The 56,900-nt window shown below is 69.9% G+C and carries 49 protein-coding genes, 2 tRNA genes and 1 pseudogene (1 of these 52 cut by a window edge); 26 read left to right on the top strand and 26 right to left on the bottom strand.

Annotated features, from left to right (window positions below; all coding sequences use genetic code 11):
• The 3 genes from IEY89_RS20905 to IEY89_RS20895 all read left to right on the top strand — a co-directional run.
• Positions 1-193, top strand: the 3' portion of a protein-coding gene (locus tag IEY89_RS20905) for a hypothetical protein (RefSeq protein WP_373287267.1). Its footprint begins 23 nt before the window's first position; the window shows 193 of its 216 coding nt (coding positions 24-216); the start codon falls outside the window, past its left edge; the stop codon is at positions 191-193.
• The gene (malQ, locus tag IEY89_RS20900) at positions 194-2,314 is read left to right on the top strand and encodes a 4-alpha-glucanotransferase (RefSeq protein ID WP_189148969.1); all 2,121 of its coding nucleotides are present in this window, start codon (positions 194-196) and stop codon (positions 2,312-2,314) included.
• Between the two features lie 108 nt (positions 2,315-2,422).
• A complete protein-coding gene (locus tag IEY89_RS20895; RefSeq protein ID WP_189148968.1) occupies positions 2,423-2,686 on the top strand; it encodes a hypothetical protein in 264 nt (87 codons plus the stop codon).
• A 98-nt stretch (positions 2,687-2,784) separates the two neighbouring features.
• Here IEY89_RS20895 and IEY89_RS20890 read toward each other — a convergent pair whose 3' ends face one another.
• Positions 2,785-3,294, bottom strand: a complete 510-nt coding sequence (locus tag IEY89_RS20890) for a MarR family winged helix-turn-helix transcriptional regulator (protein WP_189148967.1) — start codon at positions 3,292-3,294, stop codon at positions 2,785-2,787.
• A gap of 114 nt (positions 3,295-3,408) precedes the next feature.
• On the opposite strand from IEY89_RS20890, the gene IEY89_RS20885 reads away from it, so the two are divergent.
• The gene (locus tag IEY89_RS20885; protein WP_189148966.1) at positions 3,409-4,341 is read left to right on the top strand and encodes an EamA family transporter; all 933 of its coding nucleotides are present in this window, start codon (positions 3,409-3,411) and stop codon (positions 4,339-4,341) included.
• A gap of 27 nt (positions 4,342-4,368) precedes the next feature.
• Here the strand turns inward: IEY89_RS20885 and IEY89_RS20880 are convergent, their stop codons facing one another.
• The 3 genes from IEY89_RS20880 to IEY89_RS20870 form a co-directional block, all read right to left on the bottom strand.
• On the bottom strand, positions 4,369-5,127 hold the full coding sequence (locus tag IEY89_RS20880; protein ID WP_189148965.1) for a peptidoglycan recognition protein family protein: 759 nt from the start codon (positions 5,125-5,127) through the stop codon (positions 4,369-4,371).
• Positions 5,128-5,162: 35 nt separating this feature from the next.
• A complete protein-coding gene (locus IEY89_RS20875) occupies positions 5,163-5,546 on the bottom strand; it encodes a peptidoglycan-binding domain-containing protein (protein WP_189148964.1) in 384 nt (127 codons plus the stop codon).
• 75 nt (positions 5,547-5,621) lie between these two features.
• Positions 5,622-6,071: a peptidoglycan-binding domain-containing protein gene (locus IEY89_RS20870; protein ID WP_189148963.1), complete on the bottom strand. Its 450-nt coding sequence runs from the start codon at positions 6,069-6,071 to the stop codon at positions 5,622-5,624.
• A gap of 145 nt (positions 6,072-6,216) precedes the next feature.
• On the opposite strand from IEY89_RS20870, the gene IEY89_RS20865 reads away from it, so the two are divergent.
• Entirely contained in the window at positions 6,217-7,224 is a 1,008-nt protein-coding gene (locus IEY89_RS20865; RefSeq protein WP_189148962.1) for an ArsR/SmtB family transcription factor, read from the top strand.
• 134 nt (positions 7,225-7,358) lie between these two features.
• Here IEY89_RS20865 and pepN (IEY89_RS20860) read toward each other — a convergent pair whose 3' ends face one another.
• On the bottom strand, positions 7,359-9,941 hold the full coding sequence (pepN, locus tag IEY89_RS20860) for an aminopeptidase N (RefSeq protein WP_189148961.1): 2,583 nt from the start codon (positions 9,939-9,941) through the stop codon (positions 7,359-7,361).
• 111 nt (positions 9,942-10,052) lie between these two features.
• Between pepN (IEY89_RS20860) and IEY89_RS20855 the strand changes: the two are divergent.
• From IEY89_RS20855 to IEY89_RS20845, 3 genes and pseudogenes are all read left to right on the top strand, one after another.
• Positions 10,053-10,510, top strand: a pseudogene (locus IEY89_RS20855) (DUF1203 domain-containing protein).
• 70 nt (positions 10,511-10,580) lie between these two features.
• Positions 10,581-10,811 (top strand): ribbon-helix-helix domain-containing protein, encoded by a 231-nt coding sequence (locus IEY89_RS20850; protein WP_053741841.1) that lies wholly within the window; start codon positions 10,581-10,583, stop codon positions 10,809-10,811.
• Positions 10,798-11,145: a type II toxin-antitoxin system PemK/MazF family toxin gene (locus IEY89_RS20845; protein WP_308437453.1), complete on the top strand. Its 348-nt coding sequence runs from the start codon at positions 10,798-10,800 to the stop codon at positions 11,143-11,145. The genes IEY89_RS20850 and IEY89_RS20845 overlap by 14 nt, the downstream gene beginning before the upstream one ends.
• 99 nt (positions 11,146-11,244) lie before the next feature.
• On the opposite strand, the gene IEY89_RS20840 is transcribed toward IEY89_RS20845, so the two are convergent.
• A complete protein-coding gene (locus tag IEY89_RS20840; RefSeq protein ID WP_189148960.1) occupies positions 11,245-12,264 on the bottom strand; it encodes an aspartate-semialdehyde dehydrogenase in 1,020 nt (339 codons plus the stop codon).
• 348 nt (positions 12,265-12,612) lie between these two features.
• Here IEY89_RS20840 and IEY89_RS20835 point away from each other — a divergent pair, with 348 nt between their 5' ends.
• Positions 12,613-13,143, top strand: coding sequence for a sigma-70 family RNA polymerase sigma factor (locus IEY89_RS20835; RefSeq protein WP_189148959.1), 531 nt, complete (start codon positions 12,613-12,615; stop codon positions 13,141-13,143).
• Between the two features lies 1 nt (position 13,144).
• Positions 13,145-13,960 (top strand): hypothetical protein, encoded by an 816-nt coding sequence (locus IEY89_RS20830; protein WP_189148958.1) that lies wholly within the window; start codon positions 13,145-13,147, stop codon positions 13,958-13,960.
• A 63-nt stretch (positions 13,961-14,023) separates the two neighbouring features.
• Here the strand turns inward: IEY89_RS20830 and IEY89_RS20825 are convergent, their stop codons facing one another.
• The gene (locus IEY89_RS20825) at positions 14,024-17,332 is read right to left on the bottom strand and encodes a S8 family serine peptidase (protein ID WP_189148957.1); all 3,309 of its coding nucleotides are present in this window, start codon (positions 17,330-17,332) and stop codon (positions 14,024-14,026) included.
• A 287-nt stretch (positions 17,333-17,619) separates the two neighbouring features.
• Here IEY89_RS20825 and IEY89_RS20820 point away from each other — a divergent pair, with 287 nt between their 5' ends.
• The 5 genes from IEY89_RS20820 (at position 17,620) to IEY89_RS20800 (ending at position 24,152) form a co-directional block, all read left to right on the top strand.
• A complete protein-coding gene (locus IEY89_RS20820; protein ID WP_189148956.1) occupies positions 17,620-18,123 on the top strand; it encodes an NUDIX hydrolase in 504 nt (167 codons plus the stop codon).
• A gap of 210 nt (positions 18,124-18,333) precedes the next feature.
• Complete coding sequence (locus tag IEY89_RS20815) at positions 18,334-20,121, top strand: TIGR03767 family metallophosphoesterase (protein WP_189148955.1); 1,788 nt, start codon at positions 18,334-18,336, stop codon at positions 20,119-20,121.
• A 397-nt stretch (positions 20,122-20,518) separates the two neighbouring features.
• Positions 20,519-21,307, top strand: a complete 789-nt coding sequence (locus IEY89_RS20810) for an IclR family transcriptional regulator (protein WP_189148954.1) — start codon at positions 20,519-20,521, stop codon at positions 21,305-21,307.
• A 262-nt stretch (positions 21,308-21,569) separates the two neighbouring features.
• Positions 21,570-22,742 carry an acyl-CoA dehydrogenase family protein gene (locus IEY89_RS20805; RefSeq protein WP_229695333.1) on the top strand — a complete coding sequence of 391 codons (1,173 nt, stop codon included), beginning with the start codon at positions 21,570-21,572 and terminating at the stop codon, positions 22,740-22,742.
• A 174-nt stretch (positions 22,743-22,916) separates the two neighbouring features.
• On the top strand, positions 22,917-24,152 hold the full coding sequence (locus IEY89_RS20800; protein WP_189148952.1) for an MFS transporter: 1,236 nt from the start codon (positions 22,917-22,919) through the stop codon (positions 24,150-24,152).
• 340 nt (positions 24,153-24,492) lie between these two features.
• Here IEY89_RS20800 and IEY89_RS20795 read toward each other — a convergent pair whose 3' ends face one another.
• Positions 24,493-24,714: a DUF397 domain-containing protein gene (locus IEY89_RS20795; protein ID WP_189148951.1), complete on the bottom strand. Its 222-nt coding sequence runs from the start codon at positions 24,712-24,714 to the stop codon at positions 24,493-24,495.
• 3 nt (positions 24,715-24,717) lie between these two features.
• Positions 24,718-25,611: a DUF5753 domain-containing protein gene (locus IEY89_RS20790; protein ID WP_308437452.1), complete on the bottom strand. Its 894-nt coding sequence runs from the start codon at positions 25,609-25,611 to the stop codon at positions 24,718-24,720.
• A 61-nt stretch (positions 25,612-25,672) separates the two neighbouring features.
• Between IEY89_RS20790 and IEY89_RS20785 the strand changes: the two genes are divergently transcribed.
• Entirely contained in the window at positions 25,673-26,839 is a 1,167-nt protein-coding gene (locus IEY89_RS20785; protein WP_229695332.1) for a serine hydrolase domain-containing protein, read from the top strand.
• A 96-nt stretch (positions 26,840-26,935) separates the two neighbouring features.
• On the opposite strand, the gene IEY89_RS20780 is transcribed toward IEY89_RS20785, so the two are convergent.
• From IEY89_RS20780 to pepN (IEY89_RS20760), 5 genes are all read right to left on the bottom strand, one after another.
• A complete protein-coding gene (locus IEY89_RS20780; RefSeq protein ID WP_189148950.1) occupies positions 26,936-28,006 on the bottom strand; it encodes a hypothetical protein in 1,071 nt (356 codons plus the stop codon).
• 361 nt (positions 28,007-28,367) lie between these two features.
• A complete protein-coding gene (gene uppS / locus IEY89_RS20775) occupies positions 28,368-30,242 on the bottom strand; it encodes a polyprenyl diphosphate synthase (protein WP_189148949.1) in 1,875 nt (624 codons plus the stop codon).
• Positions 30,243-30,257: 15 nt separating this feature from the next.
• Entirely contained in the window at positions 30,258-31,127 is an 870-nt protein-coding gene (locus IEY89_RS20770) for an ABC transporter permease (RefSeq protein ID WP_189148948.1), read from the bottom strand.
• Positions 31,124-31,729 carry an ATP-binding cassette domain-containing protein gene (locus tag IEY89_RS20765; protein ID WP_189148947.1) on the bottom strand — a complete coding sequence of 202 codons (606 nt, stop codon included), beginning with the start codon at positions 31,727-31,729 and terminating at the stop codon, positions 31,124-31,126. Before IEY89_RS20765 ends, IEY89_RS20770 begins: the two co-directional genes overlap by 4 nt.
• A gap of 469 nt (positions 31,730-32,198) precedes the next feature.
• The gene (gene pepN, locus IEY89_RS20760) at positions 32,199-34,805 is read right to left on the bottom strand and encodes an aminopeptidase N (protein ID WP_189148946.1); all 2,607 of its coding nucleotides are present in this window, start codon (positions 34,803-34,805) and stop codon (positions 32,199-32,201) included.
• A gap of 138 nt (positions 34,806-34,943) precedes the next feature.
• On the opposite strand from pepN (IEY89_RS20760), the gene IEY89_RS20755 reads away from it, so the two are divergent.
• Complete coding sequence (locus tag IEY89_RS20755) at positions 34,944-35,600, top strand: DsbA family protein (protein ID WP_189148945.1); 657 nt, start codon at positions 34,944-34,946, stop codon at positions 35,598-35,600.
• A gap of 22 nt (positions 35,601-35,622) precedes the next feature.
• On the opposite strand, the gene IEY89_RS20750 is transcribed toward IEY89_RS20755, so the two are convergent.
• The 8 genes from IEY89_RS20750 to IEY89_RS20715 form a co-directional block, all read right to left on the bottom strand.
• Entirely contained in the window at positions 35,623-35,859 is a 237-nt protein-coding gene (locus IEY89_RS20750) for a hypothetical protein (protein ID WP_189148944.1), read from the bottom strand.
• A gap of 215 nt (positions 35,860-36,074) precedes the next feature.
• Positions 36,075-36,716, bottom strand: a complete 642-nt coding sequence (locus IEY89_RS20745; RefSeq protein WP_189148943.1) for a superoxide dismutase — start codon at positions 36,714-36,716, stop codon at positions 36,075-36,077.
• A 119-nt stretch (positions 36,717-36,835) separates the two neighbouring features.
• Positions 36,836-37,732, bottom strand: a complete 897-nt coding sequence (locus IEY89_RS20740) for a TauD/TfdA dioxygenase family protein (RefSeq protein ID WP_189148942.1) — start codon at positions 37,730-37,732, stop codon at positions 36,836-36,838.
• 23 nt (positions 37,733-37,755) lie between these two features.
• Positions 37,756-39,108, bottom strand: coding sequence for an LLM class flavin-dependent oxidoreductase (locus IEY89_RS20735; RefSeq protein ID WP_189148941.1), 1,353 nt, complete (start codon positions 39,106-39,108; stop codon positions 37,756-37,758).
• 193 nt (positions 39,109-39,301) lie between these two features.
• Positions 39,302-40,018 (bottom strand): ABC transporter ATP-binding protein, encoded by a 717-nt coding sequence (locus tag IEY89_RS20730; RefSeq protein WP_189148940.1) that lies wholly within the window; start codon positions 40,016-40,018, stop codon positions 39,302-39,304.
• Positions 39,994-40,815, bottom strand: a complete 822-nt coding sequence (locus IEY89_RS20725; RefSeq protein ID WP_373287268.1) for an ABC transporter permease — start codon at positions 40,813-40,815, stop codon at positions 39,994-39,996. Before IEY89_RS20725 ends, IEY89_RS20730 begins: the two co-directional genes overlap by 25 nt.
• Positions 40,816-40,877: 62 nt before the next feature.
• A complete protein-coding gene (locus IEY89_RS20720) occupies positions 40,878-41,945 on the bottom strand; it encodes an ABC transporter substrate-binding protein (protein WP_189148938.1) in 1,068 nt (355 codons plus the stop codon).
• A gap of 302 nt (positions 41,946-42,247) precedes the next feature.
• The gene (locus tag IEY89_RS20715; protein ID WP_189148937.1) at positions 42,248-43,522 is read right to left on the bottom strand and encodes an ROK family transcriptional regulator; all 1,275 of its coding nucleotides are present in this window, start codon (positions 43,520-43,522) and stop codon (positions 42,248-42,250) included.
• A gap of 691 nt (positions 43,523-44,213) precedes the next feature.
• On the opposite strand from IEY89_RS20715, the gene IEY89_RS20710 reads away from it, so the two are divergent.
• Positions 44,214-44,792: a biotin transporter BioY gene (locus IEY89_RS20710; RefSeq protein ID WP_189148936.1), complete on the top strand. Its 579-nt coding sequence runs from the start codon at positions 44,214-44,216 to the stop codon at positions 44,790-44,792.
• Positions 44,793-44,894: 102 nt separating this feature from the next.
• On the opposite strand, the gene IEY89_RS20705 is transcribed toward IEY89_RS20710, so the two are convergent.
• Positions 44,895-45,617 (bottom strand): LPXTG cell wall anchor domain-containing protein, encoded by a 723-nt coding sequence (locus IEY89_RS20705; RefSeq protein WP_189148935.1) that lies wholly within the window; start codon positions 45,615-45,617, stop codon positions 44,895-44,897.
• A gap of 230 nt (positions 45,618-45,847) precedes the next feature.
• Here IEY89_RS20705 and IEY89_RS20700 point away from each other — a divergent pair, with 230 nt between their 5' ends.
• Positions 45,848-47,893 carry a serine/threonine-protein kinase gene (locus tag IEY89_RS20700; RefSeq protein ID WP_229695331.1) on the top strand — a complete coding sequence of 682 codons (2,046 nt, stop codon included), beginning with the start codon at positions 45,848-45,850 and terminating at the stop codon, positions 47,891-47,893.
• Positions 47,894-47,990: 97 nt separating this feature from the next.
• Here IEY89_RS20700 and IEY89_RS20695 read toward each other — a convergent pair whose 3' ends face one another.
• Complete coding sequence (locus IEY89_RS20695) at positions 47,991-49,445, bottom strand: amino acid permease (RefSeq protein WP_189148933.1); 1,455 nt, start codon at positions 49,443-49,445, stop codon at positions 47,991-47,993.
• A gap of 212 nt (positions 49,446-49,657) precedes the next feature.
• On the opposite strand from IEY89_RS20695, the gene IEY89_RS20690 reads away from it, so the two are divergent.
• On the top strand, positions 49,658-50,146 hold the full coding sequence (locus IEY89_RS20690; RefSeq protein WP_189148932.1) for a ribose-5-phosphate isomerase: 489 nt from the start codon (positions 49,658-49,660) through the stop codon (positions 50,144-50,146).
• A 158-nt stretch (positions 50,147-50,304) separates the two neighbouring features.
• Complete coding sequence (locus IEY89_RS20685) at positions 50,305-51,114, top strand: Fpg/Nei family DNA glycosylase (RefSeq protein WP_189148931.1); 810 nt, start codon at positions 50,305-50,307, stop codon at positions 51,112-51,114.
• A 31-nt stretch (positions 51,115-51,145) separates the two neighbouring features.
• Here IEY89_RS20685 and IEY89_RS20680 read toward each other — a convergent pair whose 3' ends face one another.
• The gene (locus IEY89_RS20680) at positions 51,146-52,396 is read right to left on the bottom strand and encodes a GNAT family N-acetyltransferase (RefSeq protein WP_189148930.1); all 1,251 of its coding nucleotides are present in this window, start codon (positions 52,394-52,396) and stop codon (positions 51,146-51,148) included.
• A gap of 162 nt (positions 52,397-52,558) precedes the next feature.
• Between IEY89_RS20680 and IEY89_RS20675 the strand changes: the two genes are divergently transcribed.
• The 3 genes from IEY89_RS20675 (at position 52,559) to IEY89_RS20665 (ending at position 54,724) form a co-directional block, all read left to right on the top strand.
• Positions 52,559-53,737, top strand: coding sequence for a PP2C family protein-serine/threonine phosphatase (locus tag IEY89_RS20675; protein ID WP_189148929.1), 1,179 nt, complete (start codon positions 52,559-52,561; stop codon positions 53,735-53,737).
• Positions 53,738-53,869: 132 nt separating this feature from the next.
• Positions 53,870-54,325, top strand: coding sequence for an HD domain-containing protein (locus IEY89_RS20670; RefSeq protein WP_189148928.1), 456 nt, complete (start codon positions 53,870-53,872; stop codon positions 54,323-54,325).
• A 204-nt stretch (positions 54,326-54,529) separates the two neighbouring features.
• The gene (locus IEY89_RS20665) at positions 54,530-54,724 is read left to right on the top strand and encodes a hypothetical protein (protein WP_189148927.1); all 195 of its coding nucleotides are present in this window, start codon (positions 54,530-54,532) and stop codon (positions 54,722-54,724) included.
• Between the two features lie 83 nt (positions 54,725-54,807).
• Here the strand turns inward: IEY89_RS20665 and IEY89_RS20660 are convergent.
• A tRNA-Gly gene (locus IEY89_RS20660) sits at positions 54,808-54,878 on the bottom strand.
• 142 nt (positions 54,879-55,020) lie between these two features.
• Between IEY89_RS20660 and IEY89_RS20655 the strand changes: the two genes are divergently transcribed.
• Together IEY89_RS20655 and tig are read left to right on the top strand one after the other, a co-directional pair.
• Positions 55,021-55,097, top strand: a tRNA-Pro gene (locus IEY89_RS20655).
• Positions 55,098-55,312: 215 nt separating this feature from the next.
• Positions 55,313-56,707, top strand: coding sequence for a trigger factor (tig, locus tag IEY89_RS20650; protein ID WP_189148926.1), 1,395 nt, complete (start codon positions 55,313-55,315; stop codon positions 56,705-56,707).
• Positions 56,708-56,900: the final 193 nt, after the last annotated feature.

Genomic DNA, 56,900 nt, shown 5'->3' with positions numbered 1-56,900 from the left:
CAGCGCCGAGAGCGCCGCCACCGAGGCGCCGCTCACCAGCGAGCCGCCGCTGCCCGCCGCCGAGCCCCTCACCAGCGAGCCCCCGCTCGCCGACGCCGAGGCCATGACGAGCGAGCACGCCGACGCCGAAGCGGACCCCACAGGGCTGTACGAGGGCCCGGTCCCGGCGCTGTCGGACCTCGCGGGGCTGTAGATGTCCGCACACGGGCCGGCCGAACCCGCCGAGGGCCACGAGGGCGGCGAGAGCCGGGCCGGGGAACGGCTCGCGCTCGCCCGTCTCGCCGAGCTGCACGGCGTCGCCCCCTCCTTCAGCCCCTCCCCGGACCACGCGGTCGCCGCCTCCGACTCCGCGCTCGTCGCCGTACTGGCCGCGCTCGGCGTCGACGCGGTCACCCCGGAGGCCGTACGGGCCGCCCTCGCCGCCCGGGAACGGGAACTGGCGGCGCGGCTGCTGCCGCCCACGGTGGTGTGCGGCGCCGACGGTTCGGCGAACGCGCTGGCCGGACTGCCCGAGGGCACCCGTCTGCACATCAGCACCGAACAGGGCGGGAGCAGCGACTCGGTCGACGGACTCCCGCCCGGTATCCACGCGCTGGAGGCCGTCGCGCCCGACGGCCGCACCGCCCGCGCCCACCTAGTCGTCGCCCCGGCCCGGCTGCCCACCCCCACCGGACGCTCGTACGGCCTCCTCGTCCAGCTCTACTCCCTCCTCTCCCGGCGCTCCTGGGGCATGGGCGACCTGGGTGACCTCGGTGAGCTGAGCGACTGGGCCGGGCGGGCGCTGGGTGCGGGATTCGTGCAGGTCAACCCGTTGCACGCGGCCGTTCCCGGGGCGCCGACCGACCCGTCCCCCTACCGGCCGTCCTCCCGTCGCTTCCCCGATCCCGTCCATCTGCGGGTCGAGGGCATCCCCGAGTTCGCGTACATCGAGGAGCCGGAGCACCGGGAGCGGGTGCGCGGGCTGCTGGAGCGGGCCGCGCGGCTGCGGGAGTCGGTGCTGGACAAGGGCGAGCTGATCGACCGGGACGCCGTGTGGGAACTCAAGCGCGAGGCACTGGAACTGGTGTGCGCCGTACCGCTCGGGCCCGGGCGGCAGGCGGCGTACTCCGACTTCCTCGCGCGGGCCGGCGAGCCGCTGGAGGACCACGCCACCTGGTGCGCGCTGGCCGAGACCTACGGCTCCGACTGGTCGCGCTGGCCGGCCGGCCTTCAGGACCCCCGGTCGGCCGAAACCGCCCGCGCCCGGGGCGAGCTGATGGACCGCGTCGACTTCCACTCCCGCCTCGCCTGGCTCACCGACACCCAGCTCGCCGACGCCCAGCGGACGGCACGCGAGGCGGGCATGCCGGTCGGGATCGTGCACGACCTCGCCGTCGGGGTGCATCCCGGAGGCGCCGACGCGTGGGCGCAGCAGGAGTACTTCGCGGCCGGCATGTCGGTCGGCGCGCCCCCGGACGCGTTCAACGCGCGCGGCCAGGACTGGGGCCTGCCGCCCTGGCGACCGGACCGCCTGGCCGAGTCCGGCTACGCCCCTTACCGCCAGCTGCTGCGGTCCCTCTTCGGCTACGCGGGCGCCCTGCGCATCGACCACGTCATGGGCCTCTTCCGGCTCTGGTGGGTGCCCCAGGGGCTGGCGCCGACGGAGGGGGCGTACGTCCGGTACGACGCCGAGGCCATGCTCGCCGTTTTCGCGCTGGAGGCCTCGCGTGCCGGGGCGGTCGTGATCGGCGAGGACCTGGGGACCGTGGAGCCGGGGGTCCGGGAGACGCTGCACGAGCGCGGGGTGCTCGGTACGTCCGTGCTGTGGTTCGAACGGGACTGGAACGGCGGCGGGCGCCCCCTGCCCCCCGCGCACTGGCGCGCCGACTGCCTCGCCACCGTCACCACCCACGATCTGCCGCCGACGGCCTCCCGTCTCGCCGGCGACCACGTCGAACTCCGTGACCGGCTGGGCCTGTTGACCACCCCCCTGGCTCAGGAGCGGGCCCTCGCCGCCGCCGACACGAACGAGTGGCTGACCCTGCTCTCCCGTCTCGGACTGCTGACGGGGGGCAGCGGAGGTCTCGCGGAGGAGGCCGAGATCCAGGCCGTCCACCGCTTCCTGCTCCGCACCCCGGCCCGCATGATCGGCGTCTGGCTCCCGGACGGCGTCGGCGACCGCCGCCCGCAGAACCTGCCGGGTACGTGGAACCAGTACCCGAACTGGCGGCTGCCCATCGCCGACGCGGAGGGCCGGCCGGTGACGCTGGAGGAGCTGGCGGGCTCGTCGCGGCTGTGGGCGCTGATGGAGGTGCTGCGGGAAGGGGCTCCCTGAGTGTTCCCGCGGCGCCGACGGGCGCCTCGGGCCCTTCGCGGGGCGCCCGCACCCCTCATACGGCACCCCGGGCGCGCGGCCCCGCAGGGCGTTCGCTACTTTTGCACCGTGGACAAGACGAACGCCCTGCGCGCCGGCGCCCTGGTCGCCGGTACGACGCTGATGATGCTGCTCATGACGTCTCCCGCGCTCGCGCTCACCCGCGACGACGGTGACGACCCCGGCCCTGGCCTGAGCGTCATCGAGACGCTGGGCTATTACGTGGTCGCCCCGATCGCTCTGTTCGCGGTCATCGCGGGCCTGGTGATGGTCCTGGACAAGTCCACGGACCGCGCTCCGAAGGCCGCCAAGCCCGTCAAGGCGAAGGCCTGATCTCCGGGTCCGCCCGGGCCACGGCCTGATCTCTCGTTCCGAGGGCGCCGTTCTCGTCCCACCAGCCATGGGGCGGAAACGGCGCCCTCGGCGTGTGCTCAGCCGTCCGTCGCCGCCAGCAGCTCCCGCAGCAGGTCGGCCAGTTGGCCGGCCCGCTCGGTGCCGAGGGCGGCCAGGGCCTCCGTCTGGGCGGCGAGGCCGGCGCCGACCGCTTCGTCGACGCGGCTCAGTCCCTCCTCGGTGAGGGTGACGTGGAGACCGCGCCGGTCATGGGGGTCGGGGGAGCGGCGCAGCAGCCCGGCTCGTTCCAGCTTGTCCAGGCGGCCGGTCATCCCACCGGTGGTGAGCATCAGCGTCGACGACAGCTGACGCGGCGAGAGCGTGTACGGCTCGCCCGCCCGCCGCAGGGTCGCGAGCACGTCGAACTCACCGCGCGCGATCCCGAACCGCGCGTACGCCTTCTCCGTCCGGTCGCCCATGGCGCGCGCGAGCCGGTAGACACGGCCGAAGACCTCCATCGCGGCGGTGTCGAGGTCGGGCCTGACCACCGCCCACTGGTCGATGATCGCGTCGACGGGGTCCCTGCGCTGCGGCGGCTGTGCACTCATGGGCCGAGTATGGCCGAAAATCCGGGCCGAAGGGTCACTCGCGAGAAAGTAGCTTGACGCTAAGTCGCTTAGGACTAAGCTACTTATTGCCGACCTACTTCGAAGGGTGCGTCCATGCCCGCGAACCGCTCCGCCCTCGTCCCCGTCATCGCCCTCACGGCCCTCGCGCCCGTCTCCTGGGGAACCACCTACGCGGTCACCACGGAGTTCCTCCCGCCCGACCGGCCCCTCTTCACCGGCCTGCTGCGCGCCCTGCCCGCCGGTCTCGTCCTGCTCGCGCTGACCCGGGTGCTGCCGCGCGGCGCCTGGTGGTGGAAGGCCGCGGTCCTGGGCGCGTTCAACATCGGCGCCTTCTTCCCGCTGCTGTTCCTGTCCGCGTACCGGCTGCCGGGCGGTATGGCGGCGGCCGTCGGGTCGGTCGGCCCGCTGTTCGTCGCCGGGCTCGCGGCGGTGCTCCTGGGCGAGCGTCCGACCGTACGCACCCTGCTCACCGGAGTCGCGGCGGCGCTCGGCGTCAGTCTGGTCGTGCTGAAGGCGGCCGGGGGACTGGATGCCCTGGGTGTGCTGGCAGCCCTCGCCTCCACCGCGTCAATGTCGGCGGGCATCGTCCTGACGAAGCGCTGGGGCCGCCCGGACGGCGTGGGTCCGCTCGCCCTCACCGGCTGGCAGCTGACCGCCGGAGGCCTGCTCATCGCGCCCCTCGCCCTGCTCGTCGAGGGTGCTCCGCCCGCGCTGGACGGCAGGGCCGCCGCCGGGTACCTCTACCTCGCGCTGGCGAACACGGCGGTGGCGTACTGGCTCTGGTTCCGCGGCATCGGCCGGCTCACCGCGACCCAGGTCACCTTCCTCGGTCCGCTGTCCCCGCTGGCCGCCGCGGTCATCGGCTGGGCAGCCCTCGGCCAGGCCCTGACGCCGGTCCAACTGGTGGGCATGGGGCTGGCGTTCGGAGCGACCGTGGTGGGGCAGACCGGGGTGCGCAGGGCCGCTCAGGGGGCGGTGTCCGGCTCCGGAGCGGCTCGGGTTCCCGTGGTGGCGTCACGCCGGTGAACCGGCGGTCGGGCGGTCGGACGGTGGTCAGGCGAGCAGGGCGGCGACCTCGTCGCGGATCGACGGCATCGCGGTGTACAGCGTGCCGGGGCAGTCGGTGGCGGCCCAGTGGCGGTGGCCGCCGATGACCGGCGCGGGCCGGCTGACCCCGCTGACGGGATTGACGTAGACCACCTTGCCCAGGGGGGCGAGTGAGTGCCGCCCGGCGAGATCGGCCAGGAGCCGGTCCAGGGCGGTGCGCGCGGCGGTCGACGCGGGCGTGGTGGTCAGCGTTCCCAGCAGGGCTATGCCGATGTTCCCGGAGTTGAAGCCCTGGACGTGCGCCCCCGTGACCATTCGCCCCGAGGCGTCGTGCGCGGGCGTGCCGTCGGTGCCGGACCAGCGGCCCTCGTACACCAGACCGCCCGCGTCGATCAGGTAGTTGTAGCCCATGTCGCCGTATGCGGCGGCGTTGGTGCGGTAGATGGCACGCACCACGGCGGCCGGGTCCGGGTCGGTGCTGCCGTCGGCGGTGTGGTGGACGGTGAGCGTCTGGACCGGGTAGTACTCGGACGGCCAGCGCTCGGTCCCGGCGGCGAAGCGCAGTGTCTCGTCGGCGCCCCAGTCCGCACGGGACAGCAGCGTGTACGAGGCGGCGGTGGAGGCGGCGGGTGCGGCCGAGGCCGGCCGGGACACCGTGCTCAGCGCGGCACCGGCGCCGAGGGCGGTCAGGAACGCCCGCCGGGGCAACGGGGCAACCGGCTGTGCGGTGCTGCGGGAGCCGGGGCGGTCCGGGATTCGCGTCATGGGGCTCTTCCTGTCGGGCTGGTTGACGACAGGCCCTAGAGGGCCGAGATGGCGCAGGCGTCCTTCGGGGCGTAGAGCCGGGACCAGGTGCTGGGGCCCACGACGCCGTCCGCGCCGCCCGTGGTCTCGTTGCAGGTCTGCACCCAGTGGACGCCGTCCAGCGTCCTCGGGCCGTAACCCCCGTCCTCCTCCAGCCAGTTGGGGTAACCGCTGTAGTAGTTGACGAGGCACTGCACCTGACGCACCGCGTTCCCCGTGCTGCCGGGCTCGACGGTGGGCCGGGCGGCGTCGTCGATGTGGTTGCAGTTGGTCTCGGCCGCTGCGGCGTTCGCCGTGGGGGAGCCGGTGAGAAGTGCCGCTCCCGCGGCCAGTACGGCGGCGCCGTGGACGAGAGCCGAACGGTGGACGCGTGTGCGCATGCTGTCTCCCCAGAAAGCCCGGCCGGCCCGGCGGCGTGTCCCGTCCCCCGTCGGGACACGCCGCCCGGCCGGAACTCAGCGTGAGTCGGCGAAGTTCTTGAACGCGGCGCGGGTACCCGAGCCGGCGTCCCCGTCGATGGCCCCCGTGTAGCCGTAGCCCTGCAGCAGGCGCTGCAGCGCCTTGATCGTGTTGACGCCGGGGTCTCCGTCGATCGCGCCGGTGTAGCCCCAGTACGTCTTGAGGCAGCGCTGGAAGGCCTTCCAGCTGTTGGTGCCGAGCTGCCCGTCGATGCTGTCGTTGTAGTCCCAGTACGTCGCCAGCCAGCCCTGGACCCTCTTGGCCTGCGCGCTGCTGAGACCGAAGTTCTGGGTCGCGAGGATGCTGACGGACTGGGCACTCGCCGCGGGCGCGGTGGCCGGCGCGGCAGCCGCGAACCCGACGCTCGTGCCCAGCAGGCTTCCGCCGGCGATCGCGGCGACGGTGGCGGCACTGATGAATGACCTGGTCAAAATGCTCGGTCGCATTCGTTCCCCCAGAGGGTCGTTGGTCGCACGGATCTGTTTTCGGACGATCCGTGAGCGGCTTCTGATACGACCTTGTCAGCCTCCTCCCGGCATCGACATACTTTTCCGCCTGAGCGTAAAAGCCGTGGTCAGCTAGGGGAATTAAATGCTCCGAATCCATTTCACGGATGCCGATCTCGCGCGTGTTCAGGTGGCGACCAGGCCGGATCCGTTCTGGGAGATCTGCTTCAGCCTGCGGCGTTTCGAGAGCCGCAGGGGCCTGTGGGCATACGCCGGTTGGCACCGGAGCGCCCGCGAGGCGCTCTACGCGAAGGGCCTCGCGCCTGTTGTCCGAAACGTGTTACGCCCCCTTTATCCGGGGGGAACCTATTTTCCGGATTTCCTCACGCCCAGTGAGGCGTCCGAAGGCCTGGACGCGGGGCTGGAGGCGATCCTCGACATACCCCGACAGCGCGTACTACGGGAACTGAACATCCTGGACCGGGCGAACGGCGCTCCCGCCTGGACCCGGCAATTGGCCGACAACGGGCCGCGCGAGGAATTTGTCCGAACGATCCGGACGTATTACGACGTCGCCATCCGTCCCCACGCCGATCACATTCAGGCGCACATAGACGCGGACCGCTCCGCCCGCGCCCGAAACCTGCTGGACGGCGGCACGGACGGGCTCCTGGCCGGGCTGGGGCCGTACATGCGCTGGCGGCGTCCGACGCTGGAGGTCGACTACTGCGAGGACCGTGATCTGCACCTGGACGGGCGCGGTCTGACGCTCGTCCCCTCGTACTTCTGCTGGGGCGGCCCGGTGTCGCTGGCCGACGCGGATCTCCCGCCCGTCCTCGCCTACCCGCTGCGCCACGCGGCCTCCCGCACCGACGAGACCGGTGCCCAGAAGCCCCGGGCCGCGCTGCCCGCACTCCTGGGCGACACCCGCGCCGTCATCCTCCGGGCGACGGCGACCGCCGCCACGACCGGCGAACTCGCCCGTGCCGCGGGTGTCTCGGCGGCGTCGGCGACCCGCCACACCACCGTGCTGCGCGACGCCGGCCTCGTCGTCAGCCACCGCCACGGCCCGGTCGTCCTGCACACCCTGACGCCCACGGGCGCCGCCCTGCTGCGGGCCGGCGGACAGAACCCCCGAACGGCCCCGGTCTGACGCGGCGCGGCGCGGCGCGAGCACGAGCACGCGTACGGGGACGGGTACGAGGCGTCGGGGCGCCCTGCCGGGCCCGGACCACCGGGTCCGTGGACCGCAGAGCGCCCCCGACTCCGTACCACCGCCTGCCGCTCCTACGCGGCAGCCGCGTCCGCCGCCTGTGCCCTGAGCGCACGCTCGACACCGGAACGGGACTCCGAGACAAGGCGGCGCAGGGCCGCGCTCGGCTCGGCGGCGGCCAGCCAGGCGTCCGTCTTCGCCAGGGTCTCCTGGGACACCAGGAGGGCCGGGTAGAGGCCGATGGCGATCTGCTGGGCGATCTCGTGCGAGCGCGAGTCCCAGGCCTCCTTGAGCACCGCGAAGTACTTGTCGGTGTACGGCTCCAGCAGCTCGCGCTGGTCGGTCTGGACGAAGCCCCCGATCACCGCCTCCTGGACCGCGTTCGGCAGCTTGTCGGACTCGATGACCGACGCCCAGGCCTCGGCCTTGGCCTCCGGGGTCGGACGGGCCGCCCGGGCGGTGGCGGCGTGACGCTCGCCGGCGGCCGTCCTGTCCCGCTCGTACTCGCCGGCGATCTCGTCCTCGTCGAAGCGCCCGACGGCCGCCAGCCGCTGGACGAACGACCAGCGCAGCTCGGTGTCGACGGCCAGCCCCTCGATGGTCTGCGTGCCTTCCAGCAGCGCGCCCAGCAGGTCCAGCTGCTCCGGCGTACGGGCCGTGGCCGCGAAGGCGCGGGCCCAGGCCAGCTGGTGGTCGGAGCCCGCCTCGGCCGTCCGGAGGTGGGCCAGCGTCGCGTCCGTCCAGCGGGTCTGCAGGGATTCGCGGGCGGCCGGATCGGCGTACAGGTCGATCGCCAGCTTCACCTGCCGCTGGAGCGACTGCACGACGCCGATGTCGGACTCCTTGCCGATGCCCGACAGGACGAGGGAGAGGTAGTCGCGGGTGGCCAGCTCGGCGTCACGGGTCATGTCCCAGGCGGAGGCCCAGCACAGCGCGCGCGGGAGGGAGGCCTCGAAGTCGCCCAGGTGCTCGGTGACGAACGCGAGGGACGCGTCGTCGAGGCGGACCTTGGAGTACGACAGGTCGTCGTCGTTGAGCAGGACCACGGCCGGACGACGCCTGCCGACCAGCTCCGGTACGGCCGTCAGCTCGCCGTCGACGTCCAGCTCGATGCGCCCGCTCTCGTCGTCACGGACCAGCTTGCCGCTCTCGTCGTCGAGGTCGTACAGACCGACGGCGATACGGTGCGGACGGAGCGTCGGCTCGCCCTTGGCGCCCGCGGGAAGCGCGGGCGCCTCCTGGCGGATGGCGAAGGAGGTGATGACCCCGTTCGCGTCCGTCTCGATCTCGGGACGCAGGATGTTGATACCGGCAGTTTCCAGCCACGACTTCGACCATGCCTTCAGGTCGCGCCCGGAGGTCTCCTCCAGGGCGCCCAGCAGGTCGCTGAGCCGCGTGTTGCCGTACGCGTGCTGCTTGAAGTAGGCCTGCACGCCCGCGAAGAACGCGTCCGTGCCGACGTACGCGACGAGCTGCTTCAGTACGGAGGCACCCTTGGCGTACGTGATGCCGTCGAAGTTGACGAGGACGTCGTCGAGGTCGCGGATCTCGGCCATGATCGGGTGGGTGGACGGCAGCTGGTCCTGGCGGTAGGCCCACGTCTTCATGGAGTTGGCGAAGGTGGTCCAGGAGTGCGGCCAGCGCGAGCCGGGGGCGTACGCCTGGCAGGCGATGGAGGTGTAGGTGGCGAACGACTCGTTCAGCCACAGGTCGTTCCACCACTCCATGGTGACGAGGTCACCGAACCACATGTGCGCCAGCTCGTGCAGGATCGTCTCGGCGCGCGTCTCGTACGCGGCGTCGGTGACCTTCGACCGGAACACGTACTGGTCGCGGATCGTGACCGCGCCCGCGTTCTCCATGGCACCGGCGTTGAACTCGGGAACGAACAGCTGGTCGTACTTCTTGAACGGGTACGCGTAGTCGAACTTCTCCTGGAACCACTCGAAGCCCTGCCGGGTCACCGCGAAGATGGCGTCGGAGTCGAGGAACTCGGCGAGCGAGGGCCGGCAGTAGATACCGAGCGGAACGGTCTGCCCGTCCGCCTCGTACACACTGTGGACCGAGTGGTACGGCCCGACGATGAGCGCGGTGATGTACGTGGAGATACGGGGCGTCGGCTCGAAGTGCCAGACGTCGTCCTTGGGCTCGGGCGTCGGCGAGTTGGAGATGACGGTCCAGCCGGACGGCGCGGTCACCGTGAACCGGAAGGTCGCCTTGAGGTCCGGCTGCTCGAACGACGCGAACACGCGGCGGGCGTCCGGCACCTCGAACTGGGTGTAGAGATAGGCCTGCTGGTCGACGGGGTCGACAAATCGATGCAGGCCCTCGCCGGTGTTGGTGTAGGCGCAGTCGGCGACGACGCGCAGCACGTTGCGGCCCGCCAGCAGTCCCGGCAGCGCGATCCGGGAATCCTTGAAGACCTCGTCGGGGTCGAGCGCGTCCCCGTTGAGCGTGACCTCGTGTACGGCCGGGGCCACCAGGTCGATGAAGGACTCCGCGCCGGTCTCGGCGGAGTCGAAGCGCACCGTGGTCACGGACCTGTAGGTGCCGCCCTCCTGTGCGCCGGAGAGATCGAGCTCGATCTCGTACGAGTCAACGGTGAGCAGCTTCGCCCGCGCTTGCGCCTCTTCGCGGGTCAGGTTTGTGCCAGGCACGCGGTCATCTCCTCGTATGTGTGGGTTGCGCCATCCTTCCATGGGATCCGCGGCCGACGCGATGTCCGGAACCCGCCGGTGAGCGGGGTGGACAGGCGCGAACGTGGAGCCATGACGACGCACACGACAACACGCGCGAAGGCACGCATCACATACGCCGTGCGCCCCATTGGTCCACTGATCCTCAAGGGGCTGCGTTCTGCTGACGATGCGGGGCGCGAGTTGGTTCCCGAGACCGACACCGAGGGCGGCTCACCGCTCCGCTGCTGCCCGCGCCACACCATCCCGGGGGAGTGCGTCGCCCTCGTCTCCTACGCCCCGCTGCGTCGGTGGGCGGCACGGGCGGGGGCCGACCTCCGCGCGTACGACGAACAGGGGCCGGTCTTCATCCACGCGGAGGCGTGCGAGGGCCGGCGGCGGGGGAGGGGTACCCGTTCGCGGGGGCGCGGAGGGTGCTGCGGCGGTACGACGGAGCCTTCGAGGCGGCGTTCGGTGATCCGGGGGTGGCGGTGGTGCCTGTGCGCGCGGTGGAGTACGGGTGCTTTCTGTATGAGGTGGGGAGGGGCTGAGTGTGGAGTGAAGGGGCAAATAGTAGTGCGATAAGTAGCCTCTGTTTTCCTACCCTGCTACCGTTGAGGTATGAAGATCAGTGTGAGTCTGCCTCAGGAGGACGTTTCCTTCGTCGACGAGTACGCGCAGAGAACAGAGGCGGCGTCGCGATCCGCGGTGATACACGACGCCATCGAACTCCTGCGCGCCGCCCGGCTGGAGGAGGAGTACGCGGAGGCCTTCGCCGAATGGGACGGCAGTGAGGACGCGGCGTTCTGGGATCAGTTCTCGGCGGACGGGCTCACTGATGAAGCGCGGTGACATCTACCTGGTCGACTACGAGCCGACGCGCGGCAGCGAGGCCAACAAGGCGCGGCCGGCCGTGATCGTCTCGAACGACGGAGCCAATGCCGCGGTGGCGCGGACGAGGCTCGGCGTGGTGACGCTCGTGCCGCTCACCTCGAACACCTCGCGCGTGTACCCCTTCCAGGTGCTGCTGCCCGCGGCGGAGTGCGGCCTGCCCAAGGACTCGAAGGTGCAGTGCGAGCAGGTGCGGGCCCTCGCGCCGGAGAGGCTGTTGCGCGCGATCGGCTCCGTACCCCGGCAGCGGATGGCCGAGATCGACGTGGCACTGCGGCGGCACCTGGCACTCTGAGCCCTGCACGAAGGGGGTGCCCACCGGTTGCTGCGGTCGCCGGTGGGTACCCCCTGAGTCGTACTGACGGTAGCTTCGCTGTTCCTACCTGGTGGGCGGTTACTTACCGCCCAACTCCACTGCCACCAGCTCCGCGATCTGCACCGCGTTCAGCGCGGCGCCCTTGCGGAGGTTGTCGTTGGAGACGAAGAAGGCGAGCCCGTTCTCCGACGTCTCGTCGGCGCGGATCCGGCCCACGAACGACGCGTCCTGGCCGGCCGCCTGGAGAGGGGTCGGGATGTCCGACAGGACGACGCCGGGCGCACCGGCCAGCAGCTCCGTCGCCCGCTCCACCGACAGCGGACGCGCGAACCGCGCGTTCACCTGGAGGGAGTGCCCCGAGAACACCGGCACACGGACACACGTACCGGACACCTTCAGCCCCGGGATCTCCAGGATCTTGCGGGACTCGTTGCGCAGCTTCTGCTCCTCGTCCGTCTCGAACGAGCCGTCGTCCACCACGTTGCCCGCCAGTGGCAGCACGTTGAACGCGATCGGCCGCTTGTACACCTGCGGCTCGGGGAAGTCGACCGCCGAACCGTCGTGCGTCAGCTTGTCCGCGTCGGCGACCACCTTCTGCGCCTGCCCGTGCAGCTCCGCCACACCCGCCACACCCGAACCGGACACCGCCTGGTACGTCGCGACGACCAGCGCCTCCAGGCCCGCCTCCGTGTGCAGCGGCTGGAGGACCGGCATCGCGGCCATCGTCGTGCAGTTCGGGTTGGCGATGATGCCCTTGGGGCGGTCGACGATCGCGTGCGGGTTCACCTCGGAGACGACCAGGGGTACGTCCGGGTCCCGGCGCCACGCCGACGAGTTGTCGATCACGACGGCCCCCTGCGCGGCGACCTTCTCCGCCAGCGCCTTCGAGGTCGTGCCGCCCGCCGAGAACAGCACGATGTCGAGGCCGGTGTAGTCGGCCGTCGCCGCGTCCTCCACCGTCACACCGTCGAGGACCGACCCCGCGGACCGCGCCGACGCGAACAGCCGCAGCTCGGCGACCGGGAACTCGCGCTCGACGAGGATCCTGCGCATGACCGTGCCGACCTGACCGGTGGCTCCGACGATTCCGACCCTCACGGCGACTCCTTCTGTATGGCGCTGTATTGCGTGACCGATTGCGTGACCGGCGCATTTCCATCATGCGTCCCACCCAGGGCACCATGTCCAATCCTTTGCCCGGCATGCCCGAGGAATGGGACGGGACAGGGGCAGCGCCCGGTTGCGATCGTCCGGCCGCACCCACCCTGAGCTGGAGAAACCCGCCCGACACGGACTCTCCGGCGCAAGCTGTACGGGCCTGGGCGACCGGGGACGGGCGAGGTCCTGGTCTCGCTTCGGTAACGGTGTGACGTACGTCTCCGCTGTGGCCGAACGTTTCGGGCTCCCTCGGCGTCGTAGGAAAAACGCGGCGAGGGGGAGGGTGCTGTGCTGCGAAGAAGGGCCCGGCGCGTCCAGGAGGACGACCACGGCGACCCGCTGGACCCCGCGCAGGAGCGCAGGGTCCGAGCGGTGCTCGCCCTCGGGGGCGTGCCGCAGGCGGACCTGCTGGACGGGGTACAGCAGGTCCGCCTGCGGCTGCTGGAACGCACGGCGAACGGACACGAGGCACCGCGTGACGTGTCGGCGTGGGCGGCGGTCGTCGCCTCCAACCTCGCCATGGACTGGCACCGGGCCAAGCGCCGTCAGGAACGGCTGGGGGAGCGGCTCGCCTCCCTGCGCCAGCCGGCGGCCCACCCCTCCGGCGAGGAGACGAGCCTGCTCTCCCTCGCGGTGGCCCGGGGGCTCGACGACCTGCCCGACCCCCAGCGCCAGGTGCTGGTCCTGCGCTTCTACGCCGACCTGCCGGTACGCGGGATCGCCGAGGAGCTGGGCATCCCGGAGGGCACGGTCAAGAGCAGGCTGCACACGGCGGTACGGGCATTGCGCGCCCGCCTGCACGAGGACGAGGTGGTGTGACATGGCCGCCGAATACGACGGTGTGGACGCGTTGATGGCCGCGCTGACGGACGACCCGCTACCCGAAGAGGCCCTCTCGGACGCCGACTTCATGGCCGAGCACTGGTCGGCGGCGGCCGATGTGGCGCTGCTGCGCGAGCAGTTGGGGCTCATCGGGGGAGCGCTGGCGTCGCGGGAACGCACGGAGGCGGAAGCGGAGGCGAAATCGGCGGCGGTGCGAGGGCCGGCACGAAAGTCGGTGCCGAAGCCGGTCCGGGTTCCGGTGCGGGAACGGCCGTACTGGCGTCCGCTGCGCACCCTGGCCCTCGGTGTCGCCGCAGTGACCGCCGCGGGGACCATGGTCACGGGGGCCGGGTGGCTCCTCTCGCAGGCCGGGAACGGGGCCGAGGACTCGGGGGCGTCCACGTCGGCCGACGCCGGACCGTCCTACTCGCCCGCCCCGGACATCGACAGCGGCATGGGTGCCAAGGACGGGGCCGGCTCGGGCGCCCTGACCAGCCCGGGACAGCTCGCCTGCGCCCGCCTGGTCGTCGAGGGCACGGTCACCGCCGTCGACCCCGGACCCGGTACCGGCCAGGACCGGATCACCCTGCGCGTGACCCGCTACTACAAGCCGGACAAGGGCCCGGCCGAGGTGACGTTCGTGATGGACCGGGAGGCCGATCCCCGGCCGGCCGTGGGGGACCACACGCTGGTCGGCATCCCCACGGGCGCCGCGTCCCCCGACACCTGGACCACCGACGAGAAGGAGATCGCCGCCGAACGGGCCCGGATCACGGCCGCGCTCCCGGAATCACGCACCCTGCCCTGCCGGTGAACCGAAAAGGGGCGGGCGCCCGGTACCAGGTACCGGACGCCCGCCCTGTGGTCGTGCCTACCGCTACGGCGTGACCTTCTCGATCTTCACGTTGCCGGTACCGGCGACCGTGCCGTGCGCGTTCACCAGGGACACCTGGCCGAAGAACTCACGGCCGGCCGGTGCGACGGCCGAGGCGACGATGTCGCCGGAGACGGTCGCCGAGGCGCCCGTGCCGAGCTTCACCGGGGCGTCCGTGACCTGGATGGAACCCAGGGCGGCCGAGTAGAAGACGTCCTGGTAGTCGTACGCGGTCGTACCGGCCGGGATCGCGTAGCCGATGACCTCGACGGTGTACGTGCCGGCGGCGGGCGAGGCGATGGAGACCGCCTCCTCCGAGTCGCCGTCGGCGGAGGTGCCGACCGGGGTGCCGGCCGCGTTGTACACGACCAGGTCCAGGTCGGCGGCCGTGTCCGAGACGTTGCCGATGGCCACGTCCAGGGACGCGGCGCCCGCGGGCACCTCGACCGTGGTCGTCTGGGTCTCACCGTCGGCGATGGTCGGACGGGCGTTCAGGGACGAGCCGAGCGGACCGCCGACCAGCTTGCCGTCGACCGGGGCGAGGTCGTTCGTCACCTTCCAGGAGGCGGCGATCGGCGTGCCGACCTTGGCCTCGGGAACGGTCACGACGTCCGGGTCGAAGGTCGCGCCCAGGATGGTGGCGTTCAGCTTGTACGGGTTGTCGAGCAGCGGCGACGTACGACGCGACTCGACCTCGACCTCCCAGACACCCGGCTGCGGGTTCGGGTACGAACGCACGTCGGGCGCGCAGCCGTTGGTGTTCGGGAAGTTGCTGTAGCAGTACGGCGTGCCGGTCTCCTCGACCGCGACACCGTACGGGTGGATCGAGATGAACCGGGTCTGGCTGGTGGCCGCCAGTCCGCTGATCGCGACCTCAAGGGTCTTGGCGCCCTCGGGCACGGTCACGAAGTAGGACTGGTTGCTGTTGCGCTGCACCGAGTTCGACGCGGAGAACGTGTACTTGAGCGGCGCCGACACCACGACCGTGGTCAGGATCTGCTTGTCGATGCCCTCGGTCTTCGGGTCGTCGACCTCAAGGATCGCGCTCTTGATGCCGGCCGTGGCCGACTTCGCGGCGACCTTGACGGTGACCGGCTTGTTCAGCTCCAGCTTGACCTCGTCGGAACCGACGATCCTGAAGGTGTCACCGGCGTTGTTCTCGAAGTGCAGCTCGTGCCGGATCGCCTTGGCGGGACCGGACGTACGCGTCACGGTGATGTCGTACGACTTCTTGACGCCGGCCTTGAGGCCGCCCTCGCGGTCGTAGAGGCCGGTGCCGAAGCCCGGGGTCTTCAGCGCGAAGTCGATCGCGGTGTCGACCGGGGCCTTGACCGTGTAGTCGTGGGCGGTGGCGCCGTCCTTGATGGCCTTCCACGCGTCCACGATGTTGATGAGGCCCGCGCCCTCCTCGTACGCCTGCACACCCTTGATGTGGTCGGCGTTCGAGACCAGGGCCGTACGGAGGTCGGCCGGGGTGAGGGCGATGCCCTTCTCCTTGGCGGCCGACAGCAGCAGCGCCGAGGCGCCGGCGGCCTGCGGGGACGCCATCGAGGTGCCCTGGAGCATCGAGTAGCCGGCCGGGAGGGTGTAGCCCGCCTGGGCGACCGGGGAGCCGGGCAGCCAGGTCTGCGTGGTGTTGATCGCGGCGCCGGGCGCGGTGATCGTCGGCGTGAAGCCGCCGTCCTCACGCGGACCGCGCGAGGAGAACGGCATCATCGCGTACTTCTTCGCCACGACGGAGCCGTAGTTGGCCGCCCAGGTCTCCTTGGAGATGGACGCGCCGACGGAGATGACCTTGTCGGCCAGACCGGGGTCACCGATCGTGTTGGCACCGGGGCCGGAGTTGCCGGCGGAGATCACGAGCTGGACGCCGTACGTGTCGATCAGACGTGTGTACAGCTCGGCGCGCGCGTTGTTGCCGTCGTTCAGCGCCGGGAGGCCGCCGATCGACATGTTGACGATGTCGACGCCACGGTTGACGACGAGGTCGATCATGCCCTCGGTCAGCGCGACGTTGGTGCATCCCGCAGCGAAGAGGCAGGCGCGGGACGACACGAGCTTGGCGCCGGGCGCGGCACCGTTCATCTTGCCGCCGAACAGGCTGTTCGCCGCGGTGATACCGGCGACGTGGGTGCCGTGCTCGGACGAGATGATGCCGATGTTCGCGTAGTCGGCCTTGGCGCCGGCCGCGTTGTAGACGACGTCCTTGCGGACCTCGACGACGAACGGGATGCGCTCGGCGACGTCGGTCGCCGGGTTGTCCGTCCCGAAGTAGCCGACCTGGTAGCCGTCCTTGTACGCCTTCATCGGCGTGTCGTCGGTGAAGTCGTGGTTGTCGTTCACGTCGACGGTGACCGTGCCGGTGGCGGCGTCGTACAGCACGCCCCAGACGTCGGTCGTGTCGCCGTCGCGGTTGACGTCACCGAGCTGGTCGCCGCCGGCGGTGATGGCCTCGGAGAAGTAGCTGAACTTGCGGTCGCCGACCGGCGCCGTGAAGTTCTCGGTGCCCTGGCTGGCCGTGGTGATGACGAAGGCCGGACCGGAGACCGCCCTCGTCATCCGCAGCCAGCTGCCGTCGCCGTCGGCGACCGGGTCGGTGGCCGTCACCCAGTCGACGATCTTGCGCTCGCCGGTGGTGGTCTTCTGCAGCGCGGGGTGCGCGAGGTCCACACCGGAGTCGAGGATGCCGATGGTGATGCCCCGGCCGTCCGCCTTCGGGTTCTTCTTCACGAAGTCGACGGCGCCCGTCTCGAAGGACGGGTTGTACGGGTTCTCGGCGGGGGTCTTCTTGTCCGGCGCCGCGTAGGTCTTGGTGGCACTCGCCTGGGGGGCGGAGGCGGTGTCGCCACTCGGCGTCGGGTCGTCCAGCGGGATGTCCTGGCGCAGGTCGATCCCGTGCACCGAGGAGAGCTTGACGGCGGCGGCGATGGCCGCGTCCGCCTTCGTGGTGGGAACGGTCGCCCGGACGTAGCCGACCTTGTCGAAGGTCCGGCCGACGAGGCCGCCCTGGACCGCGTCCAGCTGCGCGGCGACCTGCTCGGTCTGGCCCGGCGCGGTGGCGATCATCATCGTGACGGCCTTGTCGCCGTCCGCCTTGGCCTCGGAGAGGAGTTCGGCGTCGTCGGAACCGAGCTTGTCGTGTGCCGACTTGACGGAGCCGTCGGCCGGGGCCGCGTCCGTCGCCGAGTCAGCGGAGAAGGCCATGGGTATGGGCCCTGCCGCGGAGAGCGCGGCCACCAGTCCGGCGGCGACGGCTATGCGCGCCACACGTCTCGCGCCCGAGATGGGTGTGCGCTGGGGGGTGAGGGTCATCGGCATCCCTTGTAGGTAAAGGAGCGTGCGTTGAGCGGCCGAGTTGATCGACCTTGGCCAAGAGCGTCCGGAACGAGACACCGGACGATCACACAGCTTTACCTAAGGGGCGGATGTTTGGGGATGGTTGACCGAAACTATATAAACGTGTGGGGATAACCCCCGATGCGCTTTGGTTGGATGGAGTCCGAATCGCGGTGTTTCGTACTCGGCGTCCCGCGTTGCGCCCGGCATCGTTCGGGAACAATTCCACTGAACATTCCCGCCCCGCGCGCTAACGTCCCCATATGCGCAAGACGCTGCGGGTAGCCGCGTACGCCGTCGTCGTCCGCAACGGACAGATCCTGCTCGCCCGCAGCCCCGCCGACGGGGGCGGCCACGAGTGGGTGCTGCCGGGCGGCGGCATGGAGCACGGCGAGGACCCGTACGACACGGTCCGCCGCGAGCTCATGGAGGAGACCGGCTACCGCGTCGACGTGACGGGCCTGCTGGGCATCGACTCGGTCCGCCACACGTTCACCCACCGCCGGCGGCGCCCGGTGGACCACCAGGGCCTACGGCTGGTCTACGAGGGTCTGATCACCGGCGGCGAGCTGCGCCCGGAGACGAACGGCTCCACGGACCTGGCCGCCTGGCACGACCTGGGCGCGGTCGCGGGGCTGCGGAAGGTGCGGATGGTGGACGCCGGGCTGGAACTGTGGCTGGAGCGGCCGGTCACCGGGAGGGTGACGAAGGCCGCGGGGCAGGGCTGGGAGACGGGTCCGGTGGAGAGGGGTTACCCCGGAAAATGAACGCGGAGTGACCGACTCCGGGCCGTTCGCCGTGCTGTCGTGAACGGGCGAGGTGGCCCAAGATCGACGTACGGAGATCGGCGTCGCGCGTTGCTGCCTCGTTCACGCGCAGGTCATCCCCGATGCCAAGCATCCAGAGTGAGCGGGACGTTCGCGACTGCGATCGCCCGTGACCACTTCCGACGCGTTCGCACTCGGGGAGACCGCGCCATGTCGCGCACACGCTCTGTCGCCAGCTCCACGCACGGGGTCAATCGACGTACGGTACTCGCCGCGGCCGGGGCGGTGTCCGTCTCGGCGGGCGTCGGCTATGCCCTGCGGCCCAGTGACAGCCAGGCCGCCACAGCGACCGAGGCCGCAGCCGCGGAAGGGCCGGTGGCGGTGTCCCGCCAGGCGGCGCCGGCCGGGCTCGCCCCGTTCACCCGGGGCACCACGCTCGACACGGTCTCCGTGCCCGTCGGCACGGGCGGCTACCGGCGCCTCGGCCCCGGCGGCTATCTGCGCCTCGGCGAGGGCCCGGCCTGGCAGCGGGTCGTCCGGACGGAACTGGCCGAACCCCGGTCCGCCCGCGCCGCCCGCCGGACCACGATGGCGGCCTTCGTCCAGTTCACGGACCTGCACCTGACCGACGTACAGCACCCGCTGCGCCTGGAGTACATGCGCTCCGCCGACCGGCACGCCTGGCGCCCGCACGAGGCGCTGTCGGTGCAGGGCGCGACCTCGCTGGTCGAGCGGATCAACGCCCTGCGCGGAGCGCCGGTCACCGGCTCCCCGCTGCACTTCGTGATGACCACCGGCGACAACACGGACAACAACGCGCACTCCGAGCTGGAGTGGTTCATGAAGGTGATGAGCGGCGGGCGCATGACGCCGAACACCGGTGACCCGCGCCACTACGAAGGCGTCCAGAACAGCGGCCTCCCGCTCTACTGGCAGCCGGACTCCGCCACCCGCGACTCCGACAAGCAGCACGGCTTCCCGCACATCGAGGGCTTCCTCGCGGCGGCGATACGGGAGGTGCGCAGCCCCGGCCTGAACCTGCCCTGGTACTCGACGGTCGGCAACCACGACTCCCTGCCCCTCGGCTGTTACGCCTCCCACAGCGACCCCTTCCTCACCGACTTCGCGGTCGGCGGCAAGAAGCTGATGGATCTGCCGACGGCACGCAGCAAGGCGCTCCAGGACCAGATCAGGAGCTCCGACGACCCGAGGGGCATCGGCTTCCGGGAGCTGATCCAGGCCCACGCGCGCGACCTGCGCTCGGTCACCCCGGACGAGAACAGGGCCCCGTTCACCCGGGCCGACTACCTGAAGGCGCACCTGGACCCGGCGTACGCGGGCGCGGGCCCGGTCGGCCACGGCTACTCGACAGCCAACCTCGACTCCGGCACCCAGTACTACACCTTCCGCATCTCGGACGACGTCATCGGCATCAGCATCGACACCACCGACCCGGGCGGCCACTACCAGGGCTCGATCGGCGCGGCCCAACTGCGCTGGCTGAACCGGACGTTGCAGGAGCACAAGGACTCGTACGCCGTGGTCTTCAGCCACCACACCAGCGAGTCGATGACCAACACCCACCGCGACCCGGCCCACCCGGACGAACAGCGCCACGACGGCGCGGACGTCGTGGCGCTCCTCTCCGGCCACCGCAACGTCCTGGCCTGGGTGAACGGCCACATCCACCGCAACGTCATCACCGCGCACGCGGCCCCGGACGACCGCTCGTTCTGGGAGATCTCGACGGCGTCCCACATCGACTTCCCCCAACTGGCCCGCGTCATCGAGCTGGTGGACAACAACGACGGCACGATCTCGCTGTTCACGACGATGGTGGAGTCGGCCGCGCCGAACCGGACGGACTACGCGGACCTGTCACAGACGGGACTGGCGGCGCTGTACCGGGAGTTGTCGTTCAACGCGCCGGGAGCGCGGATGGATCTGTCGGGCGACGCGGGGGACCGGAACGTGGAGCTGGTGCTGAAGAAGGGGTGACGGGTGGTCGGGCGGGCGGCGTGGCGGGCCCTGTGCCGGATGGCGTACGGCGTGAGGGCGGACCGCCGAGCAGGTAGGAGCTGGCGGCCGGGCTGAGCCTGTTCTTCGGGAATCGGCCCCCGGCGTCAGCCCGAACCCGTGCAGACGGCCGCCCCGGGCCGACCCCCGCCGCGGTTCGGGCATGGGCCGGTGCTGCGCACGGCATGGCAGGGGTGTGCGAACGGTCTCTCGGGGCAGCCTCATGGCTCGTCGTTCCCCGGTGTGCGGCTATGACTTCGCAGCTCACAGCCCAGACACAGGTAACTCCAGCGTAATTGTGTCTTAATATGGCCGCCCGGCCCTGACGGCTGCGAGCTGTCGGCCGCAGAATCCTTGCCTGCTAGTCACGAGGATGCCCGTGAACTCGGCACAGATGGCCCTGCGGGCCGTTTTGATCGTCGCGCAGCGTGGTGGTGTCACGTTGTCCGAGCTGGCGGACGAGCTTCAGGTGGCCCGTTCCACCGCGCACCGCATCCTCGCCAACTGCGTCTCGGTCGGCTGTGTACGCCAGCAGCATGCAGGTGGTCGCTACGTCGTGGGCCCGGCTCTGTACGAGGTCGCACTACGGATGGCCTCCGCCGTGGCCCTGAACGATGTCATCACGCCGATTCTGCGGGACCTCCATGCCGAACTGGGCTACACCACGAGCCATGGCGTTCTCGAGGGCCGGACCGTGCGCTTCGTCCTGTCACTGGCCGGTTGCGACAGCCAGCCGCTCGGCTCGCGGATGGGCCAGGTTCGTCCGGCGCACTCCGTCGCGGCCGGAAAAGCCATGCTGGCGTTCTGCTCCCCCCGCGACCTGGCCGAGCGATATCCCGGGCGCCACCTTGCCAGGGTGACGGAGCGCACCGTCACCGACTGGAACGGCTTCGCACGCCAGTTGGACCTCGTCCGGACCCGCGGGTGGGCCAACTCGGTCGGTGAGAGCGACCTCGCCGTCAACGAGGTCAGCGCTCCGATCTTGACGCTCAACGGCGACCCGGTGGGCAGCCTCGGGGTTGCCGCGCTCAGCCCCCGGCTGTCCACCAGGTCCGAGGTCCTGGAGACCGTGGGGCTGATCCTCGACGCGACCTCCCGTATCCAGTGGACTCTGCGCAACAGTCCTCTGCCTCAACTGCCGTTGGGCACCGCTTCAGACGACGCCTGAGCCCCTCCCCGCACGCCCGGGTTCCACATAGAGGAACCGGGGGTGCGGCTCTGCGCCCAAATGATGTACTGGACCGTACAGTACGGCATATCTGCTCGCGCAAGGAAATCTCCACCAACCAATGAGGAGCGGCATGTCCAACGATTTCCCGCCCATTTCCGCTGACATCACACCCGGGGCAGGGCCGGTATTCGCAAGTGAATCGGAGTTCCTGAGTCCGGCGGGGAAAAAGATCCGTGACGAAGTTGCGGGGATGATCCCCATGCTGCGGCGCAATGCGCCGGAGGGTGAGGAACTCGGAGCGCTCGCACCGGAGGCGCTCGATGCTCTGCACAACGCCGGTGTTTTCAAGATGGCCATTCCGGAGGAGGTCGGCGGCTACGGGCTGGGTGCACGGGACATCATCGAGATCGTCACCACGCTCGGCAGGGGAGACGGCTCGGCGGGGTGGCTCGTCATCGTGTCGAGCGGCATCCGTAGCACCCTTGCGTTTCCGCAGCAGGCCGTCGACGAGATCTTCGGGATGATCGACGACTGGGTGGGGCCGCTGGTGTTCGGCGCGTCGGTACTTTCCACCAGCGTCGGGTCGGGTCGGCGCGTGGACGGCGGTCTGATGGTCAGCGGCAAGTGGTCGTTCGGCAGCGGCTGCAAGTTCGCGGCGTGGGCTGCGGTCGGGGTCGAGTACGAAGACGACGCGGGCCGGCCTCGCCGCGGAATCGCCGTCCTGTCGCGTGACCAGTACCAGATTCTGGACGACTGGAAGGTCATGGGTCTCAAGGGCACGTCCAGCAACAGCGTCACCGTGGACGGCGAGGTCTTCGTCCCCGAACACCGCTTCGTGCACACCTCCGACCTGCCGAAAATCATGGACAGCCTGCGTCAGCAGTACGGTGGTAGGGCCCTCGGCGGCGGCGCGGTGGCCGGGTCGGTGAGCACGGCGGCGAGCTTCGCCGCGCTGGCACTGGGCATGGCGCAGGGCACCCTGGAGTGTTTCACCGAGCAGGCCAAGGTGCGCAAGCCGTTCAACCTGCCCTACCCGACGGTCGCGGACATGCCGTCGGCCCAGGTCACCGCGGGGAAGGCGCGGGCGGTGATCAACGCCGCCGCGGCCGTGGTCCACATGCACGTCGACGAGGTGGACCGGCGGGTGCTGAGCGGCCGGGACTTCGGTTTCGCCGAGGAGCCCGAGATCGCCATGGATCTCGTCCACGCCATTCACCAGTGTGGGCAGGCTGTCGACATGCTCCAGCTCGCGCTGGGGTCGTCCACCGTGAGCCTGAAGAATCCGATCCAGCGCTTCGTGCGCGACATGCGCGTCCTGGCCACGCACGGTGCGCTTCGCCTCGACCCCATGGCTGAGATCAACGGCCGGAACATTTTCGGGCTCCCGCCGTTCCCCATGTTCGCGGCACTCGAACCCCCCACCACCGGCTGACGGTAACGACGGAAAGCGAAGGGGACAACGGTGTCCTACTCACCCAATCCGGAGCCGTCTCAATTCGCCGGTTCCACCGTGTCGAGTTCCAGCTCGATGTCGGCGTACTTCTCGTCGATGCGCAGGTACCCCCGGCCGGCGTGGATGGCCCTGATCGCCTGCGGTATCGCCACGATGCTGAGCCCTGCCGGAGTGCTGGCGGCGACCACGACGTTTTTCATCGGCCCTGTCTCCAAGGAATTCGGCTGGGCGGAGTCCGCGACTTTGACCCTGTTCTCACTGCCGATGCTGATCGTGCCCTTCGTGCTGCCCTTCGGCGGTCGCTGGATAGACCGGTGGGGAGTGAAGCGGGTCTCAGTCCTGAGCGTTGTGCTCTATGCGCTCACCACGGCTGCCACAGCCCTCGTGGGAGCGAACCAACTCGCGTTGGGTGCGCTCCTGGTGCTCTCTATGGGATTCGGCTACATCGGTGCGGTCGTCGTCTTCAAGGTGATTCTGCTGTGGTTCCCCCACCACAGGGGCGTGGCGTTCGCCTCGGTCGGTGTGGTGTCGAGCTTCGCGAGCGCCGTGTTCTCCCCCATGTCCGAACAGTTGATCGGCTCTGCTGGCTGGCGGGCCACCTTTGTCCTGCTGGGCGCCGCCATTCTCGTTGTGGTCCTGCCCGCCCAGGTCTTCCTGCTGTCCGAACCCGAATCGCTCCAGCGGCCGAGCGGCGTCCCAGCGGGGGAGGGCGGGCCGGCCGCCATGCCGGTGCTGACCGGGCTGCCGGGCGTGCCGTTGCGAAAGGCCATCCGCAGCCGGGCGTGGGTGCTCAGCCTGCTGATCTTCGCGCTGGCCGGGGGCGCGGTGGTGAGCGTGTCGCAGAATGCCGTCTCGATGCTCGACGACCACGGATACTCATCCGGGACCGTGTCGCTGGCGCTGTCGGCGCAGTTCTCCGCGTCGATCGTCGGCCTGCTCCTCGCCGGAGTGATCCTCGACCGCGCGAGGTCACCCTGGGTGCTCGTGCCGTTGGTCGCGTGTGTCCTGGTCGCCCTGGTGATCCTGGCCGGCGTCTATGACACGGTGCCGGTTCTGTTCATCGCGATGTTCCTGCTCGGGGTGGTCAGGGGCGCTGAATCGACGATCGGCCCCTACCTGATCGCCCGGTACTTCGGCCTTCGGGACTTCGCACAGTTGCAGGCCCTGAGCTTGGGGTTCTCCATGCTTGCGATGGCCTTCATACCCGTCGTGGTGCAGAGTGCGGCAGAGCGGACATCGAGTTATGACGGCCCCCTCCTGGGCCTGATCATCGCCAGCGCTGTCGCCCTTGCCATGGCGTTCTTCCTGCCTCGATATCCCGCGCTCGACACCGAGCCTCCCGACCTCTCTGCCCAAAGAGTCCACGCCGAACGCGTTCCGGACGCCTGACCACCGCACCCGACCGGTGGGCACAGCCTCAAACCGTCGGCGGCAGGAGGAGGGCCATCGATCGCCGCCGTCGGCGAGGCAGCGTCCGCTACCACCAGCCGCAGGCTCGTGCTGTTGCTCTGCCAGTGGGGCATCGGGCCGCCGTGGAACAAGGCTCCTTTCCCAGGGAACGGCAGGCTCTGGTTGGTCCTCCCGGCCGAGCGCAGAATGGTCCGCATCCGCCCACCGCACCGGCCCGCCGAGGCACCGTCCGTATGCTGTCTTCGCCTTTTCGAGGTCCGGGGCGGAGTGGAGCGGCGCCGCGCCAGATTTTCACGCCGACGCGGCGGCCCTCGGCTGCTCAGGCCCTGGTGACCGGGCCTTCGCAGAGGTGCGTGACGAAGGCTGTCCAGGCGGTTGGGGTGAGGTGGAGGGCGGGGCCGGTGGGGTTCTTGGAGTCGCGGAGGGCTATGCCGGGGGCCGCGAGGAAGTGGGTTGCCTCGACGCAGTTCTGGCCGGGGTCGCTGTACGAGGACTTGAACCAGGCGTGCTCAGGGGCGAGTTTGGGCGCGTTGGTAGGCATGGGTTACGGCTCTCGTTCTAGTTGGTGCAGGAAATCGGGGGTGTCCTCGGGTGGCAGAGCTGATGCTGCCATGGCCTCGAACCGGCGGATGAACCTGTCGACCTCACGGGGCTTGTCCGAGGTCGATACGGAACCCCAGGCGCTGTCGGCCTGAACGCGTGGCGGAAGTTGATTGCCGAAGTCGAGAATCGCGAAGTCGTTGGTCGCGCGGTAGCTCCGGCGGAACGGCAGCACCTGGATGGTGACGTGGTCCCACCCCGACAACTCCTCAAGCCTCGCGTACTGTTCGCGCATCACGTCGGTACCCCCCACCGGATACCGCAACGCGGCCTCGCCGAGGATGACGTGCAACTTGACCGGATTCTCCTGGGTGAGCACCTCCTGGCGCTTCATCCGCAATTCCACGCTACTTCGGATGAACTCCGAGGTGTACTCCTCAACAGGCTTGTGCAGCTCGTGCGTCGCGCGCGCATAGGCCTTGGTCTGCAGTAGGCCGTAGACGATCGTCGGGTGGTAGGCCTTCATCGTGCGAGCTTCCGGTTCGAGCCCCACGAACCCCGGCATCCCCGCCGGCATCAGCCCCCGGTACTGCGTAAGCCAATCCTGCTGGTTTGACTCCCTGTTGAGGCTGATGAGGGACTCGATGACCTCCTCGTCCGATACGCCGTACTTGGTGAGGAGCCTTCGGAGGTCGCCCACGTAACGGAAGTTCAGTGACCCCGTCTCGATCCGTTGCAGGGACGCCTCCGAGATACGCGAGGGCGCGGCCTGATCGTCGTGCAGCAGCTCGCCGACTCCCTCGACTGGTTCCTGCGTGCCGGCGTCGGCAAAACCGTGCGAGCGAGCCTCAACGGACCCAAAGGCTGAAAAGCGCCCAACTGTCCACGCCTCTGTCAACCTCCGGTCCGCCCCCCGTGTCCCTCCCCCCGACCGCAGCACCGGAACAAGGGGGAACGGCATGTCAGTCGACAAGAGGCCGGGCAGGAAGAGGCTCGTGGGGATGGCCGCGGCGATCGCCGTCGCGGCAGGCGCGTTCGCGGCGCCCGCGGTGGCGGCGGCGCCGGCCGAGCGGGGCGGTGGTCATCAGGCCACCCGCGCTGCCATGAACGCCGCCGTCAAGGACGGCGTACCCGGTGTGGCCCTTCAGGCCAAGGACCGGCACGGGGTCTGGAAAGCGACCGCCGGTGTGGGCAACCTCAGGACCAAGCAGCCGCGCAGCGCCCACGACAACTTCCGGGCCGGCAGCATCACGAAGACCTTCATCGCGACCGTCCTGCTCCAACTGGAGGCCGAGGGACGGGTGTCGCTCGACGACACCGTAGACAAGTGGCTGCCAGGAGTCGTCAGCGGCAACGGCCACGACGGACGGAAGATCACTCTCCGCCAGCTCCTCAACCACACCAGCGGCATCTTCAACTACACGGAGGACAAGCAACTCCAGAGCGAGATCTTCCTCCCGGAGGGCTTCTTCAAGAACCGGTACCGCACCTGGACCCCGGACGAGATCGTCAAGATCGCCATGGGCCACCAGTCCGCGTTCGCCCCAGGCACCGACTGGGGCTACTCGAACACCAACTACACGCTCGCCGGCATGGTCATCGAGAAGGTGACCGGCAACTCGTACGGCGACGAGGTCCGGCGGCGCGTCATCGAGCCGCTCGGGCTGCACGGCACGTACATGCCGGGTACGAGCGTCAAGGTGCCCCAGCGCAGCAGCCGCGCGTACTCGAAGTTCGTCGAGCCCACCGGCAGGGTCTACGACGTCACGGAGCTCAACCCCACGGTGGCGAACGCCGCGGGCGAGATCATCTCCAACGCCGGTGACCTGAACCGCTTCTACTCGGCGCTTCTGCGCGGCAAGGTCGTGCCCGCCGAGCAACTCGCCGAGATGAAGACGACGGTCGCCACCGGCGTGCCCGACGGGCGCTACGGGCTCGGGCTCATGGAGAACGAACTGAGCTGCGGGGTCAAGGTCTGGGGTCACAGTGGTGGCATCCACGGTTCCAACTCGGTGGCGGTCACCACGGCCGACGGCAAGCACTCGCTCGCCTTCAACTTCAACGGCGACTGGAGCGGCAACCTGATGAAGATCGGCGAGGCGGAGTTCTGCGGGACCGAGAAGTGACGCAGAGGGAGACCGGGCAGCCCTGAGCAAATGAGGAGGGGCCCCCGGTCGCCCGGCGGCCCCTCCTCTCCCCTCCTGGTACCGCCCGGTCCGTCACTACCGGGGCAGCACCACGACGTACGCCGCCGGCTCGCGGTCCCCCGACGCCATCAGAGCCGTACGGACGACAGTTGCCTGCTGCTCGATCGCCTCGCGCAGCTTGCGCGGTGTGATGTGGACGACCGTGATGCCCAGCCGCTCCAGGTGCTCGCGCTTACGGGCGTACTCCGACCAGAGCGCGTCGTCCTCCTGCCGGTGGCCCGGGAGCGGGGTGCGGGTGTCCAGCTCCACCGCCACCGCCTGGTCGGGCCAGTAGGCGTCGAGGCCGCCGAGATGCGGGCCGCCGGGCAGACGCAGATCGACGTTCCAGACCGGGTCCGGGAGGCCGTGTTCGCGCACCATCCGGTACAGCCGGTCCTCCGCGACCGCCCGGCCCTCGGCGAGCAAGGAGTCGACGGCGTCCACGACATGCGGCCGGCTCAGCAGTCGGCCCTGGTTCAACTCCCGTACCACCGAGGCAGGTTCGCAGTGGCCGCCGCGTACCGCGTCGGTCAGCAGCCGGCGTACGGCGCCCGCGTCCGTGAGTCCGGCCACCGCGTCGGCGAGGGCGCGCGCGACCGGCGCGACCGGCAGCCCGTCGATCAGCTCGGGCGTGGGCAGCGCCGAGGAACGGAGGATGCGGACGCAGCCCGTCGAGCGCAGCCGGCGCAGCCGGGGGACCAGGACGTCGAAGGTGTCGAGGGACAGCAGCGCCGGCGCGGACGAGAAACCGTGCAGGGCGAGCGCGGCGAGGCCGGTGATCATGGCCTCGGCGTAGACCGGACGGCCGCGCTCCCGGTACGGCTCCTGGGAGTCGGGCTGGGCCGGAACTCCCGTCGCCGTCCGCTCCTTCGCCGCGTACAGCAGTACCGCGTGCAGCCGTTCCTCGCTGGTGGGCGGGCCCGGGTGCAGCAGGAACACACCCGGCAGGATCTGCTGCCAGGGTCCACCGGACCGGCACTGCTCGTTCGCCTCGGCGGGGGCGACGCCGTTCGCCCGCAGCTGCGCGGTGGTCAGCACCCGGCGCTGTACGTGCGGCAGGTGGCGGAGGGGGCGGGTGCTCGGGGAGAGCGGGGTGTTGTGGGTCATGACTCCGACTTTCCCGTGTCCGATCCGCCCCCTAACCGCTGTTACACGCCCGTCGACAATTCAGGACAAGCTCGCCCTAAAGTGCAAGCGTTCGAGTGCCGAAAGGCGCTGGTCCATCCGGGGGTTACGGCATCGAGTGCCCGGGTTCGGTAACGGTGGGACCGGCGGCCTCCGAGGCCCGGATTCCGGGTCCGACCCGGCGCTCAATGATCTCTGTGCAGCTTCGGGGTCCTCAGCCGGCCCGGTGAAGCCCGGTGGGCCCCACTCGCAGGCGAGACATCCTGTACCGGCGCGACCCGCAGACACACGACCGGCCGCTGATTCAGGAGTGGAACAGCGGGTTGCTCCGAGCCGGCATGCGTCAGTGGCGGGGGCAAGCCGGACGTGCGGGGACGTCCGGGGACGGGCGGTGCTTCTCGGGGGAGGCGAGGGGCGCGGGAACGGCGCCGTGGCGGCGTTGGCGTCGGCCGTATTCGGTGATGGCCTGCCACAGGTCACGTCGGTCGTTGTCGGGCCAGTAGCCGGGGGTGAAGTGCAGCTCTGCGTAAGTGGCGTGCCAGGGAAGGAAGTTGGAGGTGCGCTGTTCGTTGCCGGTGCGCCACAGCAGGTCGACGTCCGGCATGTCGGGGTAGGGGAGATGGCGGGCGAAGTCGTCTTCGCCAAGAAGGTGGGGGTCTACTTCGCCTTCTCGGGCTGCCTGGGCGAGGGCCGCGGCGGTCCGGGTGATCTCGTCACGGCCGCCGTAGTTGATACACACGGTGAGGGTCAGTCCGGTGCGGGTGCGGGTGCGCTGCTGTTCGCGCCTGAGGGCGTGGACGAGGTCCTCGGGCAGTTTGTCGGGACGGCCGGACCAGCGCTGGCGCACGTCCAGGTCACGGAAGGGGCCCTCGTCGAGTTCGTGCCGGACTGTCTCCAGGATCGTGGTGATCTCCTCTGTGCCGCGTTTCCAGTTCTCGGTGGAGAACGTGTAGAGGGTCAGGTGGCGCAGGCCGATCTCCAGAGCGCCGTAAACCATCTCGTGCAGCGCGGCGGTGCCGGCGCGGTGGCCTTCGTGGCGGGGCAGGCCGCGCTGCTCGGCCCAGCGGCCGTTGCCGTCCATGATGACCGCCACATGGGAGGGCATCCGGTCGGCGGCGATCCGCGGGGGCCGGACGCCGTCGGGGTGCGGTGGCGGGGGCCGGAGCCCGGTGTCGTGGGTCGCCGGACCCGGATCGCCCACGCCCACCGCGGGGGGCCGGGGGCCCGGCACGGTCAGGGGAGTCAGGCTCCAGGCCAGGGCCGAGCGGAGGCGGGCGGGGAGCAGCACGCGGGTGTGGGCCGCGACGGAGGGGCGCGGGGGGCGTGTCAGCAGGGTGGGGCCGGCCGCTTCGATGGCGTCGAGTTGGAGACGCATCAGGTCGGCCGCCGTGTCGAGCACGTTGGCGGGGCCCGGGTGCATACCCCTCGTCATGGCGGGCCTGGTCACCCGCCTGCGGGCCAGGGCCGTCAGCTCGGCGATCAACGCCGCCACGGCCGGACTCCAGCGGCCCTGGGTCAAGTCCGCCTCTGCGCCGGGGAAGGGTTCCAGGGCTTCCTGCGGCAGGAGCATGTGCCCCTGGGCGAGGTCGGTGCTCAGGTCGGTGAGCATGTTGATGAGCTGGGTGCCGTCCATGAATTGTTCGTAGTCGGCGTGCCGGTCCAGCCGTAGCGTCATCGGCGCGCCTGCCCGTTCGAGCAGCTGTCGTGCTTGATCGCCCCAGGGCACGATTTCCTCGTTGCACCAGGCCCGCCACGCGGCCCAGTCGGTGAAGCGCAGACCGAGAGCGTCCTCCCGTGTCCTGGCCATCGCGCCCTGCAGGTCGGACAGGTCCAGACGCCACCGCCCCGCCGTGTCCACCACGGCGTACCGGACGGGGTCCGTGCTCGTGCCCGCCGTCAGGTCCTGTTTCAGCGCCCGGGTCCACGCCTCGACGCGGGCCGCGCGCTGGGCCGGCTCCGTATCCGGTGTGTCCGCCAGGTCGTCAAGCACGGTGACAGCCGCCCACAGGGCCCAGCACGCCGGGCGCAGCACGGCCGGCATGAGCTGGACGAGGGCGTAGATCGCCGGATCGTGCTGCCGTGTGATGCGGCGGCACAGCCGGTAGCCCGCACGCAGGGCGGGGTCCTCGCCCATCAGCGCCCGGGAGGCGGCTCGGCTCCGCCGCGCGTGCGTGACGCTGTGGAGGGGGGCGGGGGTGGGCTGCGGTTTCGTGCGCATCTCGGGACGTGGACCTCAGGGTGTTTCCGTGTCGGACAGCGAAGCCGATGGCTCGGCGGTTCGGCGCGGCGCGGGAAGGGAGAAGTCGCCGTTTCTCGGCTTGGGATCAGGGGGCTGTGCGGTGACGGGCAGGGTGCTGCGGGTGCTGCGGCGAAAGCCCACCAGGGCGATCAGGGCCGCTCCCGCGAACCAGGTGAACTGGATGGCCAGATGGCGCGGGACCGGGCTGGTGGAGAATCCCGCCGCCGTGCTGGCCTGCATGGCTCCGTAGGAGGGCAGGTAGCGCGTGAGCGGGTTGTCCGCCCCGGAGCTCGTGACCGGGTTCTGCAGCGCGAGGTCGATGATGCTGGTCATCACGATGGCGAACATGCCCTCGACCTCCCGGTGCAGTACCGAGCCGAAGCCGACGCCGAGGGCGCCGTAGGTGAGCCCGGCGCCGAACAGCGCGGCGGCGAGCAGCAGCGGCTGCCGGGGTGTCCAGGCCAGGCAGGTGACCGCGGTGGCGTAGGCGGCGACCGCGGCCGAGATCAGCGCCAGCGCGGTGACCTTGGCCAGGACGAGGTGGGCGCGGGGATAGCCGGCCATCGCCAGTCGGCGGTCGAAGCTGTTGCCGGAGAAGGTGGCGGCGAACATCATGAAACCGGTGATCAGGGTGACCGCGTTGAGCGCGCCGCTGAGCTCCGTCAGCTCGTTGCCATGGGGCGCCAGCGTCTCCCCGGTGGCGCGCAGCCGCATGTGCGCCGGGGTGTCGGGCATCGCCACGAAGGCCAGAGTCGTCCACAGGGGGACGAACAGGGTCACGAGGACCATGGCGAACCGGTTGCGGCCATGCTCGATCAGCGCGAAGCCGGTGGCGAGAGCGAACCGGGTCCAGTGGAACCTCACGCCCCCTCCACCCGGTCCGGGTGGAGGAGCCCGCCGTCCAGACGCCACAACTCGTCCAGGCGCTCGGTGTCGTACGCCAGATGGGAGACGACCAGGACCGAACGCCCCGCATCACGCAGCCGCACGGCGAGATCCCAGAATCGCTGGTAGGTGTCCCAGTCGAACCCCTGATACGGCTCGTCCAGCAACAGCACCTGAGGATCGTGCATCAGCGCGAGCGTCACGTTCAGCTTCTGCCGCGTCCCGCCGCTGAGGATCCCTGCCCGCTCATCGGCGTAACCGGCGAACCCCAGCACGTCCATGACCTGCTCGGCATACCGCAGATCGGTCAGCCGGTAGGCCTTCTGCAAGAACCTCAGGTGCTGCCGGACAGTCAGCGCGTCGTTGAGGACCACGTGCTGCGGGCAGTAACCGAACCGGCCACCATGACGGACCGTGCCGTGGGAGGGCCGCAGCTCACCGGAAAGGATCTTCAGCAGAGTTGACTTGCCGGCGCCGTTCTCCCCGACGATCCCACACAACACCCCTGCCCGAAGCCGCAGATCAACGCCCCGCAGGACCACACGCCGACGGTAGGCATGATGCACATCCCTGACCTCCACGCCCGCCTCCCCCCACCCCTGGACCAATCGCGAACGGATTTCCCAACGATCACGGAGCGGAAAAGATACGAGCTCTGGCGCCTTCAGGACTGCCGGGAGACTGGACCAGAACGTGATGGGGCACCCAAGAAGCTGTCAACGCCACGTTGCCAACAGGCGGGTTGGGCGCACACCGCCAGTACTCTCCGGAACCCGGCGCCGTTGTCGCCGGCGGTACCGCGCACCCGCTCCGGTTCCGCCCTCCCCCCGCACACACGCTCCGCTCCCGGTCGTGCCGGTCGGCAGGCCGGCCACCGTCGACAGGGCACCCGCACCCGCGTCCGGTGCCCGACCCCGGTGGCCGCACCACGCTCCCGCACTGGCACCAGCAGCCCGCCTGTTCGGGTTCGGCGCCCGCGCCAGTACCCGTCCTGTCGGCGGGACGGCTGTCCACCGCCCCGCCGGACAGATCACCCGGCGGAGCCGCCCCTCACCGCGCCGCCGCCCCGTCGCACGCCTGTGCCCGGAGTGCGCGGGCCAGGTCGTCCCGGGCCTCCAGGACCAGGCGTCGCAGGGCAGGTGCCGCGTCCGCGTGGTCCGTCAGCCATGTGTCCGTCGCCGCCAGGGTCTCCGGCGAGTCCTGGAGGGACGGGAACAGGCCGCGTACGACGTCCATCCCGATCTGGATCGAGCGGTCGGCCCATGTCCGCTCGATCACCGCGAAGTACTTCTCCGCGTACGGCGCGAGAAGCTCCCGCTGCGAGCCCTGGACGAAGCCCGAGATGGTGGCCTCGACTAGGGCGTTGGACAGCTTGTCGGACTCGACGACCTGGGCCCACGCCTGCGCCTTGACGGCGGCCGAGGGGCGGGCGGCGAGACAGCGGACCTGGTGGCGCTTGCCGGACGCCGTGTCGTCGCGGGCGAGTTCGGCGGCGACCGTCTTCTCGTCGGCGACGCCGTGCGAGGTGAGCGGCTCCAGGAATGTCCACCGCAGCTCCTGGTCGACGTCGAGACCGTCGATCTTCGCCGTGCCTTCCAACAACCCCTGGAGCAGCTGGAGATCGGCCTCGCTCGACGCCACGGCCGCCAGGAAGCGGGCCCACGTCAGCTGGTGCTGGCTGCCCGGTTCGGCGAGCCGGAGTTCCTTCAACGCGCCCTCGGCGAGCAGGCGTTCACCGGTCGCCCGCCAGTCGGGGGCCGCGTAGTGGGTGAGCGCGGAGTTCGCCCAGGCGTGCAGCATCTGGAGGACGCCGATGTCCGACTCGCTCCCCGCGAACCGCAGTACCAGGTCGACGAAGTCCCGGGCCGGCATCAGCGCGTCCCGCGTCAGGTTCCACAGCGCGGACCAGCACAGGGCGCGGGCGAGCGGGTCGGTGATGTCACCGAGGTGCGCCCGCAGCGTCGCCAACGACCCTTCGTCGAACCGGATCTTGCAGTACGTCAGGTCGTCGTCGTTGACGAGAACGAGGTCGGGGGCCTCGCTCCCGACCAGCTCACCGACCACGGTGCGAGGCCCGTCGACATCGACCTCGGCACGCGCGTACCGCTCCAACACCCCGTCCGGGGAACGCCGGTAGAGGCCCACAGCCACGCGGTGGGGCCGCAGCTCGGGGTGCGACTCGGCGGCCTCCTGGATCACGGCCAGCTCGGTGATCAGCCCGTCCGCGCTCAACAGCACCGCCGGGGTGAGGGAGTTGACCCCGGCGGTCTGCAGCCAGGCACGCGACCAGGAGGCCATGTCCCGCCCACTGGTCTCCTCCAGCACGGACAGCAGATCGCCGAGGCGCGTGTTGCCGTACGCGTGCCGCTTGAAGTACCGCCGCGCGCCTTCGAGGAACGCGTCCGGTCCCACGTAGGCGACGAGCTGCTTGAGTACGGAGGCACCCTTGGCGTAGGTGATGCCGTCGAAGTTGAGCTTGGCGTCCTCCAGGTCGCGGATGTCGGCCGTGACCGGGTGCGTGGAGGGAAGCTGGTCGGCGCGATAGGCCCAGGCCTTGCGGTTGTTGGCGAAGGTGACCCAGCCGCTGGTGAAACGGGTCGCCTCGACGAGCGAGAAGGAGCCCATGAAGTCGGCGAAGGACTCCTTGAGCCACAGGTCGTCCCACCACTCCATGGTGACGAGGTCGCCGAACCACATGTGGGCCATCTCGTGCAGGACGACGTTCGCCCGCCGCTCGTACGCCGCCTGCGTCACCTTCCCCCGGAAGATGAACTCCTCGCGGAAGGTGACCAGCCCCGGGTTCTCCATCGCGCCGAGGTTGTACTCGGGCACGAAGGCCTGGTCGTACTTCCCGAAGGGGTACGGGTAGTCGAAGTGGTCGTGGAAGAAGTCCAGCCCCTGCTTGGTGACGAGGAAGACGTCGTCGGAGTCGAAGTGGGGGGCGAGACCCTTGCGGCACATCGCGCCGAGGGGGATGTCGAGGGTCGTACCGTCGGCGAACGTACGGGAGTAGGAATCGGTGACGTAGTGATACGGCCCCGCGAGGATGGTGGTGATGTACGTGGAGATCGGCTTGGTCTCGGCGAATCGCCACACACCGTCGACGAGTTCCCCGGCCCCGTTGCTCCACGCGACCCACTCCTCCGGCGCCCGCACCTCGAACCGGAAGGGGGCCTTGAGGTCGGGCTGCTCGAAGTTGGCGAAGACGCGGCGGGAGTCGGCGGGCTCGTACTGCGTGTACAGGTACACCTCGCCGTCCTCGGGGTCGACGAAGCGGTGCAGGCCCTCGCCGGTGCGGGAGTAGGCGCACTGCGCGTCGACGACCAGCTCGTTGTCCGCGGCGAGATCCTCCAGCAGGATGCGCGTCCCGTCGAAGACGGCCCCCGGGTCGAGATCTCGGCCGTTCAGGGAGACGGCGGTCACACTCGGCGCGATGAGATCCGCGAAACTGGCGGCGCCGGGCTCGGTGCACCGGAACCGGATCGTGGTCACGGACCGGAAGGTCCGAGCCCCGCCCGCACCGCTCCCGCCCGTGTCACCCGTACTGCCTGTGTCCCCCAGGGCCGACCGCACGTCGAGGAACACCTCGTACCCGTCGACGGACAGCAGGGCGGCCCGCTCCCGGGCCTCGTCGCGGGACAGATTCTCACCGGGCACGGAACGCTCCCTCGATTGTCATCAATACGGCCGACCAGCACCGATCCTGCCACGCGCCACTGACACCGGGCACCCGGGAATGCAATGGAGGCGGGGATGTGTTGCCTGTTGAAAGTGCATCTTTCTCATAGGAGTCCCATGTCCGAGACGAGCTCGACCAAGACCCCCGTCGACTTCTGGTTCGACCCGCTCTGTCCCTGGGCCTGGATGACCTCCCGGTGGGTCCTGGAGGTCGAGAAGGTCCGTGACATCGAGGTCCACTGGCACATCATGAGCCTGGCGGTGCTCAACGAGGACAAGCTCGACGAGCTGCCCGAGGAGTACCGCGAGATGCTCGCGGTGCAGGCCTGGCAGCCGGTGAAGGTCGTGACGGCGGCCTGGCAGAAGCACGGTGCCGACGTCCTCGGCCCCCTCTACACGGCCCTGGGCACACGGATCCACAACAACGCTGAGGGCCCGACCCTCGAAGCGATCGCCGGCGCCCTGGCCGACGTCGGCCTGCCCGCCGACCTGATCGACTACGCCGAGCAGAAGGACTTCGAGTTCGACGCCGAACTGCGCGCCTCCCACAAGGAGGGCATCTCCAAGGTCGGCCAGGACGTCGGTACCCCGGTGATCGCGGTCCCCGGTGCCGACGGCGAGCAGATCGCCTTCTTCGGCCCGGTCGTCACCCCGGCCCCGAAGGGCGAGGAGGCCGCCAAGCTGTGGGACGGCACCCTCCTGGTCGCCTCGGTCCCCGGCTTCTACGAGATCAAGCGCTCTCGGACGGCGGGCCCGGACTTCAGCAACCTGTAGAACCTGGAGGGCGTCCGGCCCTTCAGTCCTTGGCCTGGTCCTTGGCCTGGTTCTTGGCCTCCGGCTTCGGGAAGGAACCGCCGTCCTTGTGGTTCCCCCGTCGCTGGTAGCGCAGGCAGCCGTCGCGGGCGCAGCGGTAGTAGGCACCGAGGCGGAAGTGCTTCGGAATCTGCTCCTTGACGTACGTCCTCTCCGCGTCGGTGAGCCTGAGGAAATCCTGGACCTTGTCTGCGCAGTTGACGCACCGCATGGACAGCATGTGATCCCCCAGGCTGTGTGGAGCCCCGGTGTCCTGTGACGCCCCGGCCCCACGAGAGTAGGCCTGGGGCAGGGAGTATGGGGGAGGCCCCCGCGAGTCATGTCCTCGCGGGGGCCTTCCGTCATTCCGCCTGCCGTCGCGTTCGGTGAGAAGACGATCACGAGGCAGGACGCTTCACCGCGGTCGGCGCGGTCGCCTGGGGCTCCGCGGTCCGCTCAGGGCGCCAACAGCAGCACATTCGTACGGGACTTGGCGGCCTCGTAACGCTTCGCCACGTCCTGCCAGTTGACGACGGCCCACATCGCGTCGATGAAGTCGACCTTCTGGTTCCTGTACTGGAGATAGAAGGCGTGCTCCCAGGCGTCGAAGACCAGGATCGGGGTCGAGCCCTGGCCGGCGTTGCCCTGGTGGTCGTAGACCTGCTCGACGATCAGCCGTCCACTGAGCGGCTCGTACGCGAGGACGCCCCAGCCCGAACCCTGGGTCGTGGCCGCCGCTTTCGTCAGCTGCGCCTTGAAGCCCTCGAACGAACCGAAGGACTCGGCGATCGCGTCCGCGAGCTCACCGACGCCGTCGGCGGCCAGCGGCTCACCGCCGCCCTCGCCCGTCATGTTGTGCCAGTAGATGCTGTGCAGGATGTGGCCTGAGAGGTGAAAGGCGAGGTTCTTCTCCAGACCGTTGACCGACCCCCACGACTCCTTGTCGCGCGCCTCCGCGAGCTGCTCCAACGTGTCGTTGGCACCCTTCACATACGCCGCGTGGTGCTTGTCGTGATGCAGCTCGATGATCTCGGGGCTGATCACGGGCGCGAGCGCGGAGTAGTCGTACGGCAGTTCAGGGAGCGTGTAGACGGGCATGCGGGGGTCCCCTCGACCTCTTATTGCACATTACTTGCAACTACACGCTAGCAACAAAAAGACCCTCGTGGGCGTCGCACGAGGGTCTTTTCCGGAGAAGCCGGAGGGGCCGGGGCGGGCTACTCGACGACGGACGTGTAGTGCGAGGCGTCCCCCGCGATCGAGTAGCTCTCCTTGCCCTCGATGCCGACCGGGATGTCACCGGCGATGGTCACCCGGTGCAGGCGGCGCGGCAGGCCGTTGTAGTTGTCGATGGCGTAGTGCTGGGTGATGCGGTTGTCGAAGAGGACGAGCTGGTTCGGTGACCAGCGGTGGCGCAGGACGTTCTCCGGGCGGGTGACATACGCCTGGAGCAGGTCCAGGATCTTGCGGGACTCGGTGACCGACAGGCCGACGATCCGCTGTGCGAACCCGCCGATGAACAGCCCGCGTTCGCCGGTCAGCGGGTGGACGCGGACGACCGGGTGGGCCGTGCGGAACGGGATGGACGTGAACTGGGCGCGCTGGGCGGCCAGTTCCTCGTCGAGCGCCTCGTCCGGCACCGCGTAGTCGTAGTCGTTGGTGTGCTCGGCCCACAGGTTGTCGGCCAACAGCCGCAGGGGTTGCGGCAGATCGCGGTAGGCGGCGGCCGAGCTGGCGATCAGGGTCTCGCCGCCGTACGGCGGGACGGTGATGCTGCGCAGGGTGCTGGCCTGGGGCGGGTTGAGGACGAAGGTGACGTCCGTGTGCCAGTGGTTGGCGGCGCGGCCCCGCTCGCTGTCGACGGGCAGGACGTTCGCGGCGCCGTCGACGGACGGCACGGTCGGGTGGGCGGTGGTCAGCTCGCCGAAGTGCCGTACGAAGGCCTGCTGGCCCTCGTCGTCGAGGTCCACGTCGTCGAAGACCAGGGCCTTGTGGACGTTGAGGGCCTCGCGAAGGGCGGCGACCTGCTCCTCGTCGAGAGGCTTGGAGATGTCCACGCCGGATACGCGGGCACCGATGTTCGCGGTGACCTTCTGGATGTCGATGCCGGACATGTGCGGGTTCCTTTCGGGGTTCGTCAGACGAGGACGGATGCGGATGCGGATGCGTGGCTGACGTGCTGGTTGGCGGGGCGCGGGAGGCCGTATCTCTCGCGCAGGGTTTGGCGCGGCCCGTACTCACCGCGGAGCAGACCCCGGGCTCGCAGGATCGGGACGACGTGGTCGACGAAGGCTTCGAGACCGGACGGCAGGACCGCGGGCATGATGTTGAAGCCGTCGGCGGCACCCCGCGTGAACCAGGTCTCGATCTCGTCGGCGACCTGCTCGGGCGTCCCGGCGAAGGTGAGGTGCCCGCGCCCGCCACCGAGCCGCCCGATGAGCTGCCGTACGGTGAGGCGCTCGCGCCGGGCCAGTTCGACGACGAGCGTGTAGCGGCTCTTGGCGCCCTCGATCGCGCTCTCGGGCGGCAGATCCGCCGGCAGCCGGCCGTCCAACTCCAGTGTTCCGGCGGGAAGTTTCAGCAGTCCCTCCAGGTTGCCCACGCCGTGCTCGTACACGATGTGGTCCTCCAGGACCTGCTCGTTCGCCAGCGCCTCGGCCTCCGTGGAGCCGAGCACCGGGACGATGCCGGGCAGCACCTTGATGTGGTCGGGGTCCCGACCGCTCGCCGCGGTACGGGACTTGAGGTCGGCGTAGAAGGCCTGCGCGTCCTCGATGGTCTGCTGGGCGGTGAACACGGCCTCCGCGTACCGGGCCGCGAACGCCTTGCCGTCCTCGCTCGACCCCGCCTGCACCAGGACCGGGTAACCCTGGGGCGAACGCGGCACGTTGAGGGCACCCTCGACGCTGAAGTACGTCCCCTTGTGGCGAGGTGGATGGATCTTCCCGTCGTCGCCCCAGACGCCGGCCGCCTTGTCGCCGACGATCGCGTCGTCCCCCCAGCTGTCCCAGAGCTTGAGTGCCACGTCGAGGAACTCGGCGGCCCGGGCGTACCGCTGGGCGTGGGCGGGCTCCGCGTCGAGACCGAAGTTGCGGGCGGCCTCGGCACCGGCCGTGGTGACGATGTTCCAGCCGGCCCGGCCCCCGCTGATGATGTCGAGCGAGGCGAACCTGCGGGCCAGGTTGTACGGGGAGTTGTAGGACGTCGAGGCGGTCGCGATCAGCCCGATGTGCGTGGTCGCCGTGGCCAGGGCCGTCAGCAGGGTGAGCGGCTCCAGGGCGCCCGCGGGACGCTGAGCCAGGTTCCCCCACAGTTGCGGCCCGTCGGCGAGGAACAACGAGTCGAAGGTGCCGCGTTCGGCGATCCGGGCGAGCCGCACGTAGTGATCCAGCTCGACATGGGCGTACGGATCACTCTCGGGGAGCCGCCACGAGGCTTCGTGGTGGCCGGTGTTCATGAGGAAGGCGTTGAGGTGGAGCCTGCGGGGCATGGCTGTCGTGTCCTTTGCTCTGGACAGGTGCGGGGAGGGGCTCACGAGCGCCGGGCGGTGCCGGTCGGAGCGGTGCTTTTGGCGCCGGCCCGGGCATTTCCAGCCCGTCCGGCGTTTGAGGACGAGGCCCCTTCAGGGCCGAAACGGGGGCCTGGGGCGGCAGCCCCCAGCAGACGGTCACGCCAACCGACCCTCACCGGACGTCCTCCGTCACCCCAAGCGCCGCGAGCAACAACCCCCGATACTCGCCGCGCGCAGCCGCATCGCGATCGATCGTCAGGTCGAGCCCGATCCGCCCCTCCTCCAGCACAAGCACCCGCTCGGCAAGAGCAACCGCCTCGTCCACGTCATGCGTGACGAGGAGAACGGACGGCCGGTGACGCTCCCACAGCTCCCTCAGCAGACCGTGCATCCTGATCCGCGTCAGCGCGTCCAGCGCCCCGAACGGCTCATCGGCAAGCAGCAGTTCGGGCTCCCGGACCAGCGACCGGGCCAGCGCGGCCCGCTGCGCCTCGCCGCCGGACAGCTCGCTGGGCCAGGCACGTTCCCGCCCCTTCAGACCCACCTCGGCGAGAGCCTCCCGCCCCTTGGCGGCAGCCTCCCTGCCTTCCGACCCCAGCAGTACGTTGTCCAGCACCCGCCGCCACGGCAGCAGCCGCGAGTCCTGGAAGACCACCGACACCCGCTCGGGGGCGGTGAGTTGACCACTGCCCTCGACCTGGTGGTCGAGCCCCGCGACCGCCCGCAGCAAGGTGCTCTTGCCGGAGCCGCTGTGCCCGAGCAGGGCCGTGAACTGCCCGGCCGGAATGGCGAGGTCGATACCGTCGAGGACCTTGCGCCCGCCGAACGACCGTGTCAGGCCCCGGAGTCGGACGGCGGACCGGGTCAGTTGCTCAGTGTGCGGCGCCATGACAGCACCCTCCGTTCGAAGAGACGGACCGTGCTGTCGGACACCAGGCCGAAGATGCCGTAGACGACCAGGCCGACGAGGATGACGTCGCTCTGGCCGTAGTTCTGGGCCTGGAACATCATGTAGCCGAGTCCGCTGGTGGCGTTGATCTGCTCCAGGACGACCAGCCCCAGCCAGGAGCCGGTCACGCCGAGCCGGAGTCCCACGAAGAATCCGGGCAGCGCACCGGGAACGACGATCTGGCGGACGAACTGGAACCTCGACAGCCCCTGCACCTCGGCGAGTTCGACGAAGCGGCTGTCGATGCCGGACAGCGCGGCATGCGTGTTGAGGTAGATCGGGATGTAGACGACGATCGCGATGATCGCGACCTTGAACGTCTCGCCGATGCCCAGCCAGAGGATGAACAGCGGGATCAGCCCCAGGGCCGGGATGGCCCGGTTGAGCTGGACCGTCCCGTCGATCAGCGCCTCGCCGACCCTGCTGAGCCCGGCGGCCAGGGCGAGCAGGACACCGGCGACCAGCCCGATCGCGAACCCGGAGGCGGCTCGCCGCAGCGAGGTCAGGATGTCGTTCGGCAGGGTCCCGTCGGTCCACAGATGGACGCCGGTCCTGAGCACGGTCCAGGGCGCCGGGATCGCGGCCGGGTCGAGCTGTCCGGCGGCGGAGGCGGCGGCCCACAGGGCGAGGACGAGGGCCGGGCCGACGATCGGCGCGGCGGGCAGCCGCTTGCCGGGAGAGAGCCGGCGCCGCCTGCGGACCTGGGAGCCACCCGTTTCGTCGCCCGCGACGGACACGGGGACCGCGGCGGTGCCGGCGGCGGAGGAGGAGGAGGTGGAAGCGCTCGTGGTCACGGCGGTCACCTCCGGTACTCCGCAGCCACGGACTTCGCCGCGATGCCCTCGAAGCGGTGGTCGAAGAGCGAGCCCACCTCGAACTTCTTCACGAAGCCGCCCTCCGCGAGCAGATCGGCGGTCTCCTGCTCCCAGGTGATCGCCTCGGCCCAACTCGACGGGAACAGCGGCTTGTTGGCGAGCTTGGTGATCGCGCGGGCCTGGGGGAGGGTCAGGTTCTGCGTCTTGACGTAGAACTCCTCGTTCCAGATGTCGGGGTTCTCGTACGTCCATACCAGGCCCTTGGCCCAGTACGGGATGTACGCGGCGACCGCGGCGGCCTTCGCGGAGTCGTTCAGCACGGAGACCGGCGCCCACAGCAGGCTGAGCAGGTCGACCACGTCCGTCTGGATGCTGCGGGCACCCTTGGCGCCGTACTGCTGGAAATACGCGGGCGCCTGGCTGATGGCCAGCGGCGCGATGTCCACCTGGCCCGACTGCAGGGCGGTGAAGAACTGGTTGCTGGTCAGCGGGACGAGCTCGACCTCGTCGTACGCGAGCCCGGCCTTCTCCAACGCCCGTAGGAGGACGACACCTTGGGCCTGTCCCTGCGAGAAGGCGAGCTTCCTGCCCTTGAAGTCCGCGACCGTCCGGATGTCACTGCCGGGCCTGGTGGCGAAGAGATAGTTCGGCTTGCGGGTGACGTTGATCGCGACGATCTTCGCGTCGAAGCCCTGGAAGTGCGCCTGGATCGGCGGAATGCCCGCGTTGTTGGCGAGGTCGAGGGAACCCGAGCGGAAGGCGTTGATGACATCGGGACCGGCGGAGATGTTCTCCCAGTTCGACACCTTGAAGGGCAGCTCGCCCAACTTGGCGAGCTTGAACTGGAGTTGCTGGGTGCCCGAATACGAGGTGATCTTCAGACTCGTACCGGCCGGGACCCTGTCGGCGAGCGGGGCGGTCGAGGCGCCCTTGGAGTCGGCTACGGCACTGCTGTTCGCGCAGCCGCTCAGCCCGGCGACGCCGGCCGCGGCGCCGAGCAGGGAGGTGAGGAAGAGCCGTCGGTCGACACCCGGCACGGGAGAAGAAGGCATGGGAGGACTCCGTGAGTTGGGAAGGCACGAACGCATGCGGAATTCGAGGCGGCAGGAGGCCCGGAACGCAGAATTCACGCAAGGAAGAGCAAGAAGGACAAGGGAGAGCATGGAGGAGCAGAGCGCGCGGAAGGCGCGGAGGGTGCGGAAAGCACAGAAGGAAATGAGCGCTTCACACGTGGCAACGTGTCAGCAACAGTGGCGACGTGTCAGCAACAGAGGGTGCGACAGCTCACGAAAGGGCTCATGAGCACGATGTTCCAGGTCATGCGGGGTCCCTGTCAACATTCGGAGTTTCTGAATTAAATAGCCTGAGGTGAAGCGGCCAACGGATCCCGGTACAGCACATCGAGTGCCACCGAACCCCCCGCCACCGCGAGTACCGAATCCGGGAAACTCGTCGGCACGACAGAGGCCGCACGTTCGGTGCCGACGCTTTCGCGCAGTGCCGCGAGGCAGTCCTCCCGGTGAATGATCCCGACCTCGGTCACGATGACCGTCTCCGGATTCAGTACGTCGAGCAGCAGCCGTGTGGCCCGCCCCACGGCACTCGCCCGCCGCACCAGCAGCCCCACGGCGGCCAGGTCGCCCCTGTCCGCCGCCGCGACCACCCGGAGGGAATCCGTGGTCTCGACGATGCCCGCCTCCCGCGCCCGCCGGCACAGCGTCCGCTCGCTCAACTCGGCCTGCAGGCAGCCCGTACGCCCGCAGTCGCAGGCCTCCGTACCACCCGGCACCGGCAGATGGGCGATGGCGCCCGCCTGGGAGCGCGGCCCGTGGTGCACCTCGTCGTTGGTCGCGAACGCCGCGTCCACCACGTTGCCGACGAACAGGTGCAGCACACTCCCGCTGCCCCGCGCCGGCCCGAACAGCCGCTCCGCGTTGACCAACGCCCGTGCGTGGCCGTCCACATGGACCGGCAGTCCGGTGCGGGCGCGGAGCGCCTCCCGCACCTGCACGTCGCGCCAGCCCAGCATGGGGTGCTCGACGACGGTCCCGGAATCCCGGTCCACCCAGCCGCCCACCGCCACGCCGACGCCCAGGGCCCGACGGTCGGGGGCGCCGTCCAGCAGCGCCCGCAGCCCCTCGGCGGCCCGCGCCAGCACCCGTCCCGGATCGGTGTGCTCGTGCGCGAGCTCGCGCCGGGCCACCACCCGGCCGCGCAGATCCAGCAGCGCGACCGTTGTGTACGACACGGCCACATGCACCCCGGCGACCACGAACCGCGAGGAGTCCAGGTCGACGGGAACGTGCGGACGCCCCACCCCGTTCGACCGCCGGGGCGCGGACTCCTCGCGGATCAGGCCGAGTTCGGCGAACCGGGCGCAGTAGTCCGTCACCGACGCCGGTGACAGCCCGGTCAGCCGGGCGATGGTGCTGCGCGCAACCGGCCCGTGCTCCAGCACGGACCGCAGGACGACACTCGCGCTCGTCCGGCGCCGGTCGGAATCGGCGGCGCGAGGCACGCGGGACGGGGAGGGACGGGAAGGAGAGGTACGGGAGGAAGAGGTACGGGAGGAAGAGGTACGGGAAGAGGGGGAGGCGGGGGCAAGGGTGGGTGCCGCGGCACGGGGCATGGCGATCATCCTCGGGGAACTGGTCCGACACTGCGCCGTCTCGTGAGGACTCGGGAACCTGTGAAGGCTCGGGGAGTCCCGTGGAGCGAGGCGCGCCGGAGCCGCCTCACCCGGGGCGGCGACAGGTGGCCGTGCCCACGCGCCGCAGGTCGACATAGCGACGCGACGAGAAATACCGGGACTGGGCGACCATGCGCCCGAAGCTAGCAAAACGGGCCGACGCTGCACAGACGGCGACCGACGGGCGAGACGGCACGTGTCCGGGCAGGGGCCGAACCCGGGCCAGCCCCTGGCCGGGAGCGGGGCCTGCGGCCAGGGGGAGCGCGGGCTTGCGGCCAGGGCCGAGTCGGGGCCGGCCCCTGTTTTGGCCGGGGTCGGGGATGCGCGGGCCTGCGGCCCCGGGGAAGGGCGGGCCTGTAGCCAGGGGGATGCGCGGGCCTCCAGCCGAGGGAAGCGCGGCCCGCGGCCGGGTTGGTGGAACCCTACAGAGCCCGCCCGTCGCACCTCCGTAGCCCACAGCACCCCACCTCAGTGACCGGCGTCACGCCGCACCGGGTGTAACCCCCACCGTTTGTACGGAGCCCACCAAGCCGCCGTCGCCCCCTTTGTCGAGCACTGACGGTGATCGCCCCGAGGGCGCTGGGATAGCGTCACGATGTCCCCTTGCCGCTCACATCCTCGCGGAGTCCCCATGGCAACCGCCGTCGCCCCCGCCCGCCCCGGCCAGGTCCTCGCCGACCTGCTCCCCGCCTCCCGCGTCCGGGACGCCGCGCTCGTGCTCGGCGGTGCCGGACTCGTCGGGATCGCCGCCCAGATCGCCGTGCCCGTGCCGGGCTCACCGGTGCCGGTGACCGGGCAGACCTTCGCCGCGCTTCTCGTCGGCACCGCGCTCGGCGCCGGCCGAGGCCTCGCCGCCCTCGTCGTCTACGCCCTGGCCGGTCTGGCGGGCGTGCCGTGGTTCGCGGAGGGCGGCTCGGGGACGTCGGTGTCCTTCGGCTACATCCTCGGCATGGTCCTCGCGTCCGCCGTGGTGGGCGCCCTGGCCCGTCGCGGCGCCGACCGCTCCATGGTGCGGATGGCGGGCGCGATGCTGCTCGGCGAGGCGATCATCTACGCGATCGGCGTCCCGTACCTCGCCCTGGCGGCCGACATGAGCGTGAGCGCGGCGATCGCCGCCGGTCTCACGCCGTTCCTGATCGGCGACGCCCTGAAGGCGGCCCTGGCGATGGGCGTACTGCCGACGGCCTGGAAGCTCCTCGACAAGGACTGATCCACGGGCTGTTGTCGACGAACGGTGTCGCGGCGAGGGGGAGGGAGAGGCGGAATTCCGCCTCTCCCTCCCCCTCGCCGTTCACCGGCCTGCGGTCACGGATCAGCCCTGTGGCTGCTGGGGCCGCCGCTGCGACCACCACATGCCCGCCGCCCCGGCGGACAGCAGTGCCGCGCCGACGGCGCCGAGGGGGAGCATTTCGCGCGCTGGGCCGGTCTTCGGCAGTTTGTCACCGCCGGGTGCCACCGGCTTGTTGTCGGTGCCGAGCAGCAGCGGGGTGGCCGGGGCGTTCGGTGCCGGGTTGGTCGTACCGAACGGGACCGGGCCCTGCTGCCAGAAGGTCTTCGAACCGTCGGCGGTCTGGACGGGCAGACAGATCTTGCCGGTCTTGCCCAGGTCGAACGTCGCGTCGACGTCGTACGACTTCGACTTACCGGCGGCGAGATTGCCGACCGCACAGCTGAAACCGCTGTTCGAACCCTCCGGAAGATCCCCTTCGGCAATCTCCGAACAACCCTGAACGTTCTTGACCGTCATACCGTCGAATCCGACGACCAAAAGCCTGATGTCGCCGCTGTCCTTGCTCCCCTCGTTCTTTACCGTGGCGGTAAGCGCCGTTTCTTTCGAACTGTTGTCGACCGAGATGCTCTCGGGCAACTGTGTGGTCAACTTGACGCCCGTCGGCGCCGCGTCAACGGCCTTTCCCCCCTTGCTGCTTCCGGGCCCCTGGTCATCCGCGCTGGCGGTGAAGGAAAGGATCATCACGGCCGAGAAAGATGCCGTGAGCAGCGATCCCGCGATGGCCGTCGTGCGACCAGAACTCATGTTCGTCCCCCTTGGATCCCCCTGGACTGCGCCTGAATTCGCAGTCCATGAAGAGGTACCACAAGATTTCCCGCCGCTATGCTGGGACTGCACGAAGTGTGACCATTGTGGTTCTGATGGGGCGCGCGTTGAGGGGGTGCAGGGGATTGCGGGGGAATATGGGCGGCGGTGCTCCAGGTCTGCTGGTGACGGGCCGATATCGGTTGGTCGAAAGTATCGGCCAGGGGGGAATGGGGCGGGTGTGGCGGGCCGCCGACGAAATGCTCGACCGGCCGGTGGCCGTCAAGGAAATGCGGATCGACGGACTCGACGCGGAGGACACCCGCACCCGCCGAGAACGCACACTCCGCGAGGCCAGGGCGACAGCCCGGATCGACCACCCGAACGTCGTGCGTGTGTACGACGTCGTGGACGAGGGTGAGCGGCTGTGGATCGTCATGGAGCTGGTCGCCGGCCGCTCCCTCGAACAACTTCTCGTCGAGGACGGCCCGTTGGGCCCGGTTGACACAGCCTGCCTCGGCCTCGGGCTGGTCTCCGCGCTGCGCCAGGTGCACGCGGGGGGCGTACTGCACCGCGACATCAAACCGGGCAACGTCCTCGTCGAACGGCGCGACGGACGGGTCGTGCTCACCGACTTCGGTATCGCCGCCATCCAGGACGCGAAGGCCCTGACGATGGTCGGGATGCTCGTCGGCTCCCCCGACTACATGGCACCGGAGCGGGTGTCGGGCCGGCACCAGGGCCCGCCGTCCGACGTGTGGTCCCTCGGCGCGACACTCTGCGCGGCGCTGGGAGGCCGCTCCCCGTTCTCCCGCGAGACGACCCTGGCGACACTGCACGCGGTCCTGTACGAGGAGCCCGAACTCCCGGCCGCGGCAGGCCCGTTGCGCGACATCCTGGCCGCCCTCCTGGAGAAGGAACCGTCGGCTAGGCCCGCCCTGGAGGACGTGGAACGGGCCCTGCGGCCGGTGGCCTTTCCGGCGACGCCGCCCGACGAGGCACACGTGGGGGAGGGGGAGCCGGAAACCCCCGAGGCGCCGCCGACACCGAACACCCGCTGGGAGACAGCGCCCCCGACTCCCGTACGGGCGTACGGGGACGCACAGACGCCCGCGTATCTCGAAGCGTCACTCGTACGGGCCGCACGACAGCCACGCGAGCAGCCACCGGAGGAACTGGAGGACCCGGAGGACCCTGAGCGGGAACAGCGGGAACAGCGGGAGCAGCAGGGGCAGCAGGATCCCGAACCCCCACCGCCGACGGACGCGATGCCCACCGCCCGTACGACAGCCACCCCGATCCTGGGAACCCCGTCCCCCGAAGCCTCCAACGAAGTCCCCTCCGAGATGCGGTCCGAGGTCGGCTCGGCGATCCCCGCCCGGCAAGTGCCCCCGGCGCCGGGCCCCGGGGGAACACGCAGGGCCGGGGTCTCCCTGGTCCGAGGCCAGGCCAACGCGCAGGGCCTCGCACACGCACAGGCGGTGACGGAGAGGCGGCCGGGTCCGAGGCACGCAGCCGCCCTCCCGACGGCCACGCGGACAGTGGTACCGCCGGGGACGTCGGGAACGCCGCCCGGTGAACTGCCGGGCCCCGCACTCCCGTCCGACCCCCGGCGAGGTCGCGACCGGCGCCAAAGCCGCCGCCGTATGGGCATGGTGGCCGCGGGTGTGGTCGTCGCGGGGGCGCTGATCGGGATGATCCTGGCGGCGACGGCAGGATCACCCGACGACAAGAACACGGCGACGCCCGGATCATCGCGCGGGGCATCGTCCGCGCCCTCGACCCCGCCGGCCGCCACCCCCACCCCCGACTCCCCCGAACCCACCGTCGAGGGCACCTTCCGCCCGCGCAGCCTGCCGCCGGGCGTGCACGAGGAGGCGGGCGGATACGCGTGGGCGACGCCGACGGGCTGGCGCCGGGACGTGAAGACGGGCGCCGAGGTGCACTACACGTCCCCCGACGGGAAGCAGGAGCTCCTGGCCAAGTCCTCCCTCGCACGCGGCGAGTTGCTGGAGACCTGGGAGGAGTCGGAGCGCAACGCCCGCCAGGGCCAGGACTACACGAAGATCACCCTGGAGGAGACGACGTACCAGGGTCACCCGGCGGTCGTCTGGGAGTACACCTTCACCCTGGACGGCATCCACTGGCACGCCAGGCTGCTCGGCTTCGACGTGGAGGGGAAGTCGTACCAGATCAGCACCTGGTACCACCAGGACATCGAGGAGCAGGCGGTACGGACCTACGAACGGGTCAGGGAGTCGTTCACGGTGCTGTGAACAACTCCCCGACCACGCAAGCCACTACGTGTGCAACCTGCGTATCGAACCTGCGTATCGAACCTGCGTATCGAGTCCGCGTATCGAACCTACGGAGTCAGCCGACCTTGACGACGTCGTTCACGTCGTCGCCGTCATCGACGGCGTCCGTGCCCCGGCCGTCGCCGACGGCCGCCGATCCGCGCCCGGTCCTCTGCCGGACGACGGCGATCGCGAGCACCACGGCCGCGACCAGCAGCGACAGCAGCACGGTCTCGCGCCCGTCGTGCTCGGTGTCGGTGAGCATGTAGCCGAGGACGAACACGATGAGAGCGGCGGTCGCCCAGGTCAGATACGGGTACAGCCACATCCGTACGACGAGCTTCTCCGGGGACTCGCGCTCGATGATCTTCCGCATGCGCAGCTGCGAGAAGCAGATGACCAGCCAGACGAACAGGGCGACGGCACCGGAGGAGTTGACGAGGAAGAGGAAGACCGAGTCGGGGAACTTGTAGTTGAAGAAGACGGCGACGAAGCCGAAGACGACCGAGGCGATGATCGCCGCGAGTGGCACACCGCGGGACGTCGTCCGCGCGAACGCCTTGGGCGCGTCACCGCGCTGCCCGAGGGAGAAGGCCATGCGGGAGGCCGTGTAGAGCCCTGAGTTGAGGCACGAGAGCACCGAGGTGAGCACGATGAAGTTCATGATCTGGCCGGCGTGCGCGATACCGAGGGAGTCGAGGGCGGCGACGTACGAGCCCTTCTCCTTGATCGAGGGATCGTTCCACGGCAGCAGGGCGACGACGACGAAGATCGACCCGAGATAGAACACGGCGACACGCCAGATGATGCTGTTGGTGGACTTGGTGACGGCCCGCTGCGGGTCCTCGGACTCCCCGGCGGCCAGCGTGGCGATCTCGCTCCCCATGAAGGAGAAGACGACGAGCAGGACGCCGGTGAGAATGGCGCCGGGCCCGTTGGGCAGGAAGCCGCCGTGGTCGGTGAGGTTGGAGAGGCCGGCCTTGTCGCTGTCGACCCCGGGCAGTATGCCGAACACGGCGAGCGCGCCGATGATGACGAAGGCGCTGATGGCGACGACCTTGATACCGGCGAACCAGAACTCGAACTCGCCGTAGGAACCGACCGAGACGAGGTTGGTGGCGGTCAGCACCATCATCACGATGAGCGCCCAGGCCCACTGCGGTACGGCGGGAATCCACCCTTCGAGAATGGTGGCGCCGGCGGTCGCCTCCACGGCGAGCACGACGACCCAGAAGAACCAGTACAGCCAGCCGATGGAGAACCCGGCCCAGCGCCCGAGCGCCCGGTCGGCGTGCGCGGAGAACGAACCGGAGGTCGGATTGGCGGCGGACATCTCGCCGAGCATCCGCATCACCAGCACGACGAGCGTGCCGACGAGCGCGTACGAGAGAAGGATGCCCGGCCCGGCGGTGCGGATACCGGAGCTGGATCCGACGAAGAGCCCGGCCCCGATGACACCGCCGATGGCGATCATCGACAGATGCCGGTTCTTGAGCCCGGCCTGAAGACCGGAGGTCGGCTGCGAGGTCATGGGGGAATTCCTTTGCGCCGGGTGAACGGGGTAAGCGCGCCGGTGGGGACGGCGTAAACAGTTGGTCCAGTGAATCGGAGGTAAATGAATTCGTGAACCTTTGAATCCAGATCGTTACTTGAGGTTTTCTTGAGGTTTCGTAGTGTTGCCACGGCTTTTCGTGATCAGCCCCCGGCGCTGCTTCCCCGAAACAGACATGTCACACTCTGACCATGCGCGTGTACCTCGGCTCGGACCATGCGGGCTTCGAACTCAAGAACCACCTCGTCGAATGGCTCAAGGAGGCCGGCCACGACCCCGTGGACTGCGGCCCCCACATCTACGACGCCCTCGACGACTACCCGCCCTTCTGCCTCCGCGCCGCGGAGCGCACGGCGGCCGACCCCGACGCCCTCGGCATCGTCATCGGCGGCTCCGGCAACGGCGAGCAGATCGCGGCGAACAAGGTGAAGGGCGTGCGCGCGGCGCTGGCCTGGAGCGAGGAGACCGCGTCGCTGGGCCGCCAGCACAACAACGCCAACGTGGTCGCGGTGGGCGCCCGCATGCACACGCAGGACGAGGCGACGAAGTTCGTGGAGACGTTCCTGGCGACACCGTTCTCGGAGGACGTCCGCCACATCCGCCGCATCGACATGCTGACGGCGTACGAGACGACGGGCGATCTCCCGGCGATCCCCCCGCACCACCCTCAGCAGCGGTAGTGCAGTTCAGCCTGTCCGGCGTTTGAGGACAAGGCCCGTTCAGGGCCGTAGGGGGTCTGGGGGCGCAGCCCCCAGGGGACGGGAATGGGTAGGGGCGGCGGGGGCGAGAACTGACCCACGGCAACCCCCACCCACCCGCGGACAAAGAAGGAGCACCCGTGCCGGAAGGGCACACGATCCACCGCCTGTCCCAGGACTACAGCGCCGCGTTCCTCCGCACCGAACCCCAAGTAACCAGCCCCCAGGGCAAGTTCTCCGACGCCGCCGCCCTCCTCGACCACGCGGAACTCACCCGCACCGACGCCCACGGCAAACACCTCTTCCTCCGCTTCCGTGAAGCCGACTGGGTCCACATCCATCTGGGACTCTTCGGCAAGGTCACCTTCGGCGACGCCCCCGCCCCGCCCCCCACGGACACGGTCCGCCTCCGGCTCGCGAACAGCACCTCGTACGTGGACCTCCGGGGCCCCACCACCTGCGCCCTCATCACGGACACCGAGAAGCGGGCGATACACGACCGCCTGGGCCCCGACCCCCTCCGTGCGGACGCCGACCACCAGGCCGCATACGCCCGCATCAGCCGCAGCCGTACGACCGTCGCCGCCCTCCTCATGGACCAGAAGATCATCGCGGGCGTGGGCAACGTCTACCGCGCCGAGGTCCTCTTCCGGCACGGCATCGACCCGTACCGCCCCGGCAGGGACATCACGCCCACCGAGTGGGACGCGCTCTGGAGCGACCTGGTCGCCCTCATGCGCGAGGGCGTACGCAACAACCGCATCGACACCGTCCGCCCGGAACACACCCCGGAGGCGATGGGCCGTCCGCCGCGCGTCGACGACCACGGCGGCGAGGTCTACGTCTACCGCAGGGCCAACCTGCCCTGCCACCTCTGTGGCGGTGAGATCCGCACCGCCGACCTCGCCGCCCGCAACCTCTTCTGGTGCCCCACCTGCCAGCGCGGCTGAAAAGCACAACCAGGCCCCCGGGCCCGGGATCTCAGAACCCGTGGGACAACCAGGGCGCCACCACCGACCCGAACGCCACCGAAGCCTCGGCCAGCGCCCCCTGCCGAATCTCCCGCACCCGCCCGGCGGCCCCCAGCCCGGCCAACGGCACGCCGCCCAGATAGGCAGCTCCCAACTCCCGTACGGACAGCGCGAGATCAGCCGCGTCCCCCGTACGCCGGCACACGGCCCCCTTGGTGTCGCCCGTCAGCCGCCACCGCCCGGAGTTCCACGGACAGAACGCGTCCTCGACGTCGAACACGACATCCACCGGCGTCTGATACGTCCGCGCCTCCAGCGCGGCCCCCACGTCGACCAGCCGTACGTACAGCCCGTCCCGCCGACGCAGCCCGCACCGCCGGATGTCCGACACCATGTGATGCCACGGCTCCTCGATCGGCCGCCCGCGCGCGACGATCCTCGACGTCAGGTCGATGTCGAACAGGAACCGCCACAACGCCCCCTGCGAAGCGGCGTCGAGTGCCTCCACGTCCTCGACGACGACCGAACTGTTGGACCCGGTGACATCCCAGTCGGGCTTGACCCGGAACCGGGCGAACCCCACAACCTCCGTGCCCCGCTCGGCGACAACGCACTGCAACGGCGACGCCCCGTCCCGCTCGCCCTCGGGGTCGAGCACCATGGCCGGCGCCCAACCGGGCATCCGCGCCAGCATCCCGGGCCGCTCCGGCACCCGCCGCGCGTACACCGCCTCGCAGACGTCAAGGGCCTCGGCCGGTACGGCATACCGCAGCCGTACGTCATCGGCGCCGTCCGGCACCGCCAGCCGTACCCGCGTGGTGTCGATGTCGAGGGTCAGCGAGTGGGTGCCGAGTCCGTACCCGAACCGCCCGTAGATGGCCGGCTCGGACGCCGTGAGCACGGCCAACGGCTCGCCCCAGCTCCGTACGTCGTCCAACTGCCGCCGCATCATCGACGTGAGCACCCCGCGCCTACGGTGCGTGCCGGCCACGCCCACCATCGTGACGCCCGCCGCCTGCACGGAGGCGCCACCCGGTACCGTTACCCGGAACGTGAAGGCACCCGCACTGCCCACACACGCGTCACCGTCCCAGGCGCCCACGAAACGGTCGTACTCGGTGAGTGATCTCCACAACTCCCGCTCCTCGGCGGACTCCGGCATCCCGCCGAAGGCGCGGAGCAGGTTGTCGTACCACTGATCCCAGTCATCGGGCCGAAGCACCCGCAGGTCGGTCGTGCCGGAGCCTCTGGAGGTCGTCATGGACCATGACTACCAGGGCAATGCGGGACGAGCGAGGGAATTTTCCCCTCGGGGCCTCGGACCGGCTCGCGGTGGGTTTCACTGTGAATTTGAAGCTCGGACGGGGGACAAGTGGGACCTCCCGTGCCAAGCAGCTGGTCCGATGGATAGGGTCCCGAACTAATGGCAGCAGGACGAGAGCGGCGCGCGGCAGCCGAGACGTTCACGGCCCGGTTGAAGAAGCAGGCTCACCGGGTCCGCACCGGCCTGCGCAGATCCGCCGTCGACTACTTCCGGGGCGACGGTTCGGACTGGATCGCGCTCGCGGGTCTGTTCATCACCATCCCGATCATCGCGGCCATGACCCTCGCCAACTCGGTGTGGTGCTCGCCGGCCCTGCTGGTCCTTCCGATCGTCGCCGGCGGCCTCCTCCTGCGCCCGGCCAGCCTGTTGGGCCTGTACGCGGCGGCGGCGACGGCACTGATCGTGGAGTCGGTGAAACTGGGCCCGTACACGGAAGGCCCCTCGCGGGTCACCCCCGGAGTGGTCCTCGTCGTGGCTGCCTGCGGATTCTTCGGTCTGCTGATCGCACAGTTCCGCAGCAGAGTGGGCGTCCCCTGGCGACGCGGCGGCACGATGCTGTTCGACCTGCGTGAACGCATCCGTGTCCAGAGCAAGTTGCCGCAGCTGCCCCAGGGCTGGCACCGGGAGATGGCGCTGCGCCCGGCGGGCGGCCAGTCGTTCTCGGGCGACTTCGTGGTGGCGGCCCGTACGAACGGGGGCCGCACCATGGAGGTCGTCCTGACGGACGTCTCGGGCAAGGGCATGGACGCGGGTTCGCGTGCCCTGCTCCTCTCGGGCGCCTTCGGCGGCCTCCTGGGCTCGTTGCCACCCCATGCCTTCCTCCCGGCGGCGAACGGCTACCTCCTCCGCCAGGACTGGGACGAGGGCTTCGCGACCTCGATCCACCTCGTCCTGGACCTCGACTCGGGCGACTACGAACTCTTCTCGGCCGGCCATCCACCGGGCCTCCAGCTCAGCGCGGGCACGGGCCGCTGGGAGGAAAAGGCAGCGGAGGGACCGCTGTTGGGCGTGTACGACGGTGCCCAGTTCGACCCCGTGAAGGGATCACTGCGCCCCGGGGACGTCCTGATGCTGTTCACGGACGGCCTGGTCGAAACGTCGGAACGGGACATCGTCGAGGGCATCGACCGGCTGACCGGCGAGGCCGACCGCTATGTGGCCGGCGGCTTCCACGGCGCGGCCTGGCACCTCATCGAGGCGGTCGCCAAGGACGTCAACGACGACAGGGCCCTCCTCCTGATCTGCCGAGAGGGCCCCACGGCCCAGGCAACGATCTGACCTGCGCCGGCCCGCCGATAGGACGGGTGGACCTCGCCTTCGAAGTCAAGAGAACATCAAGAAACCGTCAATACCTGCTTTACCGAAACGTCCCTCGAAGCCCCCGGCCCGACCGGCCCCCACACTGACCGGATGACCGAGAACCCTTCAACACCCTTGACCCTGGCCGAAGTGGAGGCCACGGCCCGAGCCGCACACGCCTCGCAGACGGACAAGGCGGGCCGCCCCTACACGGAGCACCTCCAGGCCGTCGCGGAGGGCGTACGCGCGCGTGGAGGCGACGACGAGCAGATCGCGGCGGCCTGGCTGCACGACGCCGTGGAGGACGACGCGCTGTCCGAACGCCAGTTGCGGGAAGCCGCGTTGTCCCGCCGTACGAAGGACATCGTGCTGGCCGTCACCAAGCGCGCGGGGGAGGCCCCCGAGGCGTACGCCCGGCGCATCCTCGACACCCCGGGCGCGCTCCTGGTCAAGGAGGCGGACCTGGCGCACAACGCGGACCCGGCCCGCCTGGCGGCGCTGGACGCCCCGACCCGCGCCCGCCTGACCGAGAAGTACGCCAAAATGCGTGCACTGCTTGGCCTTTAGAGTCGCAAATGTCGGTCTAAGTGCCTACAAGGAACATATTCCGTGCTCTTGGTTTGTCTGTGCGGAAAAATCGGTCCCATGGGGCCGATGATGCGTCACCGGCCGCATACGGCGGCCTCGTTGGTGGCACGATGGATCTGGCGGGGGTGCGAGGGAAAGCATCCCTGGGCCGGTAGAGCGAACCGACCATAGGGTGTGATCAGTGTGGCCATTTCGTTGTCAGTGGTGCTGATGTTGGGAATCATCCTGGTGGTGCTGATTCGTGGAGGCTCGATCAAGGCGGGCCCGGCGGTCGTCGCCATCCTCTTCGGCTTCTTCCTCGCCTCGACCGGCATGGCGGACGACATCCAACGCTTCCTGAACTCGATAGCCGACACGATCAACGAGATCCAGTTCTGACCGCGGTGGCAGCCCACAGGGTCCGCCGCCGTGGAGAAACGCGACCGGCCCGGTTCCGAGGAACCGGGCCGGCGGCAAGAGAGAGCGGGCGACGGGAATCGAACCCGCGTAGCTAGTTTGGAAGACTAGTGCTCTACCATTGAGCTACGCCCGCACGCATGCGCCGCAGGTCAACGCGACCGCGGCACAGAAAGCATCGTAGCGGTTCGGGGCCCCTCGATGCACACCCCGTTTTCCACTCCTGAAATGCGGCAACGGCGTAGCCTGCGGGCATGTACCCTACGTGTCGCACCAGACGGGGTGTGGCGCAGCTTGGTAGCGCGTCCGCTTTGGGAGCGGAAGGCCGTGGGTTCAAATCCCGCCACCCCGACCATCGTGCCGGACCATCGGCAGGATCATCTTCAAGATCACCTTTTGGGGCGTGTACCGCCTGCGGCTAGTATGCAAACTGCGCGCCCGTGTGTCTGCGTTGTTTACGTCCCTCAAGGGCCGCGAATCCGCTGAGGCTCCGCCGCGTCCGGCAACAGGACAATCAGCAGAACCCCCTCAGCAGAACCCCAAGAAGTCAGCCCCCAAGGAGACCGAACCGTGAAGAGCGCCGTGGAGACCCTGAACCCGACCCGGGTTCGGCTCAGCATCGAGGTGCCCTTCGAGGAGCTCAAGGACAGCCTCGACGCGGCGTACAAGAAGATCAACCAGCAGGTCACGGTGAAGGGCTTCCGGAAGGGCAAGATCCCGGCCCGCATCATCGACCAGCGGTTCGGCCGCGGTGCGGTTCTGGAGGAGGCGGTCAACGACGCGCTCCCGAAGTTCTACACCGAGGCGGTCAACGAGGCCGAGCTCAACGTCCTGGGCCAGCCCGAGGTCGACATCACGGAGCTGAAGGACGGCGAGACGCTGAACTTCACCGCCGAGGTCGACGTCCGCCCGACCATCGAGATCCCGGACTACTCCGGCATCGAGGTCGAGGTCGACGCGATCGAGGTCACCGAAGAGGACATCGACAAGTCGGTCGAGCAGCTCCGTGAGCGCTTCGCCGCCACCTCCCCGGTCGAGCGTGCCGCCGAGGACGGCGATGTCGTGACGCTGGACCTGGAGGCCAAGGTCGACGGCGAGGTGCTGGAGGACGGCGTCGCGAGCGGCGTCTCCTACACCATCGGCTCCGGCGAGCTGCTGGAAGGCGTCGACGCCGCTGTGACGGGCGTGGAGGCCGGTGGCGAGGCCACCTTCACCTCCGAGCTCAAGGGTGGCTCTGCGGCCGGCAAGGAGGCCGAGGTCACCGTCAAGGTCACCCAGGTCGCCGCCCGCGAACTCCCGGCCCTGGACGACGAGTTCGCCCAGCTCGCCTCCGAGTTCGACACCCTGGAGGAGCTGCGCGCGGACAGCCGCAAGCGCCTCGAGAACATGAAGCAGTACGACCAGGCCACGCAGGCCCAGGAGCGCGTCCTGGAGAAGCTGCTTGAGCTCGTCGAGGTGCCCGTCCCCGAGAAGCTCCTCGAGGACGAGATCAACACCCGCAAGCACAACCTGGAGCACCACCAGCTCGGCCAGATGGGCCTCGACCTCGAGAAGTACCTCGAGATCCAGGGCAAGACGGTCGAGGAGTTCGACACCGAGACCAGGGAAGCCGCGGTCAAGGGCATCAAGACCCAGTTCGTCCTCGACGAGCTGGTCAACAAGGAGAAGCTGAACGTCAACCAGGAGGAGCTCACCGAGCACCTCATGCGGCGCGCCGCCTCCTCCGGCATGTCCCCCGACCAGTTCGCCCAGGCGGTCGTCGAGGGTGGCCAGGTCCCGATGCTGGTCGGCGAGGTCGCCCGCGGCAAGGCCCTCGCGGTCGTCGTCGAGGCCGCCACGGTCAAGGACACCAACGGCGAGATCATCGACCTCGACGACGAGGAAGAGGACGAGACCACGGAGGCCACCTCCGAGGAGACCCCGGCCGCCGAGGCCGAGTCCGCCGAGGAGAAGCCCGAGGCCTGAAAGCCACGGCACCTCTGAAGAGCACGTAGAACAGGCCCCCGGGGACTTCGGTCCCCGGGGGCCTTCTCGCGCCCTGAAGGGGCGCGGGGAACTGCGCGACAAGCCCCCACGGGCCCGTACCCGACCACTCCCCGGCGGAGCCACGGCGAGACGCACCAGGGGGCCCGGGGCACAGCCCCGCGACGCCCACCCG

The organism is Streptomyces lacrimifluminis, from assembly GCF_014646095.1.
Lineage (GTDB): Bacteria > Actinomycetota > Actinomycetes > Streptomycetales > Streptomycetaceae > Streptomyces > Streptomyces lacrimifluminis.
The sequence above is the reverse complement of the archived record's forward strand: the minus strand, read 5'-3'. Positions and strand labels throughout refer to the sequence as shown.

Excerpts from the sequence above, each read along its gene's own strand:
- malQ (WP_189148969.1), top strand. The coding sequence starts at position 194 with ATGTCCGCACACGGGCCGGCCGAACCCGCCGAGGGCCACGAGGGCGGC.
- IEY89_RS20890 (WP_189148967.1), bottom strand. The coding sequence starts at position 3,294 with ATGAGTGCACAGCCGCCGCAGCGCAGGGACCCCGTCGACGCGATCATC.
- IEY89_RS20885 (WP_189148966.1), top strand. The coding sequence starts at position 3,409 with ATGCCCGCGAACCGCTCCGCCCTCGTCCCCGTCATCGCCCTCACGGCC.
- IEY89_RS20880 (WP_189148965.1), bottom strand. The coding sequence starts at position 5,127 with ATGACGCGAATCCCGGACCGCCCCGGCTCCCGCAGCACCGCACAGCCG.
- IEY89_RS20875 (WP_189148964.1), bottom strand. The coding sequence starts at position 5,546 with ATGCGCACACGCGTCCACCGTTCGGCTCTCGTCCACGGCGCCGCCGTA.
- IEY89_RS20870 (WP_189148963.1), bottom strand. The coding sequence starts at position 6,071 with ATGCGACCGAGCATTTTGACCAGGTCATTCATCAGTGCCGCCACCGTC.
- IEY89_RS20865 (WP_189148962.1), top strand. The coding sequence starts at position 6,217 with ATGCTCCGAATCCATTTCACGGATGCCGATCTCGCGCGTGTTCAGGTG.
- IEY89_RS20850 (WP_053741841.1), top strand. The coding sequence starts at position 10,581 with ATGAAGATCAGTGTGAGTCTGCCTCAGGAGGACGTTTCCTTCGTCGAC.
- IEY89_RS20845 (WP_308437453.1), top strand. The coding sequence starts at position 10,798 with ATGAAGCGCGGTGACATCTACCTGGTCGACTACGAGCCGACGCGCGGC.
- IEY89_RS20830 (WP_189148958.1), top strand. The coding sequence starts at position 13,145 with ATGGCCGCCGAATACGACGGTGTGGACGCGTTGATGGCCGCGCTGACG.
- IEY89_RS20825 (WP_189148957.1), bottom strand. The coding sequence starts at position 17,332 with ATGACCCTCACCCCCCAGCGCACACCCATCTCGGGCGCGAGACGTGTG.
- IEY89_RS20820 (WP_189148956.1), top strand. The coding sequence starts at position 17,620 with ATGCGCAAGACGCTGCGGGTAGCCGCGTACGCCGTCGTCGTCCGCAAC.
- IEY89_RS20815 (WP_189148955.1), top strand. The coding sequence starts at position 18,334 with ATGTCGCGCACACGCTCTGTCGCCAGCTCCACGCACGGGGTCAATCGA.
- IEY89_RS20805 (WP_229695333.1), top strand. The coding sequence starts at position 21,570 with ATGCTGCGGCGCAATGCGCCGGAGGGTGAGGAACTCGGAGCGCTCGCA.
- IEY89_RS20800 (WP_189148952.1), top strand. The coding sequence starts at position 22,917 with ATGCTGAGCCCTGCCGGAGTGCTGGCGGCGACCACGACGTTTTTCATC.
- IEY89_RS20795 (WP_189148951.1), bottom strand. The coding sequence starts at position 24,714 with ATGCCTACCAACGCGCCCAAACTCGCCCCTGAGCACGCCTGGTTCAAG.
- IEY89_RS20785 (WP_229695332.1), top strand. The coding sequence starts at position 25,673 with ATGTCAGTCGACAAGAGGCCGGGCAGGAAGAGGCTCGTGGGGATGGCC.
- IEY89_RS20780 (WP_189148950.1), bottom strand. The coding sequence starts at position 28,006 with ATGACCCACAACACCCCGCTCTCCCCGAGCACCCGCCCCCTCCGCCAC.
- uppS (WP_189148949.1), bottom strand. The coding sequence starts at position 30,242 with ATGCGCACGAAACCGCAGCCCACCCCCGCCCCCCTCCACAGCGTCACG.
- IEY89_RS20755 (WP_189148945.1), top strand. The coding sequence starts at position 34,944 with ATGTCCGAGACGAGCTCGACCAAGACCCCCGTCGACTTCTGGTTCGAC.
- IEY89_RS20750 (WP_189148944.1), bottom strand. The coding sequence starts at position 35,859 with ATGCTGTCCATGCGGTGCGTCAACTGCGCAGACAAGGTCCAGGATTTC.
- IEY89_RS20745 (WP_189148943.1), bottom strand. The coding sequence starts at position 36,716 with ATGCCCGTCTACACGCTCCCTGAACTGCCGTACGACTACTCCGCGCTC.
- IEY89_RS20740 (WP_189148942.1), bottom strand. The coding sequence starts at position 37,732 with ATGTCCGGCATCGACATCCAGAAGGTCACCGCGAACATCGGTGCCCGC.
- IEY89_RS20735 (WP_189148941.1), bottom strand. The coding sequence starts at position 39,108 with ATGCCCCGCAGGCTCCACCTCAACGCCTTCCTCATGAACACCGGCCAC.
- IEY89_RS20730 (WP_189148940.1), bottom strand. The coding sequence starts at position 40,018 with ATGGCGCCGCACACTGAGCAACTGACCCGGTCCGCCGTCCGACTCCGG.
- IEY89_RS20720 (WP_189148938.1), bottom strand. The coding sequence starts at position 41,945 with ATGCCTTCTTCTCCCGTGCCGGGTGTCGACCGACGGCTCTTCCTCACC.
- IEY89_RS20715 (WP_189148937.1), bottom strand. The coding sequence starts at position 43,522 with ATGCCCCGTGCCGCGGCACCCACCCTTGCCCCCGCCTCCCCCTCTTCC.
- IEY89_RS20710 (WP_189148936.1), top strand. The coding sequence starts at position 44,214 with ATGGCAACCGCCGTCGCCCCCGCCCGCCCCGGCCAGGTCCTCGCCGAC.
- IEY89_RS20705 (WP_189148935.1), bottom strand. The coding sequence starts at position 45,617 with ATGAGTTCTGGTCGCACGACGGCCATCGCGGGATCGCTGCTCACGGCA.
- IEY89_RS20700 (WP_229695331.1), top strand. The coding sequence starts at position 45,848 with ATGGGGCGGGTGTGGCGGGCCGCCGACGAAATGCTCGACCGGCCGGTG.
- IEY89_RS20695 (WP_189148933.1), bottom strand. The coding sequence starts at position 49,445 with ATGACCTCGCAGCCGACCTCCGGTCTTCAGGCCGGGCTCAAGAACCGG.
- IEY89_RS20690 (WP_189148932.1), top strand. The coding sequence starts at position 49,658 with ATGCGCGTGTACCTCGGCTCGGACCATGCGGGCTTCGAACTCAAGAAC.
- IEY89_RS20680 (WP_189148930.1), bottom strand. The coding sequence starts at position 52,396 with ATGACGACCTCCAGAGGCTCCGGCACGACCGACCTGCGGGTGCTTCGG.
- IEY89_RS20675 (WP_189148929.1), top strand. The coding sequence starts at position 52,559 with ATGGCAGCAGGACGAGAGCGGCGCGCGGCAGCCGAGACGTTCACGGCC.
- IEY89_RS20670 (WP_189148928.1), top strand. The coding sequence starts at position 53,870 with ATGACCGAGAACCCTTCAACACCCTTGACCCTGGCCGAAGTGGAGGCC.